Source organism: Angelakisella massiliensis, assembly GCF_900104675.1.
Classification (GTDB): domain Bacteria; phylum Bacillota; class Clostridia; order Oscillospirales; family Ruminococcaceae; genus Angelakisella; species Angelakisella massiliensis.
The window spans coordinates 1,847,600-1,905,270 of sequence record NZ_LT629945.1; the positions used below are offsets into that span (position 1 = coordinate 1,847,600).

Here is a 57,671-nt window from a genome sequence, read left to right on the forward strand (position 1 = left end):
CCGATTTCCCGCTGGAGAGTGTGTCCGTAAAGCTCAGCCTGGCTGACGGCCTTTTCCACCGAGATGACGATATCCCCCAGCATTTTCGCGCCGGTCTCGTGATTTACGTCGTAATTGCCGTTTTCACCCAGGGGGAAGGAAAGAACATCGGTTTCGATATCCTTGCCCCGGTACTGGGCGTTGAGCTCCTTGATCTCCTGATTATTGATAAAGCTGACGCTCACTTCAGCGCTGCCCTCAAAGTTCTCCGCGTCCAGCACAGCGGTGCAGCAGCGGCGGATGAGCAGCCGGATGCCGGAAGGAATTTTAACATCTTTCTGCCGATTGGAAATCTGTACTTTGAGCTTGTCCATTATTTCTTCGTCCTCCTCGCGGTGTCGCTGTAATATTTTTCATAAGCGCGAACGATGTCCTGCACCAGCTTGTGGCGCACCACATCTTTTTCATTGAATTGAGTAATGGCGATATCGTCGATTCCACGCAGCACCTTGGCCGCCTCCACCAGGCCGGAACGCTTGTCCGCAGGCAGGTCGATCTGGGTGACGTCGCCGGTGATGACGATTTTGGAGTTGAACCCCAGACGGGTGAGGAACATTTTCATCTGCTCCTGGGTGGTGTTCTGAGCCTCGTCCAGAATGATGAAGCTGTCATCCAGGGTCCGGCCCCGCATATAAGCCAGGGGGGCCACCTCAATGTTGCCCCGTTCCAGATACTTCTGGAAATTCTCGGTGCCCAGCATATCAAACAGGGCGTCGTAAAGGGGACGGAGGTAGGGGTCCACCTTGTTTTGCAGGTCGCCGGGAAGGAATCCCAGCTTTTCCCCTGCCTCCACCGCCGGGCGGGTGAGGATGATCCGGTTGACCTCATGGGCCCGGAAGGCCTTGACGGCCATGGCCACCGCCAGATAGGTTTTGCCGGTACCGGCGGGGCCGATGCCTAAGGTGATGGTGTTCTTGCGGATGCTGTCAATATAGTTCTGCTGACCCAGGGTTTTGGCTTTCAGAGGCCGCCCCTTGGAGGTGATGCAGATGACGTCCTTGTTGAGGGCCGCGGCCTCTCCCTCCCGTCCATCCTCCACCAGGGACATGACGTAACGGATATTCTGATCATTGAGAGGCTCTCCCTGCTCCACGATGGACAAAAGGCTCTGGATGCATTTTTCCGCCAGCAGAACATTTTCCGCCTCGCCGCTGAGCTTCAGATCGGTGCCCCGGAACAGGATATTCACGCCATACTGCTGTTCCACCAGGCGGATGTTCTCATCACAGTTGCCAAAGAGGGTGAGAGCGTGTTCCATACGCTCAATGTTAATGATTTGTTCGATCAAGAAAGAAAAACCTCGTTTTCTGAATTGGTTTGGGTTTCACTGGAAATGGAATAAAAACCGTCCCTGAAAAAGGGAACTGTGGCGACTCAGGGGAGCTGTGTCCCACTTTTTCTTCAGGGCAGACGAAACCACAATCAGTATAGCACATCTTTTGAAAAAAAACTAGCTATTTTCCCTAAAATCTATTCCACATTTTTGAGAAGAATTTCTTTCTCCTCCCCGATCTCCCGTTCCACCAGATAATCGGCGAAAAGCAGGAACCGGTCCTCCAGCTCCTGGCCGGTCACCTCCCTGCGGATGATCTCCTGAGAGGCCAGTTTTTCCTCCTCCTGGCGGGAAAGCTCCTCCAGCGCCAGTTCCATCGCTTCCAGCGGGGAGTAGGTGGTCTGCCGCTCCTCCAGCAGGATATAGTTTTCCCGCAGAATATAAACCGGCAGAAAGTTTCCCACAAAGGGAACGGGTTCCACTGCCGCCTCCCGTTTCCACAGTCCCTCAGGAGGCTGGGAACCGCTCAGGGAAAAGGCGTGGCCCCACAGGATCAGGCTGTGTCGAGTTCCCACCCCCCGGCAGAGAAAATCCGTTTGGGTCAATGGAATGGTCACCGCCAGTGTATCCTCCACCCGGGCGGTGATTTTGGCCCGGGAGCGGACGGTGCGGTTTTTACCGTTGCCGTCCTCCATAATACCGCTTACCAGCAGCTCTCCCTCGGTGACGGCGTCCCCTACATCCACCACTGCCTGCCCTTCAAAGACATCCATGGCGGTGATGTAGCCGGTGGAGGTGGAAACGATGTTGGAAGGGGTGGTCACATCCAGGATCTCCGGCGGCAGCACCCGTTCCCGCACCCGGATGGAGGCGGTAGAGCCCTTGAGGTTTACCGCCACCCAGGACAGATCATCCAGATGAAGCATCATCTGCCGCTCCACATTGCGCACATCCACCCCTTCCCGGAAGGTTCCCCGGTGTACCCCCAGCTCCTGGAGGACCGAGAGAATCTCTTCGGTGGAAAGACGATGGTTGCCGGTGACCTGGATGTTCCAGATGATGGAGCTGCTGAGAATCAGCGCCGCTCCCGCCACAGCTGCCCCTGCCAGCAGGCCGATTCGCTTTTTGCTTCGTTCCAGCCACCGGGGCAGCCCTTGACGCTGGCGAATGGTGAGCAGCAGGCCGGACTTCCGTGCCAGCTCCGGCAGACGTTTGGCGCCGGCGGCAGTGGTACGGGCCTGGAACGCTCCCTCCAGGCGTTTGCCATCCCATAAAGGAATCCCATTTTTTACACAGAGATTGATCATCCGTTCGGGATAGCCGCCCCGTACCTCAAACAGGATCGACCCCCGCAGCAGACGCAGCAGCGGCAAAAACACAGCCATACCTCCTTGGCGACGGATGTTGTTGAAAGGGGTGGTTCAAACCATCTCCACCGAAGTGATTCGGCCGGAAACGATGGCGCTGCCCTCCCGGAAAGCTCTCAGCTCCAGACCACTGCCGGTGAAGCGAAGAATCAGCTTTCCGCCGCTGAGGCGGATGCAGCTGTCGGAATATTCCAGAATACTGCGGCAGCCGTCTACCACAGCCTGACGATTTTCCAGCAGCTCCACCCGTAAAGCGGGCAGCAGGGCGGCGGTGCTGCCGGTGACCTGTTCTTCCAGAGAGTGGAGCCGTTGGGCAGGGGATTGCTTTTGTGAGGACATGGGTATTTCACCTCCCACCCCATCTTTATGCGCCCGGCGCTTCCGGCATGAATGGGGGGACATGAGCGGCGCAGGTTTCACATAGGATACATCGGAGAGGTGAAGAAGATGAGAGGGCGATGGCTGAGTGACTGGAAACCGATGTTGGGTGTATTGGGTGTTGGACTGGCAGCGGTGGGACTGCTGACAGGAGCGGCGCCGGTGGGCAAAGGGGTCCGGCAGGGGCTGGAGGTGTGCGGAAATGTACTGATTCCATCCCTCTTTCCCTTCCTGGCCCTATCGCTGTTCGTTTCCACCACCAAAGTGGGCTGGATGCTGTCCAGGCCTGCCGGATGGCTGGCCCGCCGGGTGTACCATGCACCGCAGGAGCTGGGCCCCGCCCTGCTGATGAGTATGATCGGCGGCTATCCTGCCGGAGCCCGGGCCCTTTCCGCCTTGTCAGAGGAGGGAACCATCTCCGGCGATACTGCCGCCGGGGCGCTGTGTTTTTGTGTCAACAGCGGCCCCGCCTTCCTGGTGGCGGTGGTGGGCCAGGGTATTTTCGGCAGCCCGTGGGCGGGGGTCTTTTTGTTTGTCTGTCAGCTGATTGCGGGGATGCTCACAGGCTGGCTGCTGCTGGGAAGAAACTGGGCGGAGAAGGGTGGAAGAGGAAGAAAAAGAAACTTTCGTCCCTTTACCCTGGCATTGGTGGAATCGGTGGCAGGGGCGGGGGCCGGAATGCTCAATATCTGCGCCTTTGTGCTGCTGTGTTCCGGATTCAGCAGCCTGCTCGCTGCCCGGGGGGTTACCCCGTTTCTGGGAGAGCTGGTGAGAAATTTCACCGGGGGCTTTATTTCTCAGCAGGGCGGGGAGACCCTGCTGGCCGGAGCCCTGGAGATCTGCGGCGGCTGCGCCATGGCGGGAGGACTGGACCGGCGGCAGGCGGCACTGGTGCTCCCTTTTCTGCTGTCCTTCGGTGGGTTGTCGGTTATCTGTCAGGTATCCGCTTGTTTTTCGGGGGGGCTGGAAAAGCCCGGCCTTTTCCTTCGTTCCCGGCTGATTCATGGGCTGCTGACCCAGCTTTTGGCGGGACCGCCGCTGTATCTGCTGGCAAGGACCGTCCCTGCCGGTCTCATTCTTTCCCCCACGTTGGGAGGGGACAGCCGCACTGTTCCGGGGACAGTCTGTTTGCTGGCTATGTGCGCTATTCTGCTGCTGACGCTGGAATCCGGTACAGGAGGAAATCAAAGCAAACGTCAGGCAGGGAATAAGTGAAGTGGAAGCGAAAAAGCGGGGGCTTTTCAATAAAACCTGTTTTCCATTCGTTCCCTTATAAAGACGGCAGAATGGGCTTGTCCGAGAGGAAAGGAAAATGAAGCCGCCTCCTTTTCCATTCCCGGAAAAAATGCTATAATGACTACTATACATCCAGCCGGAACAGTTCACAAAGCGGGTTTGACAGCTGTGATCGTTTTCCGGCATATAGAAGCCGCCTGGGGAGAAACAGGGCTCCAAATCCCGCCCCGGAAGGAAGGGAGGACTTCCGCCGCCATGTTTCAAAAGAAAATACAGCTGTTCGGAAACAATATCGATCCGGCCTGTTCCTACTGCCGCTTTGGGAAAAAGAACCAGGACGGCAGCAAGATCCTTTGTGAAAAGGTGGGGGTAGTGGCTCCCAGCTTTTTCTGCCGCAAATTCCGTTATGATCCCCTCAAAAGGGTCCCGGCCCGCCAGGCACAGCTGCCGGAATATGACCCTTCTGATTTTCGCTTGGAATAATACGCCCCGCCGGGGAACGGACCAATGGGAGGAATCATGAGAAAACTGCTTGGAATCATTTGCTTGCTTTTGGCCCTGGGACTGGTGGTCTTTGGGGCCTTGTGGGTACTGGGAGGAAAAAAGGAATCCTCTCAGGGTGGAATTTTGGAATCCTATCATTATCTGGGGCTGGCCCGGGGCTTTTTGGTCATCACCGGGGAAGGGGGAGATTTTCCCTCCCGTTCCGGCATGACCGACGAGGAGCTTCAGCAGGAGCTGGATGAGATCGTCGCCTTCGCTGTGGAAAACCATTTTAACAGCATCTTTTTTGAAGCCCGTCCCGGCGGAACAGCCTTTTATAAAGAGGGCAGTTTCCCCCTGGACAGCTCATTGGGAGAGACCCAGCTGGATCCTCTGGAGTATCTTTGTACCCAGGCGCAGCAGAATCGGATCCAGGTGTTTGCGGTGCTGGAGACCTGCTCCGCTGCCGGAACTCCGGTGAAGGAAAGCGGCCCGCCCAAGAACTTTAAAGACCAGTTGATTTCTCAGGGGGACGGTTTGTGGTTCGACCTCAGTGAGGAAAATCAGCGGAAGGCGCTGGTAGAGGATGCCGCCGCCGTAGCCAGAAAATATGAGGTGGCCGGAGTGGTGCTGGATGGACTGGATCTGTCCTTTGCCCAGGATCCCGCTCAGTACGCCGACGGCCTGGAGAAGCTGATTATCCAGGCCGGGCAGGAGATCCGCAAGGTGGATGAAGCCACCCATCTGGCCATCGCCTTTGACGGCGGCAGCGATACATCGGCCATGACGCCGGAACTTGTATCCCGGCTGACAGAGGCGGGGACGGTGACCATGGTCATTCCGGCGATCCAGAACGCAGTGGATGCCCCCAGCAATGATTATCTCACCTGCCTGCACCGCTGGACAGGCGCCATGAAGGGGGAAGCGGAGCTGTATACCCGTAACGGTTTCCCGGAGGACGGCAGCGATGAGCTGGGTTATCAGCTGTTTATCAACACCATGGAAAGCAGTGTTTCCGGCGCGGTTCTTTCCTCCTACAGCGGGCTGCGGGACAGCGGCGGGGAGACGGAACTGCTGGTAGGCTTCTTATCCGCCGGAAAAGGTCAGGTGCCTCAGTTTGATCTGTCTTATCCCCAAACGCTGGCTATCACATATCCCGCAGGCAATGTCACTGTCACCAGTGACGCCATCTATGTCATGGGTACATCTGACCCTGACCAGCCGCTGATGATGGATGGAGAGGAGCTGGAACGGGATACAGTCACCGGTCTTTTCGGTGTCAAGGTGGATCTGGAGACAGGGGACAATGTCATCAGGCTGACCCAGAATGGTCAGGAAGCCTCTGTCACCGTCACCAAAACCTCCGGTTCCGGCAGCGGGACCATCTCCGGCGTCACCACCTCCTCCATCTTCCCCACAGTGGATCTGGGTGTGGACAGCAATTCCACCATCCAGCTGTCCTGTGTAGGTCCGGCGGGAGCGGAAATCAATGCCACCATAGGCGGTCAGGCGGTCATCCTTCAGCCTTCCTCCAGTGCCAGCAAGGGGACCCCTGTCACCTACAGCGGCAGCTTTACGTTGGACCCGGACCGTTATAGCCGGGATGAAGTGACCAATATCGGCAGCGTGACCTATTTGATGGAGTATGATGGCGGCAGCAGTGTCTATCATTCTGAGGGAGAGATCCTGGTGGCCGGCTGGAATGTTCCCCTGACAGTGGAGGTCCAGCCCTATGTAGCCAGTGTTCTTTCCGACCCGGACAACGACGACACCATTGTAGATAGTCTCAAGCAGGGGGCCCGGGCCACTGTTACAGGCCGGTACAAGACCTCCCGCAGCGGCAGCCCGGTGATGGCTTACAAGCTTTCCACGGGAGGCTATATCCTTTCCACCAAGACCTCCGTGATCACTGATGTGTCCCTGTGTACTTCTGAGGTGACGGAAATCACCACTCAACAGCAGCAGGACCAGGAGGTGATCCGTTTCCAGGGAGCGCAGTCCGCCATGACTGTCCATCGGGAAGGGGATGCCCTGACGGTGCGGCTGCTTAACACCACCTTATCGGCGGACCCATCTGTCATTGCCGGCGGAATGGTTTCTCAGGTGGAGCAGAGCGAGACAGGGGATGGCGTCAGCCTTACTCTTCAGTTGGCAGAACCGTCCGATTATTGGGGCTATGACGTTACCTATGAGGAAAATTGTGGGGTGCTGACCCTGTTCTCGGCTCCTTCCAGGTCCCAGACCTACGGCAAACCTCTCGCCGGAATATCCGTGATGCTGGATCCTGGACACGGAGGAGCGGACCCAGGCGCCCTGGGCGTGGCGGGAACCACAGGACCCACGGAAGCGCAGCTGAATCTGGCGGTGGCTCAGGCGGCACGGTACCGGCTGGAACAGCTGGGGGCGACGGTATACATGACCCGCACCGATGATACCCAGGTTTCCCTGGATGAGCGGTGCCTGATGGCCCAGGAGAAGAGGCCGGATCTGTTTATGTCCATCCATCACAACAGCGCGGCGCTCACCAGCGATTTGGGGGATGCCCAGCGAATGGAGGTCTATTACTTTGAGGAGATCGCCCAGCCTTTTGCCCAGTATCTGATGGATGAGCTGGGAGCGGCCTTGGGAAGGAACGTGACCGAACCCAAAAATGATTATTATTACGTTACTCGTTTGAGCTTTTCTCCGGCGGTGCTTTTTGAGATGGGCTTTGTAGTTAATCCCCAGGAGTACGAAAGCGCCTGCAGCAGTGTGGATGTGTATAAATCCGCCTGCGCCATTGCCCGGGCGGTGCTGGAGATGATCCCTCAGCAGTGAGGGAAGTGGTTGCCTGAAAGGGAAGTGAACATCACATGGAATGGAATGAGCAGCAGCGTTCCGGCGGAAAAAAGACGGCAGGCAAGCTGGGCCTTGTACTGGAAGGCGGCGGTCTGCGGGGCGTTTACACCGCCGGGGTGCTGGATGTGCTGATGAAGAGGGAAATTTGGGCGGATTATGTTATTGGCGTTTCCGCCGGAGCATGCAGCGGGGCTTCCTATGTCTCCCGACAGCCGGGACGGGGGTACCGGGTGTATGCGGATTACATCAGAGATCCCCGGTATCTGAGCCTGAAAAATTATTGGAAAACCGGTTCCTTTTTCGGGATGGATTTTATTTTTGGAGAGATTCCGGATCATCTGGACCCCTTTGATTATAAAACCTATGGCTGCAATCCCTGTGAGTTTGTGGTGGGTCTGACCGATGTTGAAACCGGGCTTCCGGCTTATTTCGGCAAAGAGGACCCCAGCGACGCCTGTACGCTGCTGCGGGCCTCCTCTTCCATGCCGGTATTCTCCCCGCCGGTGGAGTACCGGGGCGGTTGTTATCTGGACGGCGGAACCTCCGATCCCATTCCGGTGGAAAAAGCATTGGCTGACGGCTGTGACCGGCTGATCGTGGTGCTCACACGGGACAGAAGCTATTGGAAAAAGTCCGATGGCATACCCGGAGCCTATCGGCTGCTGCTGCGGAAGTATCCCGCTGTGGCCAAGGCTTTGGACCGGCGGGCGGGGGTATACAACCGGCAGCGGGGAAAGCTGTGGCAGATGGAACGGGAGCAGAAAATCCCCCTGGTCATTATCGCTCCGGACAGTCCCATTACCTTGGGGCGCTTTGAAAAAGACCCGGAAAAGCTGCTGGAGCTGTACCACATGGGATGCAGGGACGCAGAGAACAAAGGGGAAGAACTGATGGCGCTGCTCGGGTAAAATAAACGAAAAAAGACCTATAAACCGGACTGCATTATAGAAATCATACAAAATATTTTGCTTTTTTCCACAATAATGGTGACAGCAACCCCTTTCTTTCGACGGTACAGTTTTGTTATAATGGATAAAAGTTATCGGTGGATCGGTTGTAATGGAGGAATCAGGCCACAACAGGACCGATGCGGGCCAAAGGTGTGTTTGGAGTGAAACGGCTTTGCAACAGAACGGGGAGAGGATTTGTCGCCGGGGATAAGTAGAGAAGCTGTCCCAGTGCGGATCAGTCCCAACAGAACCGGGAGGGGATCAGTTTGCTGCGGGATCGCATGACCAGGATACATATCCAAACACGGCAGCGGGCGGAAAACTGGCGGGAAGCCATCCGTCTGGCGGCAATGCCGCTGGTGGAGGACCAGTCTGTCCAGCTGGAGTATGTAGATGCGTGTATCCGTGTGGTGGAGCAGGAGGGGCCCTACATCATTTTCAGCGAGGGAGTCGCTGTGGCTCATGCCAGGCCGGAGGATGGGGTGCTCCATTCCAGTATCGCGCTGCTGCGGCTGGTGGAGCCGGTCACTTTTGACAATGGCCGGAAGGTGCGGCTGCTGTTTGTGATGGCGGCGGAAAGCGCCCGGGCCCATCTGGATACGCTCATTGATGTAGCCACCCTCTGCGGCGATACCGGGGTACAGCAGCTGCTGCTGGATGCGGTGGACGCCAAGGAAATGTATGAAATTTTTCGGGACGGCGACATCTGAGGCGGAATTGGGCTCTGCATGGTCCCAAAGGGAAGCGCCGTTGATGAAAAAATTGAAGGTCTGAGATTGTTTGAGCACGCTTTCGGAGAGAAGATCTTCGGGGGCGTGTCCTTTTGTTGGCTGGATATTGGAAGTTGTTTTTGACAGGACCGAGAGGGCTATGGGAAAGTGATATTTTCACGGCCTTCCTCCTGGCGAAAGAAAAGCGGAAAAGGAGATGGATCATGTCCAAAGTGGTGCTGGCAGCTATTCATTCCAAGTACATTCACTCTGCTCTGGCGCCCTGGTGCCTGGCGGCGGCGGTGGAAGAATACTGCCTTTTTCCTCATCAGGTACTGGTACGGGAGGGGACGATCAACCAACCGGATGAAAAGCTTTTGGAGCTGCTGACGGGGGATGCTCCGCAGGTGTTGGGGCTGAGCTGCTATATCTGGAACTGGACCGCCATCCGACGGTTATTGCCCCGTCTGCGGCAGTGTTTGCCCGATACAGTGCTGGTGGCAGGGGGGCCGGAGGTTTCCTTTTGTTCCCGACAGGTGATGGAGGACTGCCCTGAGATTGATTATGTCATTTCCGGGGAAGGGGAGCGCCCTTTTTCCCTGCTGATGGACCGACTGGCGGCGGGAAAAGATGTGGGGGATATACCTGGCCTTTCCTTCCGCAGAGATGGCCGGCCGGTCATTTTGCCATCCGCGTCTTCCCGGGAAATCCATCCAAGCCCCTATACACCCGCTTATTTTGCGGCTTTGGGAAATCGGATCCCCTACCTGGAGACGTCCCGGGGCTGTCCTTTTTCCTGCGCCTTCTGTCTGTCGGGAAGAGAGGACCCGGTGCGGTTTTATCCTATGGAGCGGGCCCAAAAGGAGCTGCTGGCGCTGGCGGCCACCGGAGCCAGAACCATCAAGCTGGTGGACCGCACCTTCAACTGCAATGCCGCCAGAACAAAGGAACTGCTGGAGTTCATTCTGGCTCACTGGGGCAAGGAGATCCCAAAGGGAGTTTGTTTCCATTTTGAGGTGGGAGCGGATCTTTTTGATGAGGAAACGCTGGCGCTGCTTTCCACGGCGCCCAAAGGACTGTTTCAGATGGAGGCGGGGCTGCAAAGCTTCCATCCCCAAACCCTGGCCGCGGTGAGCCGTGTCACCGATATGAAACGGCTGGAGCGGAATCTTCGCACCCTGATTGCCATGGGCAACTGTCATATTCATATCGACCTCATTGCCGGGCTGCCGGATGAAGATCTGGAAACCTTTGGACGCAGCTTTGACCTGGCTTTTGCTCTGCGGCCCCAGATGCTGCAATTGGGCTTTCTCAAGCTGATTCATGGCTCCCGCCTGCGGCAGATGGCGCCGGAGCTGGGATACCGGTGGGACCCCCAGCCCCCTTATGAGTGCTTGGACAATCCCTGGTTCCATCCTGCCAATCGTCAGGCTCTTCACCGGTGTGAGGACGCTTTGGAACGGCTGTGGAACAGCGGCCGGTTCTGTTTGACGGTGGAATATCTGTTGGAATCTACCGGTTTGCGGCCCTTTGAGCTCTTCTGCCGCTTCGGGGATTTTGCCGCCGCCGGGGGAGACCTTACCGGCATCCGCCTGGATGAATATACCGCGCTGTTGTGGAAATGGGGCAAAGATCAGCCGGGAGTGGAAATGGAGACCCTTCGGGATCATCTGCTGTGCGACCGCCTTCGCCGGGACAACACCGGCCGGATTCCCCCCTGTATCCATCGGCCGGACCCTCGGGTGGGAGAGGTCAAAAGGCTGCTGAGAGAGAGTTTGGACCTGAGCGGCTGTGATGGGGCAGGCTTTGGAGCGGCCATCCTTTCCGATGGACAGACGGCGGTGGCCCTCTACAGAGACAAGGACCCGGTGACGGGAAATTATCCATTTGTTCTTTGTTCCCGGGAGCAGCTGGAAAAGGGGCCGATTTTTTGATTTCCCCTGAAAACCTGTTTTTGAACGGGACTTCCCGGCCCAAAGACAGTGATCCCAAGAAAAAGAGAAGGATTTTCCGCTGCCGCTGGTCTCAAGGGGGAGAAAACCTTCCCTTTTCGGGAAAGGTATGGTATACTATGCGGGTTTGATGCGCTTCTCCTGACAGGAGAGGTGAAACCGGAATGATGGAGGAACAAAAAGAATGATCACAGTTACAGACGTCAGCCTGACTTTCGGCGGTACAAAGCTGTTTGCAGGCGCAAACCTGAAATTTATCCCCGGCAACTGCTACGGCGTGGTAGGAGCCAATGGCGCCGGTAAATCCACCTTTCTGAGGATTCTTTCCGGGGAGCTGGAGCCCACCACCGGCACAGTGGAAATTCCTGCCGGAAACCGGATGTCGGTGCTCAAGCAGGATCAGTTCCAATACGATCAGTACCAGGTGCTGGAAACCGTGATTATGGGCAATCCCCGCCTGTATGAGATCATGAAGCAGAAGGAAGCCCTGTACGCCAAACCGGATTTTTCCGAGGAGGACGGGGTGCTGGCCTCCGAGCTGGAAGGAGAGTTTGCGGAGCTCAACGGCTGGGAAGCGGAGAACGAGGCGGCACGCCTGCTCCAGGGACTGGGGCTGGATGAAAGCTATCACTACATGAAGATGGCGGACCTTAAAGGCGGCGAGAAGGTGAAGGTGCTGCTGGCCCAGGCACTGTTTGGCCAGCCGGCCATCCTGCTGATGGACGAGCCTACCAACAACCTGGATATCCGGTCGGTCAACTGGCTGGAGGACTTTTTGCTGGATTTCCCCGGCACTCTGATTGTGGTGTCCCATGACCGCCACTTCCTTAACACCATCTGCACCCATATCGTGGATATCGATTACAACCAGGTGAAGATGTATGTGGGTAACTATGACTTCTGGTATGAATCCAGTAAGCTGATGCAGCGGATGCTCAAGGACCAGAGCAAGAAGCGGGAGGAGAAGATCAAGGACCTCCAGGCATTCATTGCCCGGTTCTCCGCCAACAAATCCAAGTCTCGCCAGGCCACCAGCCGCCGCAAGCTGCTGGACAAGCTGACGGTGGAGGAGATGCCCGCCTCCTCCCGGCGCTATCCCTATGTGGCCTTCAGCCCTGAGCGGGAGGTGGGCAAGGAGATCCTCACCGTGGAGGGCATTTCCAAGACTGTGGACGGGGTGCAGGTGCTGTGCAACGTTTCCTTCCGCATGAACAAAGGGGACAAAATCGCCTTTGTGGGAGAAAATGAGCTGGCGGCCACCACTCTGTTCCGTATCCTGATGGAGGAGCTGGAGCCGGACGAAGGCAGCTTCAAGTGGGGTACCACCACCTCCCAGGCCTACTTCCCCAAGGACAATTCCGCCTATTTCAATGACTGCGATCTGACCATGCTCCAGTGGTTCGCCCAGTATTCCAACGATGAGAGCGAAAGCTATATGCGGGGCTTCCTGGGACGGATGCTCTTTTCCGGCGACGATGTATACAAGCCGGTAAAGGTCCTCTCCGGTGGTGAGAAGGTGCGGTGTATGCTCTCCCGGATGATGCTTACCAAGGCCAATGTACTGCTGCTGGACCAGCCTACCAACCATCTGGACCTGGAATCCATCACCGCGGTCAATAACGGCCTGACGGATTTCCCGGGAAATCTTCTCTTTACCTCCCACGACCATCAGTTCATCCAGACCATTGCCAACCGGATCATTGAACTCAATCCCGACGGCATGGTGGACCGCTCCAGCACCTTTGACGAGTATCTGGAGTGGAAGCTGGCCCAGGATCAGCAGGGCAAATAAAAGCAAAATACAGGTACTATGGATGAGGCGGCAGATCATTTGGTCTGTCGCCTCAGTTTGTAAGAAATGGATTTGAAAAAGGGAATCCAGCTGATGGTATAGACTACAGGAAAAGTTTTTTGCTTATGGGGCTCTTTTTTGATGGAACCTCCTCCGGCTCCGGGCCGGGAATGCGGACATTTCATGGAATTCCGTGTCCGCTCTTGCCAATATTGACAGCAGAGACATCGGGCAATTTGATGATCAATAAATGCCTTTAAAGCATGATGATGTATTTATCATAAGTATTTGATATGATGTTTCCGGCAGGTTATACTGAAATCAGGACCTGAGCAAGCCTCCCGAGAAATACCTGAATTTCGGAAGAGTTAGCCGCATTTGATTTGCCTGAAAAAGAAAAGGAACAAACGGTGTACTCAAAGCCAGCAAGGCGAATTTTGCGGAAAATGAAGGGGCTGTAACACTGCGGGTTTGGAAAGGAACCTGTTTGTTTACGGCAGGCAGGATGCAAAAGGTCAAAGGAAAAGGGGTAGGTTTGATGAAAAAGATTTTGTGTTTTTTATTGTCCGCAGCACTGATTTTTTCCCTTTCCTCCTGTGCTCAGGGAGGAGCGCTTTCTGCGCCTGCCGATAATCAGCCGGCTTCTTCTGTTTTGGCTGTGAGCGGGGAGGAGGCTTCCGTCCCGGAAGAGGAAATCATTCCGGAGCCAGAGCCGGAAGCTGACAACAGCTGGCAGGTGGATCAGCCGGAAAACCACCATATGGACCCTGAGGTTTTTGAAGCGCTGCATGCCGCTCTGCCGGGCAGTGGAATTCATGCGGTGGTAACAGTGAAGGATGGCGTGATCATTGATGAATATTATGAGGAAGGCTATGATGAAAACAGCCTCTTTCAGATTCACTCCGCTTCAAAATCCTTTACCAGCGCGCTCATTGGGATCGCCATTGATGAGGGATATATCGGCGGTGTCGATGACCTGGTGGCCGACTATCTGCCGCAGCTGCTGGAGCAGGAGGATGAGAGGAAGCATCAGCTGACCCTGCGGCACCTGCTGACCCATACTTCCGGCCTGGAGTGGTATGAATGGGGCAGTGGTTACTCCAACTGGAACGAATTCCGATCAGCCGAAAACTGGGTGGATTATATCCTGAATCGAAATTTAGTCAGCGCTCCGGGAACGGTTTTTAACTACAGTACCGGCAATACACATCTGCTTTCCGCGGTTCTGCAGGCTGCCACCGGTATGACCCAGGAGGAATATTGCCGAAAGCACCTTTTTGATCCCATGGGCATCAGTCCGCAGGCTTACTGGCAGACCGATCCACAGGGGATTGCGGATGGGGGAAACGGCGTTATCATCTCCGCAAGGGACGCGGCAAAATTCGGGCAGCTGTTTTTGGATGGCGGTGTTTGGAAAGACAAGCAGCTGGTTCCTTCAGATTGGGTTGAGCAGTCCACCTCCATCCAGAATCCGGGTCCGGGAGATTCTACCGGCGCCTATGGATATCAGTGGTGGATCCGCACCCATACCACCGGGGAATATGGCAGTTATACCACCCCTTATCCCACCGCCAGCTATGACACCTATTTTGCTTTTGGCTATGGTGGGCAGATGATCTATGTCGTGCCGGAACTGGAGCTGGTCACTGTTTTTGCCAGCGGCTGCCAAAGCTCCTACGCTCCCAGACCTTATTTCACCGATTATATCCTTAATGCTTATATGGCATGAGTTCGGGCCCGGGGTTGGCTCTGTAAGGTGATGATTTCATTCATGTGCAGGCTGTATCAGGTCCTGCGGAAGGTGAAAGATGAACGGAGATCTGTTTGCTGTGTTTTGAAAAAACAGTTGGTACAAACTGACCTTATCTTCCATAGGTTTTGAGCGCCCCATGGGAACTGAAAATGTATTCTGGCAATAAAAGGCCGCCGGCTGATGGACTGAGAATCAACCGGCGGCTTTTGATGTTTATAAGAGCTGCAAGTAGCTTTTGTTTTTTACAAAATCAATAAAGTGAGCGGTATCACTGTAAATGAATCCCCCTTTTTTCCACACCATTCCGATATGGATTTTGATGGGATGTTTCAGAGGAATGACGGCTGTGTTGGGGATGGTGGCGGCAATTTCACGGAAAAGGAAGGCCGACGCGATTTCCTTTTGAAGAAAGGTTGCGATGGTGGACAGCTGATTGGTATGGAGGATGGTACGGGGAACAATGCCGCAAGCCTTCAGCGAGTTTTCGATCATATAGCACTGATAGGAACCGGGTTTAAGCAGAATAAGCGGTTCATGGGCGATCTCTTCAAAAGAAATATCAGGGCGTGCAGCAAGAGGGTGATCTTTTCTTGTGCAGAATACCATTTCCGTATCCAGGATATTGACGGAGTAAAGGTGTTCCAAATTGCTGTTATTGAGAATGACAATAGCAACATCCAGCGCGTCCTTTTCCATCAGTTTGAGAATCTGGAGTGATCCATCCTCAAAGGCTTCCAATTCAATGGATGGATAAAGCTGAGTAAACTGCTGAAAAATTGTTGGAAAAAGAAGAGAGCCGATCATAGGCGGAATACCGATTTTGATATGGTTTTTCCGGTTGCCCAAGTCCTGCATTTTTGAAACGATCTCTTCGGAACGGGATAACAGATCGGCAGCCATATTCAAAAAGGCTTCTCCTTCTTCGGTGATATACAGTTTTCGATTGATACGATGAAAAAGGCAAACGCCGAATTCTTCTTCCAGTTCCCGTATGGCATTGGAAATGGACGGCTGTGAAATGTGCAGCTTTTCAGCAGCCCGGGAAATATTGTTTTGATTGTTGCAGACAGTGATAAAATACAGCACCTGGTATAGTTTCATAAACCTTTTCACCCCAAAAGAAACAACCCCGTAAGGAGAAGAGAGGAAATCAGAATCCTGCGCTATGCTGGATGCTGTATCAATTATATCCTTCCGGCTTCTGCGGCGCAAGCGGTCATATTTTGTTTCACCGGTTGGTGAATTTGATGATCACCTGGCCCGGACCTGAGAATATAGACGGAGAGGATCGTCCAGTCATACATGGAAAAGAAGAACAAAAGGGCAGTTTCAAAAGGAAAAGAGGCGAAATAAACCGGCTCTATTATGTGCCGGCGGAGATGAAGCAGACGCAGTGAAGGGCTGATATGAAGTGCGCTTTCGCCGTTTTACAGATGTCCTCCAGCCTGAGTAAATGCTGATAACAGACCCGTTCGGGACAGAAAAAGACCCTCGGCTTATGAAACCGGGGGCCTTTGATCACAGATTGTCGCTTTATAAACTGTCTTTTAACGTCTCCAGGCAGTCATGGAGCGCTTCTTCAAAGGTGGGATGAGGCCGCATGGCTCCCAGCAGCTGCTCTACTGTCAGGTGGTTTGCTATAGCCTGAGAAAGCTGAGAGATCATGTCGGTACTCCGCTGACACATCAGCTGTGCGCCAACCAGCTGGTGATTGTCGGTACGGGCTACCAGCTTGATGAAGCTGCGGTCACTGTTATCGATCATGGTGCGGGCGTTGCTGAACATGACGGTTTTAGCCGCCTTGATGGGCAATCCCAGATCCTTTCCTTCCTGTTCAGTGATACCGACAACAGCAATTTCAGGACGGCAATAGACGCATCCGGGAACAATGGAGACATCCACTGAGGGTGCATGGCCGCAAAGCATCTCCACACAGGCGGTGCCTTGTGCGGAAGCCACATGAGCCAGCTGAACAGGAGAGGAGACGTCGCCAATGGCGTAAACGTGGGGGATAGAGGTCTGGTAATGGTCATCAACCTTCAGTCTCCGCCCGTCCAGCTCAGGAGTCAGTTGGGAATCAAAAACGTTTTCCAGATTGGGCCGGCGGCCAATGGCACAAAGTACCGCTTGCCCGGAGACCGCTTCTGACGCGCCTTTGGCGGAAAAATGTACGGTCAAGCCATCTTCACCTTTTTTAACCCCTTCCACCATTGCTTTGGTGTAGATCTTGGCGCCTCTTTTTTTCAGGATTTGGGCAAGGTTTTGCCCAATTTCCCGGTCCATGTTGGGCAGCAGGCGGTCCAGTCCTTCGATAATGGTGACATCACAGCCAAGATCAGTATAGAAGGTGGCAAATTCAACTCCGATCACGCCGCCGCCGATGATGATCATGGAGCGGAAGGGCTGGTCACAGTTTTCCAGCAGCTCGTCTGAGGTCATCACTCCAGGAAGCTCCAGACCAGGGATAGGGGGACGGGAGGGAACAGATCCTGTGGCCACCAGAATATTGTCCGCTGTGCAGCGGCGGCATCCATCATCAGTGGTGATCTCAACCGTATCAGATGAGATCACCTTTCCGGTTCCCGCAATAAGATCCACTTTGGCAGCCTTAAACATGGAAACGATGCCGGCGGATAATTTCTGGGAAATCTCCTCTTTTCTTTGTTTGAGCAGGGGCAGATCTATCGCGGCATCCGTCACCGTAACAGCTGCGTACTGGCTGTTGAGCATCTCATGATAAAGCCCTGAAGAATGCAGCAAAGTTTTGGTGGGGATACAGCCGCGGTTAAGGCAGGTACCGCCCACTTCCCGATTTTCCACAACAGCTGTGCGCAGCCCCAGTTTTGCCGCCCGCAGCGCGGCAATGTAGCCGCCGGGGCCCGCGCCTAATACGATCAATTGATAGTCATTCATGTTACATCAAATCTCCTGTTCCGCAAACATACAAGACAGATCCTGACAAATGACGGGGTGTTCTTGAAATTCCATTTGGATGGCAGCCAGCAAGGATGTTTTGACAAAAGGTATCCCTGCCAAACAAGCTTCCAGCCTGGGAGCGCAGGTCCAGTCCATGGAATCGGAATAGACCCTTGCCAGCTTTATGCTGCCGCCTTTCACATCCAGCTGTACCTGGATTTCTCCCCAGGGAAAGCGCTTTTCGCAGGTGAAGGTAAAAGACTGCTGGGGACCGCAGATCCATTCCCAACTGCTGTTGTGGGCCTGCAATGTGCTGATGACAGTGTGATCCAGTGTCTCTTTCGGCAAAACCCGGGGTGTCAGGCCGTAAACGTCGGCAAAAGCCTCAATCATACGCTCCTTCATCTTTTCACAGGTAAGCTCAGGAGAAAACTCCGTCAGATTTGCCACACGGGAACGGACGGAGGAAACCCCCTTGGCTTCAAGCTTTGCTTTGGATGGGATCAGGTACCGGCCCAGCTTTTCCTTGTCCACATTCACCATCAATGTACCATGATGATAAGCTTTTTCACCGTTTTTGTAAAAAGCGTTGCCGGAGAATTTTTTACCATCCACCAGTACATCATTGCGCCCGGAAAGCTCCGCCTGGATCCCCAGGCTCCGACAGGCCTCGGTAACCACCGTCAACTGCCGCTGCACATGGTATTCACTCTCCGCAAGCAGAAAAGTGAAATTCAGATTCCCCACATCGTGGTAAACCGCGCCTCCGCCGGAAAGCCGGCGGGCCAGACGCCCGTCCTCCCTTTGCAGCAGCTCCATACGGCATTCCCGCCAGGGATTTTGGTTGCGGCCAATAACGACGGTATTTTGGTTTTGCCACAGGTAAAGGATGCAGCAGCGGGCGGGAACCAGCTCCATCAGATGCTGCTCCACAGCCAAATTGTAGTAGGGATCCAGACTGTCGCTGCAAAAGGTTTGGATAAAATCGATCATAAAGCGGGATACCTGAAAATGATCAGTTTTCAGCCTGAGCGCAGAAATCAGCGTAAGCGGTGCTGTCCAGCAGCTCTTCGGTACCGCTGACCTGCTCCACCTTAATGATCCAGTGGCGGTAAGGAGCCATGTTCAGATCATCGGGAGCGTCTGCCAGATCTTCGTTCACAGCGCAGATGGTTCCGGAAACGGGGCTGATCATCTCAGAAGAGGTTTTGACGGATTCAGCGTCGCCGAAGCTTTCCCCAGCGGTCACAGTGTCCCCCTCCTGGGGCAGATTGAGATAAACCAGGTCTCCAAGAGCGTTTTGGGCGAAGTCGGAAATACCTACAATGGCGATATCTCCCTCCATTTTGACCCACAGATGGTGTTTGGTGTACTTGAGTTCGGCAGGATAGTTCATAGCAATTACCTCCAATTATTGTTCCGCTCCGCTGATTTTTTGCGTTGCGGAAATATTGCGAAAAAAGTAAAAAAAGAAACAACAGTCCAAAATGGGGAGCATATTGCCCCGAACACGTTCGAAAAGGTTTTCGCATTTTGGCCCGGGGCAGATCCCCATCTTTGACACAGCCATTATTATAGCATCAAAGATGTGGAAAGGTAAAGGCAAAAAAGCAAAAAATATCGCAGAATTACAAAATATTTTAGCGCAAAATGCAGAATACTTTTGTGATCCGGACACGATTTCAGAATGCACAGCGTTCTTCGATCCATCAAATTTCTCTTCGCAAGAATGAAGAAAGAAGGCAGCCAAAGTTGGAAAAACAGTGGATTTTCTTTGAACTGAAAAATTGATTTTTAAATATTGATAGTTAAAACAACCAAAAATAAATAGAAAATATAACATTTTAGTGAAAAATTTGGGAAAAAGTCTTGAAAAACAATTAATTAACGAGCGCGTTCGGGAGGAATAGGAGAAAAAACAAAAATATTTCTATCAAAATCATTTTACCTATTGATTTTTTGTTAAAAATATTGCATACTGTAGTCGTGATCAAAAAAATTGTTTGTATGACATAGAAATAGCCTGAAACCGTTAAAAAAATTAGCGAAATATTTAAAAGATCCTGCTGCAAAGTGACCCGCTGAGGATAAAGATGCCTTTTATTTCCTGAACGTGTTCGGAACTGACTTTGAGCAGACTGGCGGTTTTGGGGACTTGGCAGGAAGCCCTTTGTGAGAAAACGGGGCCGATTGATTTCCGGTAAGATATTTGTCATACGCACTTGGAGGCGAGCGCAGAGCAAGCATTCAAGACAAAGGGAGGAAAAGGTTTGCCGAAAAAAGCTTTTTTTAAATTGTCGTCCAAAGCACAGGCGGAGATCATTGAAACCGCCATTGATGTGTACACGGAGGAAAAGTTTGAGAATATCACCATCCGAACACTTTCGGAGCAGCTGAACATTTCCATAGGCAGCTTTTATGACTATTTTTACGATAAAGATGAGCTGTATTTTTATATCTTTGATTCACTGATCAATCGCCTGCTTTTCAGCGGCTATTATAAAAACCGGATGTTTTCCGTGCCACGGCCTGATCTGAGGGATTATCTGTCCCAGCGGGAGATTCAGTTTTACAATACCTTCAGTCATGCGCCGGAATACATGATGAAGAAATATTATTTCAACACCGAAGTAAGCGGAATTTACTTTGAGTATGTCCATCGGGAATTTGAACGGATGAAACGGGAAGGAAAAATCCGGGATGAATTTGATGTGGATTTTCTGGCGTACATCTATGTAACGATTTCTTTCAATGTGGCCATGTATTTTGAAAGGAACTTTCCTGGCGAGCCCATTGAGCAGAAATATGTGTTCTGCAATCAGGTATACAACATGATTCAGAACGGAATTTTTCAAAAGGAACCTATTCAGAGCGAGGAACAAGCCCCCGCGGCTGAAGAAGAATAAAGGGAGGAATCAAAATTGGATTACCGTAAAGAAGTAAGAGAAATGCGTCTGAAGAATAAGCGGATGTATGAGCTGACCGGAGAGGCGGGCGCCGCTCAGGGCACGTTGTATGAGGAAGCCATGAAGGATGGCGCTCTGGACCGCAAAACCAAGGAGCTCATTGGCATCGGCATTGGCATTTGCGTTCATTGTGACGCCTGCATTTACGGCCATGTGGAAAAGGCTGTGAAGTATGGCGCTACCATTGAGGAGATCGCTGACGCCTGCAAGGTTGCGCTGATCATGGGCGGCGGTCCCGGCACCCACTACAGCGCCAAGGCGATTGACTGCGCGGAGTATTATCTCAAGCTCAAGGAAGAGAATGACGCGATCTGATAAAGACAAATTTATGAAGGTTAAGGCGTGATTTGATGGATAAACCCATGGTAGAAGAAAACAAAAACATTCTGGAAGTCCAGGACCTGGTAGTGGAATACCATACGGATAACGAGGTTGTCCATGCGGTTAACGGAATCAGCTTTTCCCTGGAAAAAGGCAAGACCCTTGGCCTGGTGGGAGAAACCGGCGCGGGTAAAACCACGTTGGCTTTGAGCATTATGAAGCTGCTTCCCAAGGTCACAGGCAAAATTGCCGGCGGTTCCATCCTTTTCAACGGAAAGGATCTGACCAACACCCCTGAAAATGAGATGAGAATGATTCGGGGCAGCTTGATCACCATGATCTTCCAGGACCCCATGACCTCTCTCAATCCAGTGCTTACCGTTGGAGATCAGATCGCGGAAGTAGTGGAACAGCATATGAAGCTGGACAAAAAAGGCGTGGAGGACCGTGTGGATGAGATCCTCAAGCTGGTGGGTATTCCGGCGGAACGCAAGCATGAATATCCCCATCAGTTTTCCGGCGGCATGAAGCAGCGTATCGTAATTGCCATCGCGCTGGCCTGCGACCCGCAGCTGCTGCTGGCCGATGAGCCTACCACCGCTCTTGATGTGACGATCCAGTCCCAGATTCTGGACATGATGGAGGAACTGAAGGAAAAGCTGAACACCACCATCATTTTCATTACTCACGATCTGGGCGTTGTGGCGGAGTTCTGCGATTATGTTGCGGTCATGTATGCCGGAGAGATCGTGGAAATGGGCACGGCCGAGGATATTTATGAAAGTGACAAGCGGCATCCTTACACAGTGGGCCTGTTCCAATCGGTCCCCAATCTGGAGGAAGAAAGCGACCGCCTCAAGCCTGTTGACGGTCTGATGCCGGATCCTGTACAGCTGCCTGCCGGCTGCAAATTCCATCCCCGCTGTCCTCATTGCATGGATATCTGCCGTACCCAGGTCCCAGAGGATAAGGTCTTCGGTACCCACCGGATCAAGTGTCATCTGGACTTTTAAGTGGAGGAAGAAACATGGAAGAACCATTGATTCAGGTAAAAAACTTAAAAAAATACTTTGATACCCCTTCCGGTTACCTTCACGCGGTCGACGGAGTCAGCTTTCAGATTGAAAAGGGAAAGACGCTGGGCGTTGTGGGTGAATCGGGATGCGGTAAATCCACTCTGGGACGTCTGATTCTCAACCTGATCCCGGCAACCGAGGGTGAGGTTCTGTATAAGGACACACAGGTGACAGGATGCAGCCCCAAACAGATGAAGGCGCTGCGCCACGAGATGCAGCTGATTTTCCAGGATCCTTACGCCTCTCTCAATCCCAGAATGACCGTCAGCCAGGCAATCGCCCATCCCATGAAGGTCAACGGATTGGTCAAGGGAAAGGCTGCCATTGACGAGGCGGTAGCTCAGCTGATGGATACAGTTGGTCTCGCCCCCCGGTACGCGTATTCCTATCCCCATGAGCTGGATGGAGGACGGCGGCAGCGGATCGGCATTGCCAGAGCGCTGGCTCTTAATCCTTCGTTTATTGTATGTGACGAACCGGTTTCGGCGCTGGATGTGTCTATTCAGGCGCAGATCCTCAATCTTCTGATGGACCTGCAGGACGAGAGAGGCCTTACATATATGTTTATCACCCACAACCTGTCGGTGGTAAAACATATTTCAGATGACATCGCTGTGATGTATCTGGGTCAGTGTGTAGAAAAGACCTCCTCCCGGGAGCTCTTTAAAAATCCTCTCCATCCCTATACCAAAGCGCTGCTGGATTCCATTCCCGTGCCGGTGCTGCGCAAAGGGGCCAGAAAGAAGAGAGCCATTGCGGGAGAACTGGTTTCTCCCATCAATCCGCCCGCTGGCTGCCGTTTTGCGCCCAGATGTCCCTTCGCCTCGGAGAAATGCACCTGCCAGGATGTTCCATTAAAGGAAGTGGAACCCAATCATTTCGTAAAGTGCGTGTTGTTTTAATCGGATGTCCGTTACAGTATCAACTGAAAGATGATTGTATGGAGGTTATCAGTCATGAGAAAGTTTCTTAGTTTGCTGCTGGCCGTTGCCTTAGTGGTATCCATCTTCAGCGGCTGCTCCGGTGGAGGCTCCAGCGCTTCCGGCACTGAGGAAAGCGGCGGCGGTATGGCCGGCGGTGCTGCCACAGACAGCATTACCATTGCTATTTACCAGGATATCAAGACCCTGGACCCCCACAACAGCGGTATGACCATCGATAAAGTGGTTTATCAGAACGTATTTGACTGCCTGCTCAACCAGTATGAGGGTGAATATGAAAAGGTGCTGGTGGACGATTATTCCATGTCCGAGGATGGTACTGAGTACACCTTCAATCTGAAAAAGGGCGTCAAGTTCCATAATGGCGAGGAGCTGAAAGCTTCCGACGTGGTATTTTCCATGGAGAGAGCAAAGACTTCCACCAACCTGGCAAGCTATACTGCCTGCATTGATACCGTTACCGCCACTGACGACTATACTGTGGTATTCAAGCTCACCGAACCCTATGTTCCTTTCCTGATGTCTGTGGCCAGCTTTGTTCCGATCATGAACGAAAAGGCTACCACTGAGAGCGAGAATGTCAACTACAATCCTGTTGGTACTGGCCCCTACAAGTTTGTGGAGTACGCTACCGGCCAAGATGTGAAGCTGACCCGTTTCGATGAGTGGCACGGCGGTTCCGCTCCCATCAAGGATGTCACCTTTACCGTTCTGACCGATACCAACGCTTCTCTGATGGCCGTTGAGTCCGGCGACGTTGATATGACCTATTCTATCCCCTCCATCGCTGTTTCCTCCGTCGAGGAGAACAAGGACCTGGGAATCCAGCTGATTCCTACCATCGGCAGCTGCTACATTGCTTACAACATTGAAAAGGCTCCTTTTGACGATGTAAACTTCCGTCTTGCTCTGGCTTATGCCACCAACAGACAGGAAATCATCGATGTGGCTATGGACGGTATGGCGGAATCCACCGATGTCCTGTGGACTGAGGAATGGGCTGGTGACTCCGATGTATATCGCTGCAAGCCCTATGATGTGGAAAAAGCGAAGGAATATCTGGCCAAGTCCAACTATAACGGAGAGACCATCACCTATGTGGCAGGCAGCGATGAGTACAAGAAGATCGGCGTAGTGCTCCAGGAGCAGTACAAAGCTGTCGGCATCAACATGGAAGTGGAGCAGCTGGAGACCAACACCTGGGTTTCCGATATGATGAACGGCAATTATGACATCACCTTCACCGGTATGTCCTTCGATCTGGATGTGGACCTGTGGAAGAACGCTCTGCATTCCTCCGCCATCGGCGGCTACAACTTCTCCCGTCTGAACAACGCTGAAGTGGACGCTGCTTTCGACAAGGGTACCGCGATTCTGGACGAGGCAGAGAGAGCCAAGAACTATGAAGTGATCGAGAAGGTTCTGTATGAAGACGCCATCCTGATCCCCGTCTACTTCAAGGTGAGCCCCTGCGTGTACAATGCCAACCTGAAGGTCAATCGGACTTATCCTCTGGGCTTCGCCAAGGTCGCCGATCTGGAGTGGACCGCCTGATCTGGAACGAGCCTGATTTGAATACGGTGATTTGCTGAGAACAGTGCGTAGATCCATGGAGCGGGCCGACAGTCTTCTGACGGCTGCCGGCCCGCTGAAAGGAAGATAAAATGCTCAAGTACATCATAAAAAGGATTCTATTGTTGATTCCTGTATTAATCGGCGTTTCATTTATTGTTTTTACCATCATGTCCTTTACTCCCGGTGATCCGGCCACAGCGATTCTGGGCAATGGCGCAACCAAGGAAGACATCCAAAAGCTGAATGAAGAGCTGGGATATTACGATCCTTTTCTGGAGCGTTATTGCGATTATGTGATCAATGCTGTGCAGGGAGACTTCGGTGATTCCTACCGGAGCGGCGAGCCGGTTTTTGACGAGATTTTCTCTCGTTTCCCCACCACGATCAAGCTGGCGATTTCGGCCATTGTGCTGGCGGTGGTCATCGGTATTCCCATTGGAATGCTGTCAGCGATCAAACAGTATTCCATTTTTGATGTGGTCAGCACGGTCATATCCATGTTTATGACATCGGTACCCCAGTTCTGGCTGGCCCTGATGGGAATTCTGATCTTTTCGGTGCAGCTGCATATTTTGCCTTCCACCGGATTGGAGACCTGGCAAAGCTATATCATGCCGGTATTTACCCTGTGCCTGCCCTGTGCCGCCAACATTATCCGTCTGACCCGCTCCTCCATGCTGGAGACGATCCGTCAGGATTATGTACGCACCGCCCGGGCAAAAGGTCTGCCGGAACGGGTGGTCATCTGGAAGCACGCATTCCGCAACGCCTTGCTGCCCGTTATTACTGTTATTGGTATCAATTTCGGTTATCAGCTGGGCGGCGCGGTACTGATCGAATCTATTTTCGGTATTCCCGGCGTGGGTATGCTTACCGTTAATTCAATCCGACAGAAGGATATTCCGCAGACAACAGCTTCCATACTGTTTCTGGCCTTCATTTATGTTGTCATCATGTTGGTGGTCGATGTGCTGTACGCGTATGTCGATCCCCGTCTGAAATCCAAAATTATAAAAAGTCGGGTGAAAGTAGTTGGAAGCAATAAAAAAGCCTAAGAAAAAAAGTCAATTTTTGGAGTTTTGCAGACGCTTCTCCAAAAACAAGGCGGCGCTGATCGGCTTGGTGCTGTTTCTGATCATTTTCTTCTTCGCTGTGTTCGCAAATCTGTTTGTGGACTATGAAGTAGACGCCATTGGTCACAGCGCCGACCGCCTTGCACCTCCCTCCATAGAGCATATCTTTGGTACAGATGGATATGGCCGCGACACTTTTGCCCGGGTTCTGTATGGTACCAGAAACTCCCTGGAGATGGCGCTGACCGCCACAGTCTGCGCATTGGGTATCTCCATCATCATCGGTGCGGTGGCGGCTTTTTACGGAGGAATCCTGGACAGCATCATCATGCGTGTTCTGGATATGTTTATGGGAATACCGGTCATTCTGCTGGCAATCGCGGTTTCCGCCTCTCTGGGGCCTGGTAAGGAAAATCTGATTCTTGCCATTATCATTGCTCAGATTCCTCAGTTTACCAGAGTGACACGCTCCGCGATCCTCAATGTGGTGGGACAGGAGTATGTGGAAGCAGCCAGAGCTTATGGTTCTTCCGATATTTCCGTTATCGTGTCGCAGATTCTTCCCAATACCATGGGCTTGGTTATCATCCAGGCTACCATGGCGGTTGCTCAGATCATTTTGTCCATTGCCGCGCTGAGCTATCTGGGACTGGGCATCCAGCCTCCTGCTCCGGAACTGGGCTCCATGCTTTCTGAGGGCCGGGAATATATGCGTTATTCCCAGTACATCATGCTTTTCCCAGGACTGATGATCGCACTGACAGCTCTTTCGCTGAACCTTATCGGCGATGGCCTGCGGGACGCTTTGGACCCCAGACTGAAAAACTAAGCTGCGGCACCAGACAGGAGGAGAAGCAGTGGAAAATCAGAAAGACCCCATTATTACAGTACATATGGCGTCTGGCGGGAGCTTTGCCTTCCAGCTTCATCCCCAGTGGGCCCCCAATGCCTGCAACAGTGTCATTTCATTGGCGGCGGCAGGGGCATACGATGGGATGACGATTGACCGGATCGTTCCGGGATTTGTCATTCAGCCCCGTTATCTGGATGAAGGACGGCCGGACCTGGATTACTTCATTGATGGAGAGTTCGAGGCAAATGGCTTCAAGGGCAATCCGCCGGTTGTGACAGGTGTTGTTGCCATGGCTGGAGACGGAGCGACTTTTTCCTCCGGCAGCTGTTTTTTCATCACCCTGGGAGATCATCCTCGCTTGACGGGACATTTTACCGCCATTGGTGAGGTGGTATCAGGCTGGGATGAGATCAAACGGCTGGAATCGGTTCCTATCGAACCGGTGGATACAGATCTGGGTGCTGTGATCAATCGCCCGATAACGCCGGAAATTATGGAAACCGTTACGGTGGAGACCTTTGGGGTGGAATATCCTCAGCCTGTGATTCTGCGCCGGGCATACTGATTTTGCCTGATGTGTGGCCGTTGGCACAGGTGGAAATGAGAATAATTGCTTTTACATGGAAAGCGGAAGATCCTGATGGATCTTCCGCTTTCGGCTTTCTTAAAAGTTCAGAAGGCAAATAAAAATGGATTGCCAGGGGGACAGAATAGATTTTGGAAGGCAGCTTGAAGGAGAGAGGGCGGCAGGATATTCCCCTTTGAGGGAGTTGTTCTGTCAGCTTGATGAGATAACGGCAGCGATGATCACTGAAGACCGATGCCGAAAACACCGGTGCTTCCATCCTGGAACCAAGGCAGGTGAGAAGGACGGAAAGTGAAAAAAACAAAAAGAAGGACCGTTATCATGATAAAGAGGACAGCGGCTTTACCGCAATCCCCGCTGCTGTGATCATAAAAATGCAATCCTGCCAGCTGCCCTGTAAGGACAGAGAGAAACAGAATCAAAATGTCTGCCCAAAGCAGCTCTACTCCGAAAGCCTCCGTGTAAAAATAATAGAGCATCGGCATGACGGACAGAGCGGTGAGCAAAGCGATGCCTGTACCGGTCAGCCATCGGCCACGGATGGCCCCGAATAAATTGCATTTACAGCAGTAGGCTCCCCACCAGAGGATCACCGGCCAGAGAACCATTTTGCTGTGTTCCCATACACTCTCATTCACAGGAGCGATCAGTGCGATCAAAATATTTTTTCCGGAGAGTTCATATGCGAAATGCAAAAGTGGGCCTGTCAGAAATAAAATGGGAATCCCTGTGAGAATCCATTTTTTTGCCTGCGATGTACTGCATCGATCCATGGTGTCCCTCCTCTCATTTTTCTCTAGTTTATGGAGAAAAGATTCTGTGTATGCCATTGAGAAGGAAAACAAGAAAGCCCCATATCCGTGGGCGCAGACAATCCGCAGTGCCATTCAAACAGCGGAAAAAGAAGAGTTTCTGCGTAAAAACAGCAGGCCCTGCTTTCGGTAAAGAAAGCGGGACCTGCCAATGTCTGATTTGTTTTCACCAGCGGATGCCGGAAGAAAACCTGGAAAATTTACTTTCCTTCCATCCGCTTCATCATTCGGATATCCCGCCCTGCGAAAACCAGGCTGGTATAGCCGCAGAGAATACGGGACGCAATCCGCTGTTCATACTGAGAAGTTAATTTTGCGGGCTCCAAATTGGTGGTGATAATGGTAGCCGCCCCATTCATCATCCGGTCGTTGATGATGTTGTACAGCACAGATTGGGTAAAAGCGGTGTTGAACTCAGACCCCAGATCGTCAATAACCAGCAGATCAGCCTTCTCCACAGCCGACAGAAAATCCCAATCCTCCCGGGAAGGACTGCGGTTGAAGCGGGTCCGCTCATAATGATCTACTGCGCTTTGGGCGGAAGTATACGCCGCAAGCAGCCCCCGCTCCGCCACACGTCCCGCGATGGCAAGGGCCAGATGCGTTTTGCCCAAGCCTGTTTTTCCGCAAAACAGCAGGCTTCCGGGGTCCTCTCCACGGCCTACCATCTCAGCGTATTCCATACATTTCATCAGGATATGTTCCATGGTACGCCGGGGATTGCCGCCTTTGTCATCACTTTGGGGATAATAATCCAGCTGAAAATTATCAAACTGATAGATCTGGCCGCCTCCGGGAAGATTTTTTCCCGCCTGACGGCGATACAGCTTTTGCCAGCATTGGCAGCGATGCCCCCGGGCAAAACCGGTATCCTGGCAAATGGGGCAGGAGAAAGGCGGTTCCAGATAATTTTCCGGCAGCCCCAGCTGGGCCAGGATGTGAAGCTTTTCTTGCTGCAATCCGGTGATTTCCTGTTGCAAACGTTCAATTTGCTCCTGGGCATCGGAGGCCATGGCGGAGGAAGCGATTTCCATTCCCCGGCGGGCAATTTCACGGTCGATTTGATATAACTGAGGCTGCTGGGAATAGACTTCATTTCTGCGCTGCTGTGCCTGCTCCAGTGCGCGCTGCCGGCTGGCGGCCAGCTGTTCCCGGGCAGCTTCTGCCGGATCTCTCAGAGCCATGAGGATTCCTCCTTATCAAACTTTATATCAGCCTGAAGCGTTATTGGTTTGAGTTGCGTTCCATGATTTTTTCAATGGCATCCAGATCGTAAGATGGAACGTCATCCCCAGGGGAAACGGGGGAGGTACGGCTGCCCATCTCGGCCAGGGCCTGTTCCCGTGTGCGGATCCCCTGCTGGTGCCATTGGGTGAGGATTTTGTTGAGATAAGGAAAAGAAATTTTGCCTGTGTTGTCCACCGTGCGGTCATAGGCCAGTTTGATCAGCTCTGCGTCAAAGCCGTAATCCTGGAACCAACACTGGATAAAATCCTTTTCCTTTTTGGACAGCTCCCGGTCCTGGATCCCGAAGAGGGATTTGATCAGTCCTTCGTTTGAGGCACGATGGGAAAGCTCCAGAATATGTGCCTCCGCTTTATCATGGGTATCAATGCCCTGGTCCACCCAGCCGGTGATGAGGCGCTCAATGTAGCGCATACTGGTTTTTCCAATACATTTGCAATATTCCACCGCCATCAGAATGTAATCTGGCGTCAGATGAAAGTAGCTGTACAGATAGGCCACCGTCTCTGTTTCAGCGGGGGACAGGGGACGAGCCAGCCGCTGCTGCAATTCCTCCAGCAGCCAGGGAATGGAAGAATCGTTTTTGCACATTTCGCTGATCTGAGAGGGGGTCATTTTGCTGCGTACCCGAACAGTGGTGATCTTCTGCTCCCCATTGGAGACCGTTTCCGAAACGGTTGCAGAGGATGGAGAGGACGGTGCTGGCTGCCGGACAGCGGGTGAAGGAGTATCCTGAGAGGAAGCGGAGGTGGAAAACAGTCCCGCCTGCTGCCAGTAATCCAAACAGTCGGATACCTGAGAGGGAGACAGTCCCAAGCGTTTTGCGATATACTGCACATCCACCGGATGAGGAGCGTCCCGAAGGGCTAAAAGCAGCACCTTCAGCTGCTGCTCACTGCAAAATTTCAGATGCCTGTCCGCTACAGCTGTAGGTACCGGAAAAATGCTGCCCCAGATGCCGAAATCAATTTGATATTCCACAAAAAATTCCCTCCGATGGACCCAAGATTCTTACCAGCACAGTATAGCACAAACAAGGGCTTTTGACCATAAGGGGGAGAAAGCGGTACAGAAAATCTCCTGTCAGAGGAGTATGCCGTTGCCGGCGTTCCACAGGAAGAAAGGGTATCAGACCACGCGGCGCCAAGGGATTTGGCAAACCAGGTTTCTGCACCGTAAAAATTTCGGGAATCCTTTATTTTAATGGACAGGCTAGTTGCCTGGAATGCGGATGTGGTGTATAATAAAGAAAAATCATTGCAAATTTAGGGGAGAACCAGAACATTATGACTTTTACTTACAAGCCCAGAGGGGTATGTTCCCAGCTGATTCAGCTGGAGTTGGATCATGGTCAGATTCAGTCGGTACGCTTTACCGGTGGATGCAATGGCAACACCCAGGGAGTGGCCGCGCTGGTTAAGGGAATGGATGCAAAAGAGGCCATCAGCCGTTTAAAGGGCATCCGTTGTGGATTCAAGTCTACATCCTGTCCAGATCAACTGGCACATGCTCTGGAGGAGGCATTGGCTCAGGAATAAAATTTCCGGCGGCAGGCAGGCCGAAGAGGAGAGGGAGCGAATCATGTTTTCTGCTGACGAGGACATCAAGATTTATCTGGGAGACGAGGAGGAGGTTTCTCCTGTCAGTGAAGGAGAACGTTCCGCCGCCGAATTTCTGCAACATAAAAGGAACGGAAACCTGGACAAGACAAAACAGTTGGGAGAGTTGCTGGCCAGCACGCTGCTGGGAGACGCTCCCCGTTTTTGCGGTGAACCTTACGGAAAGCAAAAACTGGTGCTGATTTCTTTTTTGGCCCTGGACGCACTGGAAGATATTCCCAACCAGATGCTGCAAAAGTCAGCTCAGGCGGTGTTTCGCTCCACGGTGGAGCGGCGCAGCCCGGAGATCCATAAAATTATTGTGGATTCCACCGCCTACACCATGTATATCCTTAATGAGCGGGAACATCCGGAGGATGGCTGGGGCAGAACCTTAGCGGAACTGTGCGAAGCGGATAACGACCAGCAGCTGATCGACAGCGGCAACCGTCTGACAGCGGAGTATAGAAAGCTGTTCCGGGACATGGTGCATAGTTACCATTTCGTGTGACAGCTGACGTGAGCATCAAACAAATTGTACAGATGGACAGAGCAGGATTCTGTCCATCTGTTTTTTTTGTCAATGGAAATCATCGGCTTTACCGGTAGGGGTATTCTGTAAAAAAATTTAGCTTCAAATACCCAGCGAAACAGGCTGTAAACGGTTGATTACCATCCATGAAAAAACTTCCTCAGAACAGCGACTGCTTGTTCATGGAGGCAGGACTAGTGATGCAAGGAGAGCGAAATGCAGCGCACCTTAAAACGCATACCGGTAACAAGTCCTTTTAGGCATGACATAAACTACCAGTTTGACAGGTGGCTTTCATTACAAGTTCTCTATTCCTATCACTCACAACAAATGATATAATAAAACAATTACAAACGAAAGGAGCGTGTTTCTGTGACGAACACAAATAAAAAGGAGATTGTAATGATGGAAGGAGGTATGACGAAATAATGGTCGCAGACCTCCTTCCTTCGGGAATATAAAATGGAGGTTATCAAGTTGAATCAATTGAATCATTATGGCGTTTCAGCGCGTTTTTTAACAGAAGCAGCTTTATATCCAGAGCATCAGCTGGCAAGAGTGATTGCGCAGTATCGTGGAAAATATAAGATTATCACCCAGCAGACCGAAATGCTGGCGGAGATTTCAGGAAAACTTCGGTACGGCACAGAGGAGCTTGCCCAATATCCCACTGTCGGTGACTATGTGATGGTGGATGTGCAGGCTGAACTTGCCGTCATTCATCAGGTGCTCACCAGAAAGAGCCTGTTTATCCGAAAGGCAGTGGGCTTGTCGGGACAGGTGCAGCCGGTGGCATCCAATGTGGACATCGTATTTTTGTGTATGTCCCTCAATCAGAATTTCAGCCTCAATCGCATGGAACGATATCTTTCCATTGCCTGGGACAGCGGCGCCGTACCGGTCATTGTTCTGACAAAATCGGATCTGTGCCAAGATTTATCTGGGGCAATTGAGCAGGTTGAAAAAATTTCCTGCTTTTCCGATGTGATCACCCTTTCCATGTTTGATACGGATATTTGTGAGAAGTTTCTGCCTTATTTCCAAAAAAATCAGACTTGTGCCTTTATCGGCTCATCGGGTGTGGGAAAATCCACCTTGATCAATAAACTGCTGGGTGCTCCGGTCATCGCAACACAGGAGATCGGCAGAGGCGACAAAGGCCGCCACACCACAACAGGCCGTGAAATGTTCCCCTGTCCGCTGGGTGGTGTAGTAATAGACACCCCCGGCATGAGAGAGATGGGCGCGGAAAGTGCTGATCTTTCCAAAACATTTGCGGACATCGAGGAATTGGCACAACACTGCCGCTTTCGTGACTGCACACACACCAATGAGCCCGGATGTGCTGTTCTGGAGGCTGTGAAATCCGGTGAATTGGATAGCCGCCGCCTGGCGAGCTATCACAAACTGGAACATGAAACCAGTTATGATGGATTGAGCAGCAAGGAGATTGAAGTCAAAAAGTGTGAGCGTATGTTCAAAGAGATCGGCGGCATGAAAAATGCCAGACGGTTTGCAAAAGAACAGCGGAAGCGGAAATAAGGAGATACGCAACCATGGATATTATATTTTTGAATGAAAATATGATGGGTCCTAACGCGTGGCTGCTGGCAGAAGAATTGACTGCAAATCTACCTTTGAAAAAAGGAATGCGGGTTTTGGATCTGGGATGCGGCCGGGGCTTGACTTCTGTATTTTTGGCAGAAAAATTTGGCGTTGAGGTTTTTGCGCTGGATTTATGGACAGATGCCACAGAGAATTATAAACGATTCAAGCAGGCCGGAGTTTCTGATTTGATCGTTCCCTTGCAGTTTGACGCCTTGCAGCTTCCTTTTGCGGAAGGCTTTTTTGATGCGGTCATCAGCGTGGATTCCTACCATTATTTCGGCAATAATGACACCTATTTTGAAAAGGTCCTCAAACCAATTCTGAAAAAAGATGCCGCCGTTGTTGCCATTGCTTTTCCGGGTATGAAATATGAAGTGCATGATCATATTCCGGAAGAGATGAAGCCGCTTTGGGAAGCGGAAGCATTGGAAATGTGGCACTCCATGGATTGGTGGAAACCCAAATTTGAACCATATCTGAAGGATTTCCGGATCGCTGAGATGGACTGCTTTGACAGAGCGTGGAATGACTGGCTTTCTTGTGATAACCCGTATGCAGTCGAAGACAGGTTGATGATGGAAACGGACCATGGTCGGTTTATGAATCTGATTAAGCTGACAGGCAGCATTCGCTAAAACTATAGATTGATGATAAGGGCAGCCTTGCATATTACGCAGGGCCGCCCTTTTTATGTTCCAATTTGCAGGAAATCATATTGCCGCTCCAGTCGATCACTGATTTTGCGCAGGCGGCAGCAAATGATCAGCAGCTTCATTACGATTTGCATAATAAAATACCATGGAAATGAAAAACGTGAGAGGATTTATCGGAATATGACGGGGATATGGGGTGATCTCCCATCGGAGCATTGAATGCAAGAATACAGCCCCAAAGTGTGGAGAAAACAAGGGAACGCTGAAAAGCGTGAGAAATAATCAAAACGGCAGGTTAAAAATTCATTTGAAACAGTTCCTTTTGGCAAGGCTCAGGACACAATCGCCTGATTTTTCCCCAGCATATTCCCCACAGACGGGGAACAATCATACATTGTTTTGTTTTCATAGTTCGATGGCACGGTATTTCATCTCACTCTTATTCTGGTACATTTTGGCATCAGCCTCACGAAACATCTGCTCAATAGAAGCATCCTGCCCCATGGCGTGCCCCACGGCCAGCGACAGCGGGAAGGAACGCGTCAGATTCCTGCGGCTGATGCACAGTTCCAGTTCCGACAGGGCTCTGCTGACCTGGGACTCGGTGATGTTTTGCAGCAGTACCGCGAATTCATCGCCGCCCATACGATAGCAGCAGCCCAGGGAGTTAAAAACCGACAGAATACACTCAGCGGCTGTGCAAATCAGCTCATCGCCGGCCGAATGTCCCATGGTATCGTTTGCCTGCTTCAGATTGTTGATGTCCACAACGATACAGGCGCAGAGGCCTTTCAGAATGGGGGAGAGGCGAACCCGCTCTTCAAATGCTGTGCGGCTGTCCAGCTGCGTCATCAGATCTGTGTTGGCCATCTTCTGATAGTAGCTCATCTGGGAGGACTTGATCATTTCCTGGTATACATAGTCAATGGATACTGCCAGCAGCGACACTACAAGCAGCAGTATGCCGATGCTGAAATAAATGAGATACGATCTCTTTCCCCACAAATAATAGTCCAGAAATCCCATTGCGCAGCAGAAACCGAGGGCGCCAAACCCGCTGAGCATCAGCCGTGCCTGACGGTAAAATGCGGAATGGAGCCAGGTTACCAGAAGGCGCAGCAGAGACAACAGCGTTACGATCATCAGTACATGGGTCAGGGGCAGCATCTGATGGAGCTGGGCCACACCCAGGATCTGCAGCAGACCGCAGATACAGAGATTCAGCAGGTGGAGCCGGTAGATCAGGCACAGCAGGCGGCTGTCCTGATCCATCATGCTGCGATAGAACTGAATCATAAAAATCGGCATGGTCATAAAAGCGTACATCGCCAATACATACATGATTGCGCCGCTGATGTGGACCATTTGAAGCGCTGCCGAATCCATGGATATCCACAAACTTACCAGCAGCACCAGCCCACTGAGATACCGCAGTGTCTGCAGCCGCTTGACTCCAATGGCCGTTCTGGCTCCCATAGACAGCAGTCCAATGAGAATGCCAAGGAGCAGAAATAATCCTGAAAATATCAGGGCAGCAGCATTGGCGTTGAGGTAGTAAAGGGTCAGATCGCCGTAATCGCCTGCCAGAACCGTCAGTTCTCCCGAAGGAGCGGACACGGTGAGAGTGTGTCCTGCCAGTTCCGTTTCGGGCAGTGGAATCCAGTGTATCATCCCGCCATGATCGAATGGACCGGGGGTGTATTTATGGAGCAGCATTCCGTCCAGATACACGAAATAAGGGGTCCGCTTGGCGGTGACAGCGCAGACGGGCTGGCTCCAGCGATAATCCGGCAGTATCTTCTGATAAATGATATCGGCTCCGTCCTCAGTAGGGCCAGCCGGTTCAATCTGTATCAGCTGCTGATGCAGTTTGGGTTGGCAGGACAAGGGAGACCGCAAGGCGAGAAAGGCAACGACAAAAAAGCCTGCCAGGGCCAAAATACCCAGAAAACAGGATGTCGGAAAGGAATTATGGCGTATTTTGGACATAAACAACCTCCTGGCTTTGAGAACATAACTATTGTATGATGAACTCAAACTTCGTGCAGGTGAAATGATAACGTTTCAAGGCAAAACAAAAGCACAATCAATAAATCTGTGAAGCTCCGTGATTTTTACAGCACCAATCTCAGCCGGAACCAGCCGTCTATCAGATCAAACTAACAAACGGCCCCATTTTTCCGGCAAAAAGCGGAGATGGACTGCACTCCCAGGCCGTGTCCTTCCTTTGGAGATATGGGCAGACCGTTGTTATCAAAGGAGATATTGTCGGTACAAGGGTTGGAAATTTCCAGCATGACGCTGGGAGTACCTGTCATTTTACAGCGGATCAGCCGCTGATCCCGGGGTAGGTTCAGATTGGCGTGGATGGCATTTTCCAAAGCGTTGGCCAGAACAATAGCCAATTCACCCTCGTTTACGGAAAGGGTATCGGGAAGGGAAATCTTTGCTTCCACCAGGATACCCTGATTCTTAGCCTGGTCGAAGTAGGAGGAAAATACCGCGTCCAGCACCGGCGGACGGCACCAGCGGATTTCTTTTTGCTCATCCAGCCGCTTTTGAGCTGCATCCAGAAAGTCCAGCGCGGCGTCCTTGTCTCCTCGTGACACCAGCTCCGCAGCAGCCTGGAGCCTGTGGCGCAGGTCGTGGCGTTCCGTGCGGATCGCATTTTCCGCAGCCTTCACCGCCTCCATGCGGCTCTGGAGGGCAGACAGCTGCAAAGCCGACAGCTGCGCACTGTACCGTGCCTCCGCCTCCTTGTGAACGTTGGAAAAGAGAAACATCAAAATGGAATAAACCCCCAGCATCAGCAGGCCAATGGCCGGTTTGATGATGGTGCTTCTTGAATCGAAGCCTGTATATCCAGGAATCAGGTAGACGGCGATGATGTAATAGGTTGCCATTACCAGGCATATCAGCCACCAGCCCCGGCGCAGCTCCAACAGTATCTGGAAAAACAGCGGCCGCAAAAAGCGCACCAGAAACCAAATGACCCAGGTGCTGAGAACCGCGTAGGACAGCACCAGTACCCAGAAGCGGCTGCCAGACAGGTAGTAGATCAGGCCTGATATGTGGTGAATCAGCGTACAGAACAGGACGACGGAGAGCTGCTGAAAGATCAGCCGCCACCCCCGGAACTGGCTGAGCGTAAAAAGGAGCAGTATCAGCGGGATATGGATGGTTACAGCATAGGTCCAAAAGGCGGTATCCAAATCGACCGTCCGGTACAGAGCGGCCACCGCCGCCATCAGCAGAATCGTGACGCTGAAAACGACAAAAATGGTGCGCCGCTGGGAATACCGGCTGTCTATAAACAGAAATGCCATAACCATATATAACACTGTCAAATACTCCATGATAAACAGCTCTACCATGTGTCACCCTCCTTCAGCCAATATTTTTCTCAGGCTTTTTGAAATTGTTGCCGCCGTACAGGGCAGGCATTTACTCCCGTCATATGCTGCAAATTCAGCATGAAGCTGGCTTCCCACAGACAAAAGAATTGATCAGCCAGTACAGCGTCCCGCCCATTCCACAGATCCAATACACTTCCGGCAGGACACGCTGGGCACTGTCCACAGTGGCTGCCGCAGCAGCACCGTTCCGCCTTCGATTCACTTTCTCTGCCGTGCCGTCCGGCAGCCGGAGAATCTTCCCCATTCAAATTAGGGCAGCATCTGAGATGAAGATCCAGCGGTACCGTTTCTTTCTTCTATTATCACATATGGCAAGGGGCAGCAGTATGCAAATTTTGCACAGATTATTTTGAATTTTGAACAATCGGTTCCTGGTTTTGCCGCAATTTGTATAATGAACATAGCATAGGCTCAGGAAGACCGTCAAGAGGGAGACAACCTTGTTTCTTGTGTATTTGTACACGGTCCTGCTGTGCTTATCATCCGCTTTATGCGGAAACAGACCGAATGCTGCAATCGGGCCGAGAAGGCCGGCAGAGAACGGTGCTGTGTCCGGTGGAGCCATCGCCCCTTGCGGAAAGGGGAGTGGTTTGACCGGCAGCAACAGCTGAGGGGACGGCGAGGTATATGTAAGCACTGGCGGCAAAATTATCATACCCGACCGACGGGGCCATCACAGGAAGTGCCATGGTGAAAAATACAAAGGCGGGCGGCGGTGAGTATCTGCCGCCGATTCGCTGCAATGGAACTTCAAAGCAGTCCGGCGCATCGAATATCGGCAGCAATACCGCAGGCATTGATCCGGTTCCGTCCAATATATTGTTCTATGAGGAGCTTTATGGCGTGGGCATTATGGGCCAAACAAATAGAGACCGCCATTTACTGGACAGGCCGTATGAGCCATAGGTTCTGTTGGTCCCCATTTGGAGGAGAGGATCATCGTGCTTCATGAGGCGTTCAATAAACCGAAGGTGTGTTTTGCATATGAAAAAGCTGTATGTGCGGCGTACCTTTTTACTTTTCCATGGCGCCTTGTCCTGGAAAACTGTGTTAAGAGAAGAAGATCACGGGAGGGTTCAGAATGAGAAGACGAATCTGCAGTCTGCTGCTGGCCGGATTGATGGCCTTGTCATCATTGGGAACAGCAGCTTTTGCTGAAGGTGGTGTTTTGCAGAACGGGGGAATTGCCATAGGCGCCAGCGGTTTGTGTGAACATCACACGGAACATACCGCTGACTGCGGCTACACCGAGGGCATCCCGGAGCGGCCCTGCAATCATGAACACACCGACGATTGCTATGCTGCTGTGGAGCAATGCGTCCATACTGCCCACGACGAGAGCTGCGGCGGCCTGGATGACCCGTCTGCCTGCAATCATCAGTGCAGCGAGGAAAGCGGCTGTATCGTCAAAACGATGAACTGCCTGCACCAGCATGACGAAAGCTGCGGCTACGTCCCGGCTGTGGAAGGCACACCCTGTAATTTTGTCTGCGAAATTTGCGGCGGGGCGGAAGAGTGGGCAGAATGCACCTGTGAAACCCCTTGCACGGAAGACGCGGTAAATCCGGACTGCCCGGTGTGCTCTGCCGAGGGAGCGGACCTGACCGCCTGCAAGGGAGCCGCCCCGGAAGCGGCCTGCACCTGTGAAACCCTCTGCACGGAGGATGCGGTAAATCCTGACTGCGCGGTGTGTTCAGCCGAGGAAGCCGACCTCACAACCGCCTGCAAGGGCGAACCCACGGAGGGGGAAATCCTCTTTTCCGATGTCATGACCGAAGAGATGCAGAGAGCCTTTGAGGCGGGGCTGGAGGATGACCCGGAGCCGCTGACCCTGGAGGACGTGTTCGCGGCCGATCCTGAGCTGGAGGCCCGAGCCGCGGCGAACCGCGCCTTTGCCCGGAGCGCGGCGCAGCCAAATCCCGGTACTTATATCGTGAATAAGGACAACGAAAACAACGCCGGCACCGGGAAGGGGGACGGCGACATGGGTCGGTATTTGAAGCGGGGGGACGCCCCCCATCCCATTGAGGCAAACATCTTCATTCCCGAGGGAAAGCTGCCCACCCAGAGCTGCTATATCGCCGTGCGCACCTATGATGTGGACTGGGTGGGAGCGCTGGGACCCGATGCTTACCACTACGAGTATGACAAGCTCTTTGTCAACGATGTCCGGGTGGGTACGCTGACAGGGCTGCAAAGTGACTGGAACACCTCCTATTACGAAGTGCCCCTGTCCGCCCTGCGGGAGGGAAACAACACCATCCGGGTGGAAATCTGGGACTGCGAGGGCGCGGAGAATTTTGCCGATCCAGGTCCGGGGGACCTGCAGCCTACCCCTGTCATTTACACCCCTGAGGGGTCAGATTTCCAGTATGGGGCGGACTGGGCTGTTTCCATCGACTGGATGCAGCTGGTCTGCGACGGCGGCTCCCGGCAGAGCGTAGAGGAGTACTCCCTCTCCATCACCAATGTGGGGGTCACCGGGGACGACGTCCAGGTCTCCGCCGAGACGGTCATCACATTGTCTTGGGAGTTGCCTTGTCAAACCGAATATACCATTACCGACGCCAATGGGTTCATCCTTGGAGCCTACCATGGCATAGGACAGAAGGGGTCGAGGACGGAGGAGTTCGTCATCACCATGCCCAAGGGGCAGCCGGACGGCGTCTACACCGTTACCGACCTTTTGAGAAGGTCGGCTGACGACAATATCCTGGCCACCGACCAGGCCTTCTTTTACCTGGAGAATGGGCGCCCCGTGCTCAAGCCCCGCCTGGGCCATACCCTCTCCCCCGATTCCTGGACCAAGGAGGATGTGGCGATCACCGTTGAGGTCAAAGACGGCCAGGGCTATCAGGATATCCGGATCAGCGAACCAACAAAAACCGTTCCCCAAAACGGGGAATATGCTTTTGACTACAGCTATAAAACCCCCGATGGGGAGCAAAAGAGCGATACCTACACGGTGAAGGTGGAAAATATCGATAAGACCCCGCCTGTGCTTTCCTGCGCTCCCGTCACCGTCATGGAGGAAACGGACAACAACCAGCTGGCCGCCGCCATCCGGGCCGGGATTACCGCCTCCGACGGGGAAAGCGGCCTTGCGGGGGAACCCGCCTTCACCCTGGACGAGAACTTCTGCTATACCGGGGGAGAAAAAACGGTGGAGGTCACCGTGTCCGACCAGGTGGGCAACAGCACAAAGGCAACCTGCACCGTCACGGTACAGGCCCTTCCCATCTCCATCGAAAAACCAACGGCCGTTCAGGAGGGGACTGCCAACCGCTTCGGCCTGACGGCGGAGCTGACCCACCCCGGCCCGGATCCCATTACCGAAACCGGCTTTGTCTGGGGCGTGATGCAGAACCCCACCCTGACCATTAACAACGGCAGATCCGCCACTGAGCAGCCGGTGGCAAACAAGGATGGTACCATTTCCGTCACCGCCAACGATATTGTGGACGGGGTGAACTATTACTGCCGGGCCTATGTGGTGGCAGGCGGCAAGACCTATTACAGCGAACAGACCGCTTTTGGTATCGGCGCCAAACAATACGGCACGGTCACCATTAAAAATTACGGGAACAACACCTTCACCGTCACCCGCACCGGCGGCACCGACGGGGCGCAGACGGTCTATTACCGCACGGTCAACGGCTCGGCGGTGGGCGGCACCCACTTTACCCACAAGGCCGACCAGGTAACCATACCCGATGGGCAGGCGGAGGCGACCATCACCATTGCGGAAAATAATGCCAACACCGCCTACAGCGGCAAGCCTGCCACTGCCTACAGCAACGCTGACCGCACCTACCAGGTGGAGATCTACCGGGTGGACGGCGGGGCTGTGCTGGGGACGGAGCGGATTGCTACCCGCACCATGGCCACCAACCAAACGGTGGACCGCCACTTGTATGATGAATATGCCGTCGGGATCGCCGACAAGACCCGGGGCGATTATGATAAGGACGGCTTAGGCTGGTCAGAAAACGGCCAAATCGGTTCTTCCGCTGTGGAAACGGTTGCTGTAAGTCCGGAGAGTGCAGACTACTGGACACACACCGCCCAGAGCGTTCACTATTATCTGACCTTTGAGGCCAAGGAGGAGGAGGAAAGTTACCAGGCCCTTCAGATGCTTCCAGGCACTACCCTGGATACCAGCATCCACCCCGATGAGGGAACCATTGTGGGTTCGGACTCCATCGACAGAAGCCGTGTTTATTACACGGCCATGTTTGAGCATGGCAAGGAGAAAAAGCCTCTCCTTCCATATACAACCTGGCTCAGCTATCAGTTCCCCGGACCTGTCAACTTCCCGTCTCAATCTAGGCTGACCCATTCGATATACCGCTCCGGCCAGTCCGGATCCTATATCGCTTTTCCGCCGGATACCACATCGATCACAACCGGATTCAGCGGCAGTGGTTCCGGCAGCGACAAGTGGAATACCCGCAACGCTCAGCACCACATTCAGATCTATGACGACGTGGAGCCCCAGCTTGTGGCGGTAGCCCCCCTGGACGGCAGCACCTACCGGGTAGGGGACACCTTTACCATCGCCCTGGTTTTTGACGAAATCGTGGACAGCCAAAACAGCGGCCTGAACAACAACGATACCGTCCAGACCAGCTGGGGTGTGGCCCAATACGCCGGGGGCATGGACACCAACGTGCTCTATTTTGAAGGCGTTGTAAAGGATGGCGCTGCCGGTGAACTGATGCTTACCTCCATTGGCTGTACCGACAAAATTAAGGATATGTGCGACACTGTGGGAAGTCCCTCCACCGGCTCCGGTGGCACAGCAGGCGGCAATGTGGACAATGTCCGGCCAACGGTGAGCATCAGTGAAGAGAAGCTGGCAAACGGCACCGCCAGCGCGAAGATCAGCGCCCAAAATTATACCAGCCTCCAGTATACCTGGAGCGAGAGCGATAATACCCCCATCACCGGGTGGCTGCCCGCAGAAAATAGTAAGACCGTTTCCACCCGGCAAACTTCCGGGAAATGGTACCTCCATGTGTGGGGTTACCGGAGCAGGAACGGCACCTCTGCTTACGCAACGAAGGAGTTTGATTTCGGAACCCCCGATAATCCTGTCAGCCCGATGCCTACCCTGTCTGTGACGGCAGATAACGACGACTGGGCGCAGGAGCGCACTATCGTCCTTGACTATACCCCGGCGGACGCCGAGGTTACCATGACCGGCCCCAGCGTCGGAGAGCCGCAGACCGTTACCGGGAACCAGACGGTGTATACCAACGGCATTTACACCTTTGTGCTGAAAAGCGGCGATGAAACCGTGGAAAAGAAGGTGCTGGTCAGCCGCATCGACCGGGAGGCTCCTGTGCTGAACATCACCGGAGCCGGGGAAACCGGGACAATCTACAACCAGCTTGTCATGTCCGCCACGGCTTCGGATGTCCCCAGCGGGATAGCATCGGTGGAGTATGTGTTCACCGATTCCGAAGCTGAGCCCACAGAACAGGCTTGGCAGCCTGCGGCAGAGCCGGTGGATGGGAAATACAGCTTTACCTATGACGCCGCCGAAGAGCAGCAGACAAAAAAATATCTCCATGTCCGGGCCACCGATAGGGCCGGAAATTCTGCCACCAAAACCTCAGACGGTTATACGGTGGTCAAAAAGCCGGAGACAGCACAGATGCCCGCCATCCGGTTCACCACCCAGCCTACAGGTTGGGTAAAAGGCCCGGCGGAGCTGACCTGGGGAGTGACCAATCCGGGCGCGGGAGAGTGGGAAGTCGAAGCGGACGGGAAACTCTACCCCCTTCGGAAGTCTGGCGAGCCCTATCCCACAAATCCGGACACCACAGGTCCCCTCGCCGCTACCAGGAATGGCCTGTATCAGATCCAGGTGACCGACAAAAACAACAACACAGGCTCAGCTGAACTGATAGTCAACTGGATAGATTCCGAAGCCCCTGTCGCCGAAATTTCGGTGCCCGGCGGCTGGGCTCAGGAAAAAACGGTGACCCTTTCCGGCGTTACCGACGACCGCAGCCCCCAGGTGGATGAAACCGGCAGCGTCACCGGATATTCCGGCAGCGGCATCCGGACACAAGAATACAAGCTCTCGACTGCGGACAGTTGGACTGCGTTTACCGGGGACAGCTTCGCTGTAACCCAAAACGGAACCTATGAGGTCAGGCTCACCGACAAGGTGGGCAACAGCGCCACCTATACGGTGGAGGTGACCGGGATCGACACCATCCCGCCGCAAGTACAGCTCTCGAAGATTCCAGACGGCTGGCAGTCAAAAGTGGAAGTCACCCTTACTCCTTCCGATGTGGGCAGCGGTGTGAAAACGGTGGAAACCGCCTTTGTGGAGAACAACACGGACACTCCCACCGATCTGACAGCCCAGCCGATCCAGAATGGCAAAGTTACCGTTGAGGCCCCCAGCGGTCAGTGGTACCTCTATTATAAGGTCACCGACCAGGTGGGCAACAGCATCGATGGTTACTCCAGCTTGATTCAGGTGGATGGTACAAAACCACAGCTGACCGTCACCGGCGGTGAGCAGGGAGCTGAGACCGTGACATTTACCGTCCAGGCGACGTTCGGCGTGTCCGGCGGTACGGTTACAGTGACGGAGCCCGACGGAACCGAAGAGACGATTTCGGGCGGCGGCTGCACGGCCACAAAGCCGGGAAGCTACACCTTTACCGCGACTTCCAACAATGCCAATGTTTCACCTGTCTCAGTGACAAAGCAGGTGTTCCAGGTCTCCTTCACAGAGCAAGACGAACCGCTGACCCAGCTGGTGGTCCAGGGCGGCAAGGCTGTCCGGCCTGCCGATCCTATCCGCACCGGCTACACCTTTACCCAGTGGCAGAAGGACGGCAAAGCATATGACTTTGAAGAAACGGTGGAGGAAGACAGCATTCTCACCGCTGCCTGGACCCTGAACGCACCCACTGGCCTTACCATTGAAACCACCTATGGCGGCAGTACCGGAAACAACTTTATTTATGAGAAGGGGAGCGACCTGATCTTCACCGCTCATCCCAGTCACGATCTCAGCACGGGGATTGATTATAGCTACCAGTGGTACGACGAGGACGATCAGCTTATTGATGGCGAAACTGAACCCAGTTATACCGTAACGGACGCAGACGCCGGAGACTACCGCTTCTCCTGCGCCGTCACCGCCAACGCCGGCGGGAGTGTCTCTGCCGAAACAAAGGCGGAGGCGGAGGCTTCCATCGGCACAAGGAAGGTTGAGAAGCCCGCCGCGGACGATACCAAATTTATCTACAGCGGCCAGGAACAGACCTATGCCATCGCCCCCAGCGAGTACTACACGGTGACAGGCAATGTTCAGACCGATGCCGGTACATACACCGTAACCGTCGCCCTGGACGATAAGGCCAATTGCCAGTGGGCGGACGGCAGTACCGACGATCTCAGCTATACCTTCACCATTGCCAAGCTGGGGGTTGAGAAACCCGCTGAGGACAATACTGAATTTGTCTACAGCGGCAAAGAACAGACCTATACCATCGCCCCCAGCGACTACTACGCGGTGACGGGCAACGTTCAGACCGATGCCGGTACACACACGGTAACTGTTGTCCTCAAGGATAAGTCCAACTACCAGTGGGCGGATGGCAGTACCGACGATCTGAGCTATACCTTTACCATTGCCAAGATGGGAATTGAGAAGCCCGCCGCAGACGATACGGAATTTATCTACAGCGGCCAAGAGCAGACCTATACCATCACCCCCAGCGACTACTACACGGTGACGGATAATGTGCAGACCGAAGCCGGTACATACACCGTGATTGTTGCCCTGGACGATAAAGCCAACTGCCAGTGGGCGGACGGCAGTACCGACGATCTCAGCTACACCTTCCTCATTGCCCCCAGGCCTATTACCGCTACATGGCGGAATCTGGACATGGTCTACAATGGTGTACCCCAGGCGCCGCAGGCTGCCAGCCTGATAGGTGTACTGGAGGCGGACCAGGGCAGCGAAAAGGTGGCCGCTGTGGCAGAGGAGAAAGAGGCAGCGGACAAATACGCTGTTACTGCCAAACTCACCGGCACACGGGCCCATAACTATATCCTGAGCAATGATCAGGTGGAATTTTCCATCCATCCCGCACCGGTGACTTTCCAGGTGGAAAACAACAGTATTTTGTACGATGGTCAGAGCCATACTGCCCAGGTTGCCGCCCAGGCATTGGGCAGGGATTTCGATTCCTTCACCGTCTCCTACCGGAGCGAAGAGGGAGAAATTGTGAGTGCCCCTGTCCAGACCGGACGATATGCCATCCTGGCCCAGATCACTGATGACAACTACCGTCACAGCGATAGTGCAAGCGGTGGGGCCAGACAGGTGGGCGTGTTGGAGATTTATAAGAAAAAAGCCCCTGTTCTTTACACCATTACCTTCCTGCCCGGTGCAGAAGAGGGAATCAACGGAACACTGCCCTCCCTGCCGGACAGCTTTGCCGGGGACATCTTCTTCCTGCCCGAAGCGAATAGTCTGAGCCGGGACGGCTATGAGTTCACCGGCTGGGAATATGATGGCAGTGTCTACCAGCCCGGCACCGAATTTATCATGCCACGGAGCAATGTTACCTTCACCGCCCAGTGGGTCGAAAACTATGATATCGATGGTTCAGTGGTGTGGGAGGGAGATCCCCCCGAACCAGCACAGGATATTCTGGTAGAACTGAAGCGGGGCAACGTGTGTCTGGCGTATACCACCACTGATGTGGATGGTCATTTCTCCTTTGATCATATCCTTCCCGGCGTGTACAATCTGGTGGTCAGCAGCGGCGATATCATTCGTACCGCCAAGGTGGAGTTGGTTGACCAGGACCAGGAGATCCCTCAGATTCAGCTGCCAAGGGGCAAAACCAATTCGGTCCTGGATGTGAAGGACGGCGCGCCGCCGTTGGTGGTAGGCAACCTGGACAACCTGTTCACCGCCCAGTCCGAAGAAGGCGGCTACACCGAAGTTTACACGTCTGAGGATCGGAAACTGGTGGAAAGGGGCGGTAAGGTGGAGATCCGCATGGAAGCAGCCAGCGCGGAGCCTGAACCGGACAGCCCGCTGGGGCAGGCGCTGGATGCCCTCACTCAGGGCTTTGTCCCAGGCCTCACCCTGAATCTGACTATGGAGAAATCCAGGGAAGATGCAAATGGTGTTTCACAGGGAGAGACGCCTATTACTGAGAGCAATCTTCTGATGGAGGTTGTGATCCCTCTGAACGGTGATCTGCAGAACTGCCGCGACTACCTGGTCCTGCGGGAGCATGATGGTCAGGTGGATAAGATCACTGCTGCTGAAAACCAGTGGGGAGAGTATTTCACTCTTAACACGGACGGCACTGCCCTGACCATTTCTGCAAGACGGTTCTCCCTGTATTCCATCGTGTACACCAACGCCCTGCTGGACTCCGGCGGCAGTGGTGATGATCCTTCGGACCGCCCGGATTCCCGGCCGCCAGAGGTGACCGAGCCATTGGAGCCGGTCGTTCCCCCTGTTCTGGAAGAGGTAACCCCGCCGCCGGAAACTTCGGATATGCCGCCGGAATCCGCCGTCCCCCCTGCTCAGGAAGAGGTGGCCCAGCCGGATGAATCCCAGCAGCCGTCGGAGGAACCGGAAACCCCCGCCATAAACCAGCCGGAAGAACCCAGTGGTCCTGCTGATGCTGCCAATGGGAAACCCTTTGTTCTCCTCAGCGCCGTGTGCGCGGCTATCGCTGTGCTGCTGGCCATATTTGGAAAAAGCCGGGGAAGAGCCCGCCTGGCGGCAGTTCTCTGTGCTGCCGGCGCGGTGGTCATTGTTCTGCTTACTACCGGCTGGAGCGGCATCATCTTCGCCAACCTCTGGACACTGCCGGCAGCCATATTGACACTCCTCGCCGGCTGGTTTACCCGCCGCAGCAAAGAGGTAAAGAGTGAAGAGTGAATCGGTAAAAATCGATAAGCTACTGATGGCGTTTGTTCTAAGCTAACTGAAAAAACCTGCTCTGACTTGATTGCCGGAGCAGGTTTTTTGTTGGATTGAGCAAAAATAGCGGTTTTACCGGTGGGAATAAAAATCTTTAGATAAAATAAACTCTTCGTTTGCGAAGATGAAAGCAGGTTTGGCAACAGTATCGAAAAAAGTATGAAAGCGTAAAAACAGGCCCTTTTAGCAGCGGTCTGTGATCGTAATATTCAGTCCCCCTAAAAGGGTATGCCCGTATGATGCATTTTCCGGAAACGAAGAAGGCAGGAATAAGTTTATAAAAGATATAGTCAGTCCCCCGGCTAAGCTGGGGGACTGACTTGTAAGAAGCTTGTATGTCTATCCCATGGATTCTCCGCATAATCCACTGCCTTATGTACAGCCCATTATTCTGGAAAGCACCTTTCTGGCCAAGTAAGGGAAGCATATTGTATTCTCACCATAGATCAACGATTCCAGACTTTTTGCGTCCGATTGCTTGTTGGGGCGGGAGAGCCTGATCAAATTCGTGAAACCATGAAATACAGTACTGTGCGGATATTCAAGCATAAGTCAGCTTATGGCTAAGTAGATGTAATCAAGAAAAGAAAGGAAAAGCACAATCCAGACGGAACCGGCGATTGTGTCAAGAAATGTTTGTGGAATAGCAAGAACTTTGATATAATGGGAACAGGAACCCCGGAACCGGGAGAAAGGCAGGAGGATAAATGCACATAAGCTATAAACCCCTCTGGCACACGCTGGTTGAGCGTAATATGAGAAAAGAGGACTTGCGGCTTGCCGCCGGTCTTACCACAAATATGATTGCCAACATGGGAAAAGGAAAAAATATCAGTATGGAAACGCTGGTTCGTATCTGCGAAACGCTGAATTGTGGTATTTTAGATGTGATTGAATTGGAACAGGACGAAGTTGACGAAAGTAAAGTGTAAAACAAATTAAAAACTAGGCTATAAAAGTAGAATGGCAAATTGCTGTTCTACTTTTTCTTTTAGTATGCTTTAGCGAAAAGAGAACCCCCGGCTAAGCCGGGGAGAGTAAAAGAAATTATATAGTGAAAAAACCTTCTGGTAGAATAGAGTTGCGGTCGGCCAACTGCAACAATAAAGAACCAGGAGGTCTTTTCTATGAAAGAAAAAGATATAGAAAGTTTGCAGCACACAAGATGGAGATGCCAATATCATGTGGTATTTGCGCCAAAGTACCGGCGAATGGCAATATATGGTCAGATCAGGAAAGATATCGGACAAATACTGCGAAAGCTGTGTGAGCAAAAGGGAGTGGAAATTATAGAAGCACAAGCGTGCCCAGATCATATCCATATGCTTCTGAGTATTCCACCGAAGTATAGTGTATCACAAATTATGGGATATCTCAAAGGAAAAAGCAGTTTAGACTGATTGTATTTGTGTCAAGCTGTTGATGACAGGTGTTGACGAGGGCGTGGGAAACTTCATAGGACTAATGACAGAAAGAAAAAACACCGCAGAGCAGAAAAAACTGCTTTCCGGTACTTTGGGGATATTTCCGTTTGTGGGTCAGAAAAACCATGATAAACAGGTGTTTTTATAGTTTTTTTCGGCGGAAAGGGGAGACATCAAGTTTCAGGTATGCAAGAATTGAGCTGCATAAACAAAGAAAATCATCTTCGTTCGGTGGTTTTGAGATTGTATTTTTGTAAGGGATAATTTATAATGGCATTATAAATACTATTTTTGATTTTTATATTTTATAAGGAGGGCTGTCTGTGGCACGGAAATCCTATTCGGAGCAGGAGCGAGAGCAGATCCGGGACAAGTTATTGATGGCAGTGCTCCAATGTGTTGCAGAGCGTGGACTGATTCACAGCAGTATTGATGTTCTATGCGGAAAAGCGGGGATCTCCAAGACCTTCTTTTACCGTTTTTTCTCCTCTAAGGAGGAGTTGGTCCTCCAGGCTCTCCGCTACCAGCAGCCCAAGCTGTTGTCCTATGCACAGAGTCTGATGGACAATACTGACCTCTCCTGGAGAGAAAGCGTAAAAACCTTTCTGACAAATTGCTGCTATGGAGCAAAAACCGGCGTGGCGGTGCTGTCCATTGAAGATGAAAAAGAAATACGCAGCTGCCTCTCAGAAGAGAATTTTCAGGCTTTCCGGCAAGATCAGATCATCTTCTACCGGAATCTGTTAACCATTTTCGGGCTCCCGATGGATGGCATTGATCCCCGGCTTTTCGGCAACATGGCTTTGGCTATGATGATGGTATATAAGGCTATTCCAGACACGATGCCTTTCCTGTTCCCAGAGGTGGCAGAAGAGATGGTAGAGTTTCAGGTCAATGCATTGCTGGACGAGATGGAGCGGGTAAAAGAAAAGGCAATAAAGGCAGAGAAAGATGCTCAGAAATAAGATTTTATATTCATGTTCCTTGGGCTTGCAAGATGCTCCAGTACATTCAAACATTGAAAAAAGCCGGACTTTTACACCTGGCTTTTGCTTTCATGCGGCCTTTTCATGCCCTGCATTCGTCTGCCCTTGGGGCAGTGCGACGCAGGGCATTTTTATTGTTGGGAAAGAGGTGACCTGATATGAGTTTACCAAAGCGCAACAGCGAAGATGGGCGCTGTTACTGGATGACCCCCGATGCACGAGAGACACTGCAGCCGTTCTTTAACCGGTGCATCCAGGATGCCATTGACGGCAGGATCACCCGCCTCGATTCTCTCTGGCCGCCGGTAGTGGTCAGCAGTGAAGGCGCGCCCTTTGAGGTGCACGCTCTGGTGAGGGAATGGACCGAAGCGCAGCAGGCCGAGACCCTGGATGCGGAAAAGGCCATTGCCTTCAGCGAAAATCTGCGCCGCCTGAGTCGGTGGGGTGAAATTGATTACTATTTACTTGGTTTGTTGAAACGGGAGCTGCAGGAGAAGTATTTTGCCGTGACAGGCAATGAAGATGATCACTTCTGGGATCGGGAGTATTCCCTGAAACCAGGTATCCGTGCAGAGGAGGTCCCGGAGCCGCTGCTGCGTTTTGCCTGCTATGTGGCGGTGAGCTATAAGATATATGGCATGAGCTTTCAGTATCTGGATACCAATTATCTCTTGGGATTGGTGGAGAAAGTCCGGCCTGATATGGTAAAAAAGCTCCGGGAAAATGGGACCGGGAGACTGCCGCTCAACCTTCAAAAGAGGAAAACAGAACACTTTACTGCATCGGCCAACGATGCCTTTGCCGTGATCCGAATCACTGCCAGGGACAACACGGAGGAATGCTACCGTGAAGTGTTGGACTATCTGTGCGAGGTTCTTTCGCAGGAGGACTTTCCCTGCAGCTATGCCCTGGAGTTCAAAGGACCGGAAAAGAGGTATCTTCCCATCACAGGTCTGCCCAAAAAGGGAGTAAACCAGCTCTTTGCCTGTGCCGTGCAGTACCCCGGCCTCCACCCCCTGATGGAACGGTACGCCCGGCTTGCCATGCGGCAATATGAGCAGTACACCAATCTCAGCGATGAGCAGTGCGCGCTCCCCGGAAGTTTTGCCGTGTTCGCCCTGGGAATGCTGGGACAAGAGTGGCGGCAGCTGGTATGGGATTATCTCGATCTCTGTGATGATGAGCACTCCCACTTGCAGGAAAAATTCCTTCGGGAGTATGTGAAACAGTTCGGATTTACCGCCGATACCGTCCCTGTGTTTGTCCGTGGGGTGCTGTCCATGCAGAACATGAAGTATTCCAAGGATTATTCCGCGTGGATGGCAAATGTAGAAAGCCTGGACGCTCTGCTGGAGGCAAAAATCCACCTGTCCGAGATCGTTCCAAGCGGTTTTTCCTCTGACGAGGATGACGATGATGACGAGGAACCCGCCGAAGAAAAAGAAGCCAGCCCGGAGGAAGTGCTGCAATACGCATGGGAAACGGTCTGCTATGTGATCTGGGGCAAAGCCAGCGCCAAGGGCGGTCAAAAAGTGGTGGAAGCAGCTCCGGAGGAACTAAGAGAGCGGTATCAGGAAATTTTTCGATAGGAGGAAACAAAATGAAAACCTTTGATCCCAATTATAAATTACTGGACGAGATGTATCAGGATGATTATTATCCTGCTTTTCTGGTAGATAAGGTCAGGGACGAGTTCCAGAAGGTCATCGATCTGCTGGAGAGCGGTGAAACCGACACTGAAGTGATACAGAACACGCTGGATGAAGCGGTCTGCGGCATCAATGATCTTCAGGACGAATTTTTCGAAAACGACAGTGAGATTGAAACGGTGGCCCGGGACTGCATCGGCGTCACTTTAGACTACATTTTGAAGTGGTTTGGCATTCCCATTGATATGGAGGAGGCCATCCGGGAAAGGGACTGGTGATTTTTCAGTGCTTTGACCACATGGCTGTCGCTATGATGTAGGAAATGGGAAAAGGAGAAACTACCTATGGCAGAGTTCAAACAAATCATAGATGATGCGCTGGACATTCTGAAATTTGACGGAGCCGTACAGGACACTCTGGCGGAGCTTCGGAGAAAGTGGGGCGCACAGATCCCGGCGCTGCTGGATGAACGCTTTGATGTCGTTGGCATCCAATATATGAAACTGTCCCATGAAAAAGGGGCGGCGGCGTTGGGACAGGAGCTGTCTGCCTTCGGCTGGGCGCTGTATAACCTGGACGATGAGGACGAGTATCTGTTTGTCCTGATTCCAGAGGAAGAGCGCAGGGAATGGGAACGTTACTGCAAAAAACAGGGACAATCTTGTCACCTGATGAAACAGCAAGGGAGAAAATGGGGAGACCATGCCAAGGAGCAGGATCCTGGTGCCCTGATGCCCTGCGAGGAATACATACTTCAGGATGGGTACGATTATTTCTTCAATTCCGTAGCGGGTGATTTTGCGGCGGGGGAGTGGAAAAGCCAGGATGCAGAAGAATGGAAAAACGGCTGTGTGGCCGATCTGCGCCATCGTCCGCCGCAAGTAATCCGCTCCCATAGCTTGCCGCACCTTGGGCACCTTACCTATTCCCCGGAACAGGGACTCTATGCCGCATCCAGAGCCGCTGGAAGCGGAACCATTGGTCGGGCATTACTGAGCCAGAATCCGGCTACCCTCAACTGGGCCGAGCCGTCTCCCATTGGATACGATGGTCCACCCCGGACTCTGTGCTGGGCTGACCATTCCCTCTGGGTGGGTGATCCCACCAACGCTACACGGATCGAACTGACTGACCGAGGCACCTGCCAGGATGTGAAAAACTGGACTCTGCCGGAAGATGGATGGAGCACCAAATACCATTGTGGCATTACGACAGACGGGCTGGGCCGGGTCTATTTTTCCAACGAGTGGTATAAGGGGCAGATCTACCGATGGGAAAACGGCAGGGTAACAAAACATACCTTCTCTCTGTATGGATACGACCATCTTTCCGAGGCCGTTCCCGTTCCCGGTACAGGCCGCATTGCCATGACCCACGCTGTCAGCGGCAAGGGAAGAGTGGAAGAATGCCTGCTGGAACTGGACATGGACACCGGGCGGTGCCGAATTGCCCTCCTGCCTGGAATGGGCGAGGGGCTGAAACTGCGCTGGTTTACCGGGGACTGGCTGCTGGTGCAGGGAAACGGCGAAATCCTTTCCGATGACTTTGCCCAGCTCATCAACATAAACACCCGTGAAGTGCTGCGTATCCGTCCGGGAATGTTCGGCGGGGAGAAAATGCAGCACATCGGAATACTCACCGATGACACGGTGGTTATTGTCACCCGGCGGGATAGGGTTGGGCCGGTGTTCCGTTATCCCATAGATTTCTGGGGTTTCCTGCGGACGGCAAACAAGCCCAAAAAGCTGGAATGGCGGGAGTACAAAGAAGTGTACCCGAATCTGCCAATCTATCTTCCGCCCAAGACCACGGAGCGAAAAATCATTCTCAAAAAAGACAGCCTGACCATCCTGGGGTCGGTATTTACGCCGCCGTTTACCCTTTCGCAGCTGGCGGAAAAGTTAGGGCCCGCCCGCATTGTCCTGCAAAATGGAACACAGAAAAGCCCCATGACTGGTCGGGAGAGCCCCTATACCCAGGCCCTTGCCCTGTGGGACGAGCTTGGACTCCAGGGCTGGTTGGATGAAGATGAGCAGACCATCAAAACCCTTGGTGTCCGGGTAGCGGCACAGGGAGAGTATGCGGTCCGGCAGGCATTTGACGGAGCGGTTTGGATCGGGTCCAAGGACTACCGGGAGGCCAGCTGGAAGGATTTCGCCGGCTTTGCCCATACCCTCAAATTAGGCGGCTTTACCGTTTATACCCGCTTGCCGGGTCCTGTTCCGGAGGAGCAGTCAGCGCAGAAAGCAAAGCTGGAGGCCCTCTCCGCTATGGTGCAGATCAGCTGGAAAGAGCCAGAGAAAAAGACGGCGAAAGCGCAGAAATACAAGTTATCCAAGCCGACTGAGCCAGTGCTCACCTTTACCAGTTTCAACTTCAAACTGGCGGTGCTGGAAGTCCTGATGTATGAGAAAGGCTTACTGGCTCCTAAACTGGACGCCTATGAGTTTGCCCGAGAGTATAGCCGACGCAAGATCGACATTGATGCGGAAGGGTATGAACCCATCCCGGAGATCCGGAAGTGGCTGGAGAAATACCCTGTCCCGGCGCGGCTGGCCCCGGAGGTCACAGAAATTGAGATGGATGGCGGCAGCGAGATTTATACCCAGCTCTGTCCGTTCTGGGATGGCGAGGATGGAGCCTTTAATCTCAACATCATTACGGAGGTGGAACTGCGCCAGTTTCCCAATCTGAGGCATATTACCCTTATGTCCTCCAATCCGGAACAGATTCTGCCGGTTCTGGAACGGTGCGGTATCAAAGCAGATTTGCTGTGAGGTGAAAGTATGAAAGCGAAACTAAAAGTGATAAAGAACTGGGAGTTCGAGGAATTTGAACTGACGGGAACTTCCTTCAAATACAGCCCGACTGGATACAAAGGTATGGTAGCCCGCAGCGAGGATGAAATTGTGTTTTGGACCTATCATCTCTTGCAAAAGTGCAGCGGCGTTTTGTGGGTCAAAGGCGAAGTTTCCAGGTGGATTCCCAGCCCGGAGCCGGAAGAGCAGCAAGATGTTTGGGAAGTTCCTGTCTTGCTCTCATGCGACAGAGGAATCCTGTTGATTTGCCCGGCCAGTAAATCCCTTTGGTGGATGCCGCAGATGGATGGAGAGTGGATTCCGATCCCCATGGATAACTGGTGTGCCCAGGGTATTCCCAAGCCGGTGGCAGTCACCGGAAGCCAGGGCGTTTTCCCTATTGTGTGCCGGGTGGACAACTACGCTGACGCGACCAACAGTTTTACCACCCTGACGGTAGACTTTGAAGCCATGACTGCACACTGGGCAGAAAGCGGCTCTTGCGTATACAGCAAAGCAGGAACCCGACAGACCCATTTGGCGGCGGTAGAGCGGGCTGGCGGCAATTTTGCCAAGGCAGACTTTCACTACAACTACCCTATGATTGGCTCCATACTGGAACAGAGTGGACAGTTTTATGCCTTTTTGGAAAGCAGCACCATCAATCCGGCAGGTCTTTCTCTCATGGGCTACTATTGGTATCTGGAACTGGAGGAAAACGGGCTATTCAAAAAGAAACTGTGGGGCAAAGATAATTTAAGCCGCCTGCCTGGGAAACACGGGATGCGCGGAAAATTTTCCGGAGACAGGACTTGCCTGATCCTGTCTCCCATTTTTAAGAATGATGACTGGAAGGGTAAACAAAAGGTGCTGCGCCTTTCGGATCTGGCGTTGATCGACCTCGCCATGCCCCGTGGATACACTTCCTTCCATATGCTGGATGTATGGGGAAACCGGGCTTTTCTCAGCGATGAGAAAGATAAGTTGGTTCTTTGTGAAATGACCTTGGAGTAGTTATGAGGTAAATCAATGGAGTTATCTGTAAAAAGAATGACTTGGGAGCTGGATAATGAGGAAGAGTTGTCCTTCCTGGCCTTTGAATGGGAGGATGGCTATTTTACGCTCTCACGCAAGACCGGTGCAGAAATGCTCCGTTTGGAAATGAATGATCCAGCCAATAGTCAGTTGATTGACCCGGACTGTTTTGAATATGCCCTTGATCACACCGGTTTTCGCCTGAATATCGTGCGGAACAACCGAAAGGTTCTGCGGTATCTGGAAGAACACCACATCAACACGGAGTTGTATGGAGAAATCGTCCTTCACTACGCTCCTCTCAGCAAGCCACAGCTTGAATCATTATCTGCTGTGACTCTCAGGCTGTTTTTCGGTGAACTGCTTTTTTAATTTGAGACAGGATCGCCCTGAATCAGAAAGAGGGAATGGCTATGAACGAGAATTTATTTCGCCCACAATTTGATACATTGAAACTGTCCGATAAGCTCTGGCTGATGCAGACGCTGGCGTCCCGTTATCATTTGATATTCAAGGAGCTGTACGCCTTTTCCCGCTGGGGACAAAGCTGCATCACCGGTCTGTTTGAAAAAGGTAGCCGGGAGTTTATCTTTGTCCCGGGCGATACTGTGACTCTTGGCTGGGAGGGCTTTGTTCAAGGGATGGACAAAGCCAATCAGGAGGAACTGGCGGAACTTTTTGCGGAAATCGGATATGAAGGCACTGCGGAGGAATTTCTCCGGCAAGGTATGGCCCCGATACGCCAGGTAACCATTGGCCCCATGTTTGTGGGCAGGAAACTGGAGGAGATCGGCTGGGAAAGCGTACCCATGAACGATCCACGCATCACCGCCCACCCCGACTGGCTGGAGAACTTGCAGAAGTGGGCGGGCCAGAACAGCCAGAGTTTTGAGATACATGAAAGTGTCCGCTTTGAGCGCAATGGTGATAGCTGGAGAGCGTGGCTGTGCCATCCCATGACCTACCCGGAGTTTCAGCGGTCGCTGTTGTGGGATCTGGCAGCCAGTCTCCCCACGCCGGATGAGTGGGCCTATCTGTGCGGGGGCGGATGCCGCACCCTGTTCCCATGGGGAGATGGACTGGACTACTCCATGCATCTGCACCACTTTGAAAGCGGTGAAGATCAAGGTAAGCCATACGACACGGAGAAGCCGAACTTCTTTGGCCTGTCTATCGCCTACGACCCCTATAAGCGGGAGCTGGTAGACGGGAAAACATTGACGACCTGCGGCGGCGACGGCGGCTGTAATATCTGCGGTGGCATGGGTCCTTTGCTTGGATATTTACCCTGTTCCCCTCACTGTAAACCGGAAGTTCGGGAGGGTAATGAGATTGACAATGACTATGACTTTTTCCGTCCTGTTATCCGGGTACAGACATCCGGGTGGAGAATGGCATCGCCCGGAGATGAGAGGTGATATTACCAGACGATTGACGCGGTGCAGGAGCGGCTGGCAGCAAACAGGATTGTGAGGGAGGCATAATGGATGATATATAGGTTTACGGAAGTATTAAACGATCTTGTTAATTATTTTCTCCTTGGTGACATTTTGTTGCTGGGGAACTGGAAGCAGGCAAACCATCTTTCAGATGATTTAGCGATGGAGTTTACCACAAACGAAAGCGGCGACAGGGTATTTGCCGAAGGAATTGTAATCCCAATGACCGGTATTGAAAACTATCCCTATACCATATTGTTCAATCTCTCTGGTGATAGACCGGAGCTGTGCAAAGAAAGAAACCGATTGCAGCTTAGAAAAAGTGGCTATTCCCTCAAAGTAGATCATAATATGCTGATGCTTTTTACATGGCCCATATTGGAACAGTTTACGCCTGAAAAGGTGAAAGATCTGATTTATTACTATAGAGTGCATAAGAAACCGATGATTGAGCTTGCAAATGGCTGGTATCATATCGAGATTTTTGGTGGAGAGACCTTGCAGGACGGGGCCTATGAACCTACATTTGAGTTTGTGATACAACCAGCCACAAATGAAGAAGCCACCATAAATGCAGATATGAATTTCAGCTTTGAAATTACAAGCTCTGCTTATTAGTGAAACCTATCCCTACCGAAGATAGAAAAGGAGATCATGATATGGATTTATTGAAACAATGCCAGCAATGGTTTGAACAGGATGAAGCGCAGAAGGTAATCGACACCCTGGAAGCGATTCCTGCCGAGGAGCGCACCCCGGAACTGGACAGTGAATTGGCCAAGGCATATATTGCCGTTGCAGATATAGGAGAACGGGAGCCTTTTGAAAAGGCGCTGGAACTTCTGGCTACCCACGAGGAGTATTTTGCGGGCGATCACTGCTGGAATTATCGAATCGCTTTGGCCTATTACTGTCTGGATGAGGAAGGCCCCGCCCTGCGTTACTTTGAAAAGGCACTGAAGGCCCGCCCCGGCGACAAAGATACCCAGGAGTACATAGACGATTGCCGCCGCCGTTTGTCCCTGCCTCGATTCCCCAAGAACTTTCGGGAGAGGACGGAGGAGGCCTGGGCAGCCTTTGCTCAGATCGAGGGGTCGCTGCGTCAGATCATGGATACTGACGAAACGCACCAGCGGGGCGAGGAACTGATTGAAAAATGTGGTAACGCACTCAAAACAGCCCTTCAGGATACTTCCTTTGAGCTGGGCACGGGTGGTGAAAAGTATGAACTGATCCTCAGTCCGGAGGGGCTTCGCTCCCGCCTGTTCCCTTTGGTGTACTTCCAGAAGCAGGCCCCAGAATCGATGCTGGAGCATTGGAATATCTGGGTAGGCCGCCAGCCCTGTGAGGGGTTCGAGCTGCGAGCTGGAGAGATTGAAGTTCGGGCCGAGGATGTGCAGATATGGGCAG

General features: G+C 52.7%; 44 protein-coding genes and 2 pseudogenes (2 of these 46 running past the window's edge). 33 read left to right on the top strand and 13 right to left on the bottom strand.

The genetic code is table 11. The annotated features are described in order from the left end of the window. The 4 genes from ybeY to BQ5383_RS14175 all read right to left on the bottom strand — a co-directional run. Window positions 1-353, bottom strand: the 5' portion of a protein-coding gene (ybeY, locus tag BQ5383_RS14160) for an rRNA maturation RNase YbeY (RefSeq protein WP_071432986.1). The gene continues 154 nt to the left of window position 1, outside the view; 353 of the gene's 507 nt are visible here — the first part of the coding sequence; the start codon lies at window positions 351-353; the stop codon falls past the left edge of the window. After that, on the bottom strand, window positions 353-1,327 hold the full coding sequence (locus BQ5383_RS14165) for a PhoH family protein (RefSeq protein WP_071432988.1): 975 nt from the start codon (window positions 1,325-1,327) through the stop codon (window positions 353-355). Before BQ5383_RS14165 ends, ybeY begins: the two co-directional genes overlap by 1 nt. 182 nt (window positions 1,328-1,509) lie before the next feature. Beyond that, the gene (locus BQ5383_RS14170) at window positions 1,510-2,697 is read right to left on the bottom strand and encodes a sporulation protein YqfD (protein WP_071432990.1); all 1,188 of its coding nucleotides are present in this window, start codon (window positions 2,695-2,697) and stop codon (window positions 1,510-1,512) included. Between the two features lie 36 nt (window positions 2,698-2,733). After that, window positions 2,734-3,018 carry a YabP/YqfC family sporulation protein gene (locus tag BQ5383_RS14175; RefSeq protein ID WP_071432992.1) on the bottom strand — a complete coding sequence of 95 codons (285 nt, stop codon included), beginning with the start codon at window positions 3,016-3,018 and terminating at the stop codon, window positions 2,734-2,736. A gap of 108 nt (window positions 3,019-3,126) precedes the next feature. Between BQ5383_RS14175 and BQ5383_RS14180 the strand changes: the two genes are divergently transcribed. From BQ5383_RS14180 to BQ5383_RS14215, 8 genes are all read left to right on the top strand, one after another. Continuing rightward, complete coding sequence (locus BQ5383_RS14180; protein WP_139193439.1) at window positions 3,127-4,272, top strand: hypothetical protein; 1,146 nt, start codon at window positions 3,127-3,129, stop codon at window positions 4,270-4,272. Between the two features lie 276 nt (window positions 4,273-4,548). Then, window positions 4,549-4,776 carry a hypothetical protein gene (locus BQ5383_RS14185; protein WP_071432996.1) on the top strand — a complete coding sequence of 76 codons (228 nt, stop codon included), beginning with the start codon at window positions 4,549-4,551 and terminating at the stop codon, window positions 4,774-4,776. Window positions 4,777-4,812: 36 nt separating this feature from the next. After that, window positions 4,813-7,593 carry an N-acetylmuramoyl-L-alanine amidase gene (locus tag BQ5383_RS14190; protein WP_172724639.1) on the top strand — a complete coding sequence of 927 codons (2,781 nt, stop codon included), beginning with the start codon at window positions 4,813-4,815 and terminating at the stop codon, window positions 7,591-7,593. Between the two features lie 35 nt (window positions 7,594-7,628). Then, entirely contained in the window at window positions 7,629-8,522 is an 894-nt protein-coding gene (locus tag BQ5383_RS14195; protein WP_071433000.1) for a patatin-like phospholipase family protein, read from the top strand. Window positions 8,523-8,830: 308 nt separating this feature from the next. Next, window positions 8,831-9,274 (top strand): PTS sugar transporter subunit IIA, encoded by a 444-nt coding sequence (locus BQ5383_RS14200; RefSeq protein ID WP_071433002.1) that lies wholly within the window; start codon window positions 8,831-8,833, stop codon window positions 9,272-9,274. Window positions 9,275-9,498: 224 nt separating this feature from the next. Then, window positions 9,499-11,208 (top strand): B12-binding domain-containing radical SAM protein, encoded by a 1,710-nt coding sequence (locus BQ5383_RS14205; RefSeq protein WP_071433004.1) that lies wholly within the window; start codon window positions 9,499-9,501, stop codon window positions 11,206-11,208. Window positions 11,209-11,410: 202 nt separating this feature from the next. Next, window positions 11,411-13,018 (top strand): ABC-F family ATP-binding cassette domain-containing protein, encoded by a 1,608-nt coding sequence (locus BQ5383_RS14210; protein WP_071433006.1) that lies wholly within the window; start codon window positions 11,411-11,413, stop codon window positions 13,016-13,018. A 538-nt stretch (window positions 13,019-13,556) separates the two neighbouring features. After that, a complete protein-coding gene (locus BQ5383_RS14215) occupies window positions 13,557-14,747 on the top strand; it encodes a serine hydrolase domain-containing protein (RefSeq protein ID WP_172724640.1) in 1,191 nt (396 codons plus the stop codon). Between the two features lie 237 nt (window positions 14,748-14,984). On the opposite strand, the gene BQ5383_RS14220 is transcribed toward BQ5383_RS14215, so the two are convergent. The 4 genes from BQ5383_RS14220 to gcvH all read right to left on the bottom strand — a co-directional run bounded on the left by BQ5383_RS14220 (window position 14,985) and on the right by gcvH (window position 19,083). Then, entirely contained in the window at window positions 14,985-15,872 is an 888-nt protein-coding gene (locus BQ5383_RS14220) for a LysR family transcriptional regulator (RefSeq protein ID WP_071433010.1), read from the bottom strand. Window positions 15,873-16,304: 432 nt separating this feature from the next. Continuing rightward, window positions 16,305-17,684 carry a dihydrolipoyl dehydrogenase gene (lpdA, locus tag BQ5383_RS14230; protein ID WP_071433014.1) on the bottom strand — a complete coding sequence of 460 codons (1,380 nt, stop codon included), beginning with the start codon at window positions 17,682-17,684 and terminating at the stop codon, window positions 16,305-16,307. 6 nt (window positions 17,685-17,690) lie between these two features. Then, on the bottom strand, window positions 17,691-18,680 hold the full coding sequence (locus tag BQ5383_RS14235) for a lipoate--protein ligase (RefSeq protein ID WP_071433016.1): 990 nt from the start codon (window positions 18,678-18,680) through the stop codon (window positions 17,691-17,693). Between the two features lie 22 nt (window positions 18,681-18,702). Further along, the gene (gene gcvH / locus BQ5383_RS14240) at window positions 18,703-19,083 is read right to left on the bottom strand and encodes a glycine cleavage system protein GcvH (RefSeq protein WP_071433018.1); all 381 of its coding nucleotides are present in this window, start codon (window positions 19,081-19,083) and stop codon (window positions 18,703-18,705) included. 874 nt (window positions 19,084-19,957) lie between these two features. Here gcvH and BQ5383_RS14250 point away from each other — a divergent pair. The 8 genes from BQ5383_RS14250 (at window position 19,958) to BQ5383_RS14285 (ending at window position 27,057) form a co-directional block, all read left to right on the top strand. Continuing rightward, complete coding sequence (locus tag BQ5383_RS14250) at window positions 19,958-20,593, top strand: TetR/AcrR family transcriptional regulator (protein ID WP_071433022.1); 636 nt, start codon at window positions 19,958-19,960, stop codon at window positions 20,591-20,593. Window positions 20,594-20,608: 15 nt separating this feature from the next. After that, window positions 20,609-20,968 carry a carboxymuconolactone decarboxylase family protein gene (locus BQ5383_RS14255; RefSeq protein ID WP_139193440.1) on the top strand — a complete coding sequence of 120 codons (360 nt, stop codon included), beginning with the start codon at window positions 20,609-20,611 and terminating at the stop codon, window positions 20,966-20,968. Between the two features lie 35 nt (window positions 20,969-21,003). Further along, window positions 21,004-21,987: an ABC transporter ATP-binding protein gene (locus BQ5383_RS14260; protein WP_235821990.1), complete on the top strand. Its 984-nt coding sequence runs from the start codon at window positions 21,004-21,006 to the stop codon at window positions 21,985-21,987. Window positions 21,988-22,001: 14 nt separating this feature from the next. Continuing rightward, complete coding sequence (locus tag BQ5383_RS14265; RefSeq protein ID WP_071433026.1) at window positions 22,002-22,952, top strand: ABC transporter ATP-binding protein; 951 nt, start codon at window positions 22,002-22,004, stop codon at window positions 22,950-22,952. Window positions 22,953-23,006: 54 nt separating this feature from the next. Then, window positions 23,007-24,545, top strand: a complete 1,539-nt coding sequence (locus tag BQ5383_RS14270) for an ABC transporter substrate-binding protein (RefSeq protein ID WP_235821991.1) — start codon at window positions 23,007-23,009, stop codon at window positions 24,543-24,545. A 110-nt stretch (window positions 24,546-24,655) separates the two neighbouring features. Continuing rightward, window positions 24,656-25,621, top strand: coding sequence for an ABC transporter permease (locus BQ5383_RS14275; RefSeq protein WP_071433030.1), 966 nt, complete (start codon window positions 24,656-24,658; stop codon window positions 25,619-25,621). Window positions 25,622-25,637: 16 nt separating this feature from the next. Then, a complete protein-coding gene (locus BQ5383_RS14280; RefSeq protein WP_235821992.1) occupies window positions 25,638-26,468 on the top strand; it encodes an ABC transporter permease in 831 nt (276 codons plus the stop codon). Window positions 26,469-26,496: 28 nt separating this feature from the next. Then, window positions 26,497-27,057, top strand: coding sequence for a peptidylprolyl isomerase (locus BQ5383_RS14285; RefSeq protein WP_083389991.1), 561 nt, complete (start codon window positions 26,497-26,499; stop codon window positions 27,055-27,057). 242 nt (window positions 27,058-27,299) lie between these two features. On the opposite strand, the gene BQ5383_RS14290 is transcribed toward BQ5383_RS14285, so the two are convergent. The 3 genes from BQ5383_RS14290 to BQ5383_RS14300 all read right to left on the bottom strand — a co-directional run bounded on the left by BQ5383_RS14290 (window position 27,300) and on the right by BQ5383_RS14300 (window position 30,116). Continuing rightward, window positions 27,300-27,965: a DUF6512 family protein gene (locus tag BQ5383_RS14290; protein ID WP_338061421.1), complete on the bottom strand. Its 666-nt coding sequence runs from the start codon at window positions 27,963-27,965 to the stop codon at window positions 27,300-27,302. Between the two features lie 125 nt (window positions 27,966-28,090). After that, complete coding sequence (locus tag BQ5383_RS14295; protein WP_071433036.1) at window positions 28,091-29,074, bottom strand: ATP-binding protein; 984 nt, start codon at window positions 29,072-29,074, stop codon at window positions 28,091-28,093. A 40-nt stretch (window positions 29,075-29,114) separates the two neighbouring features. Further along, window positions 29,115-30,116, bottom strand: a complete 1,002-nt coding sequence (locus BQ5383_RS14300; protein WP_071433038.1) for a DnaD domain protein — start codon at window positions 30,114-30,116, stop codon at window positions 29,115-29,117. A 305-nt stretch (window positions 30,117-30,421) separates the two neighbouring features. Here BQ5383_RS14300 and BQ5383_RS14305 point away from each other — a divergent pair, with 305 nt between their 5' ends. The 4 genes from BQ5383_RS14305 (at window position 30,422) to BQ5383_RS14320 (ending at window position 33,508) form a co-directional block, all read left to right on the top strand. Further along, a complete protein-coding gene (locus BQ5383_RS14305; protein WP_071433040.1) occupies window positions 30,422-30,673 on the top strand; it encodes a TIGR03905 family TSCPD domain-containing protein in 252 nt (83 codons plus the stop codon). Window positions 30,674-30,716: 43 nt separating this feature from the next. Beyond that, entirely contained in the window at window positions 30,717-31,244 is a 528-nt protein-coding gene (locus BQ5383_RS14310; protein ID WP_071433042.1) for a hypothetical protein, read from the top strand. Window positions 31,245-31,742: 498 nt separating this feature from the next. After that, window positions 31,743-32,807: a ribosome small subunit-dependent GTPase A gene (rsgA, locus tag BQ5383_RS14315; protein ID WP_476726764.1), complete on the top strand. Its 1,065-nt coding sequence runs from the start codon at window positions 31,743-31,745 to the stop codon at window positions 32,805-32,807. Window positions 32,808-32,821: 14 nt separating this feature from the next. Further along, window positions 32,822-33,508, top strand: a complete 687-nt coding sequence (locus tag BQ5383_RS14320) for an SAM-dependent methyltransferase (RefSeq protein WP_071433046.1) — start codon at window positions 32,822-32,824, stop codon at window positions 33,506-33,508. A 423-nt stretch (window positions 33,509-33,931) separates the two neighbouring features. On the opposite strand, the gene BQ5383_RS14325 is transcribed toward BQ5383_RS14320, so the two are convergent. Together BQ5383_RS14325 and BQ5383_RS14330 are read right to left on the bottom strand one after the other, a co-directional pair. Further along, window positions 33,932-35,515 (bottom strand): GGDEF domain-containing protein, encoded by a 1,584-nt coding sequence (locus tag BQ5383_RS14325; RefSeq protein WP_071433048.1) that lies wholly within the window; start codon window positions 35,513-35,515, stop codon window positions 33,932-33,934. A 170-nt stretch (window positions 35,516-35,685) separates the two neighbouring features. After that, window positions 35,686-36,900 carry a sensor histidine kinase gene (locus BQ5383_RS14330; RefSeq protein ID WP_071433050.1) on the bottom strand — a complete coding sequence of 405 codons (1,215 nt, stop codon included), beginning with the start codon at window positions 36,898-36,900 and terminating at the stop codon, window positions 35,686-35,688. A gap of 729 nt (window positions 36,901-37,629) precedes the next feature. On the opposite strand from BQ5383_RS14330, the gene BQ5383_RS14340 reads away from it, so the two are divergent. The 13 genes and pseudogenes from BQ5383_RS14340 to BQ5383_RS14400 form a co-directional block, all read left to right on the top strand. After that, window positions 37,630-37,848, top strand: coding sequence for a hypothetical protein (locus BQ5383_RS14340; protein WP_071433054.1), 219 nt, complete (start codon window positions 37,630-37,632; stop codon window positions 37,846-37,848). Window positions 37,849-38,023: 175 nt separating this feature from the next. Then, the gene (locus tag BQ5383_RS14345; RefSeq protein WP_083389992.1) at window positions 38,024-46,888 is read left to right on the top strand and encodes an InlB B-repeat-containing protein; all 8,865 of its coding nucleotides are present in this window, start codon (window positions 38,024-38,026) and stop codon (window positions 46,886-46,888) included. A gap of 749 nt (window positions 46,889-47,637) precedes the next feature. Then, a pseudogene (locus BQ5383_RS14350) lies at window positions 47,638-47,841 on the top strand (helix-turn-helix domain-containing protein); the annotation flags it as partial. Window positions 47,842-48,057: 216 nt separating this feature from the next. Then, window positions 48,058-48,324: pseudogene (tnpA, locus tag BQ5383_RS14355) on the top strand (IS200/IS605 family transposase); the annotation flags it as partial. Window positions 48,325-48,677: 353 nt separating this feature from the next. After that, a complete protein-coding gene (locus BQ5383_RS14360) occupies window positions 48,678-49,319 on the top strand; it encodes a TetR/AcrR family transcriptional regulator (protein WP_071433060.1) in 642 nt (213 codons plus the stop codon). Window positions 49,320-49,498: 179 nt separating this feature from the next. Continuing rightward, window positions 49,499-50,929 (top strand): DUF6138 family protein, encoded by a 1,431-nt coding sequence (locus BQ5383_RS14365; protein WP_071433062.1) that lies wholly within the window; start codon window positions 49,499-49,501, stop codon window positions 50,927-50,929. Between the two features lie 11 nt (window positions 50,930-50,940). Then, the gene (locus BQ5383_RS14370; protein ID WP_071433065.1) at window positions 50,941-51,267 is read left to right on the top strand and encodes a DUF5713 family protein; all 327 of its coding nucleotides are present in this window, start codon (window positions 50,941-50,943) and stop codon (window positions 51,265-51,267) included. 66 nt (window positions 51,268-51,333) lie between these two features. Then, complete coding sequence (locus tag BQ5383_RS14375) at window positions 51,334-53,766, top strand: DUF6892 domain-containing protein (protein ID WP_071433067.1); 2,433 nt, start codon at window positions 51,334-51,336, stop codon at window positions 53,764-53,766. 9 nt (window positions 53,767-53,775) lie between these two features. Continuing rightward, window positions 53,776-54,801 carry a hypothetical protein gene (locus BQ5383_RS14380; protein WP_071433069.1) on the top strand — a complete coding sequence of 342 codons (1,026 nt, stop codon included), beginning with the start codon at window positions 53,776-53,778 and terminating at the stop codon, window positions 54,799-54,801. A gap of 15 nt (window positions 54,802-54,816) precedes the next feature. Further along, on the top strand, window positions 54,817-55,194 hold the full coding sequence (locus BQ5383_RS14385; protein ID WP_071433071.1) for a hypothetical protein: 378 nt from the start codon (window positions 54,817-54,819) through the stop codon (window positions 55,192-55,194). Between the two features lie 41 nt (window positions 55,195-55,235). Further along, window positions 55,236-56,240 carry a hypothetical protein gene (locus BQ5383_RS14390; RefSeq protein WP_071433073.1) on the top strand — a complete coding sequence of 335 codons (1,005 nt, stop codon included), beginning with the start codon at window positions 55,236-55,238 and terminating at the stop codon, window positions 56,238-56,240. A gap of 69 nt (window positions 56,241-56,309) precedes the next feature. Next, complete coding sequence (locus BQ5383_RS14395; protein WP_071433074.1) at window positions 56,310-56,879, top strand: hypothetical protein; 570 nt, start codon at window positions 56,310-56,312, stop codon at window positions 56,877-56,879. 41 nt (window positions 56,880-56,920) lie between these two features. Beyond that, window positions 56,921-57,671 carry the beginning of a suppressor of fused domain protein gene (locus tag BQ5383_RS14400; protein ID WP_071433077.1) on the top strand. Its footprint extends 3,680 nt past the window's final position, so the window shows 751 of its 4,431 coding nt (coding positions 1-751); its start codon is at window positions 56,921-56,923; its stop codon lies off the right edge, out of view.

Coding starts and splice junctions, on each gene's coding strand:
- BQ5383_RS14170 (WP_071432990.1), bottom strand. CDS start 2,697: ATGGCTGTGTTTTTGCCGCTGCTGCGTCTGCTGCGGGGGTCGATCCTG.
- BQ5383_RS14175 (WP_071432992.1), bottom strand. CDS start 3,018: ATGTCCTCACAAAAGCAATCCCCTGCCCAACGGCTCCACTCTCTGGAA.
- BQ5383_RS14180 (WP_139193439.1), top strand. CDS start 3,127: ATGAGAGGGCGATGGCTGAGTGACTGGAAACCGATGTTGGGTGTATTG.
- BQ5383_RS14185 (WP_071432996.1), top strand. CDS start 4,549: ATGTTTCAAAAGAAAATACAGCTGTTCGGAAACAATATCGATCCGGCC.
- BQ5383_RS14190 (WP_172724639.1), top strand. CDS start 4,813: ATGAGAAAACTGCTTGGAATCATTTGCTTGCTTTTGGCCCTGGGACTG.
- BQ5383_RS14195 (WP_071433000.1), top strand. CDS start 7,629: ATGGAATGGAATGAGCAGCAGCGTTCCGGCGGAAAAAAGACGGCAGGC.
- BQ5383_RS14205 (WP_071433004.1), top strand. CDS start 9,499: ATGTCCAAAGTGGTGCTGGCAGCTATTCATTCCAAGTACATTCACTCT.
- BQ5383_RS14210 (WP_071433006.1), top strand. CDS start 11,411: ATGATCACAGTTACAGACGTCAGCCTGACTTTCGGCGGTACAAAGCTG.
- BQ5383_RS14215 (WP_172724640.1), top strand. CDS start 13,557: ATGAAAAAGATTTTGTGTTTTTTATTGTCCGCAGCACTGATTTTTTCC.
- BQ5383_RS14220 (WP_071433010.1), bottom strand. CDS start 15,872: ATGAAACTATACCAGGTGCTGTATTTTATCACTGTCTGCAACAATCAA.
- lpdA (WP_071433014.1), bottom strand. CDS start 17,684: ATGAATGACTATCAATTGATCGTATTAGGCGCGGGCCCCGGCGGCTAC.
- BQ5383_RS14235 (WP_071433016.1), bottom strand. CDS start 18,680: ATGATCGATTTTATCCAAACCTTTTGCAGCGACAGTCTGGATCCCTAC.
- gcvH (WP_071433018.1), bottom strand. CDS start 19,083: ATGAACTATCCTGCCGAACTCAAGTACACCAAACACCATCTGTGGGTC.
- BQ5383_RS14260 (WP_235821990.1), top strand. CDS start 21,004: ATGGATAAACCCATGGTAGAAGAAAACAAAAACATTCTGGAAGTCCAG.
- BQ5383_RS14265 (WP_071433026.1), top strand. CDS start 22,002: ATGGAAGAACCATTGATTCAGGTAAAAAACTTAAAAAAATACTTTGAT.
- BQ5383_RS14270 (WP_235821991.1), top strand. CDS start 23,007: ATGAGAAAGTTTCTTAGTTTGCTGCTGGCCGTTGCCTTAGTGGTATCC.
- BQ5383_RS14275 (WP_071433030.1), top strand. CDS start 24,656: ATGCTCAAGTACATCATAAAAAGGATTCTATTGTTGATTCCTGTATTA.
- BQ5383_RS14290 (WP_338061421.1), bottom strand. CDS start 27,965: ATGGCACTGCGGATTGTCTGCGCCCACGGATATGGGGCTTTCTTGTTT.
- BQ5383_RS14295 (WP_071433036.1), bottom strand. CDS start 29,074: ATGGCTCTGAGAGATCCGGCAGAAGCTGCCCGGGAACAGCTGGCCGCC.
- BQ5383_RS14305 (WP_071433040.1), top strand. CDS start 30,422: ATGACTTTTACTTACAAGCCCAGAGGGGTATGTTCCCAGCTGATTCAG.
- BQ5383_RS14310 (WP_071433042.1), top strand. CDS start 30,717: ATGTTTTCTGCTGACGAGGACATCAAGATTTATCTGGGAGACGAGGAG.
- BQ5383_RS14320 (WP_071433046.1), top strand. CDS start 32,822: ATGGATATTATATTTTTGAATGAAAATATGATGGGTCCTAACGCGTGG.
- BQ5383_RS14325 (WP_071433048.1), bottom strand. CDS start 35,515: ATGTCCAAAATACGCCATAATTCCTTTCCGACATCCTGTTTTCTGGGT.
- BQ5383_RS14330 (WP_071433050.1), bottom strand. CDS start 36,900: ATGGTAGAGCTGTTTATCATGGAGTATTTGACAGTGTTATATATGGTT.
- BQ5383_RS14340 (WP_071433054.1), top strand. CDS start 37,630: ATGGTGAAAAATACAAAGGCGGGCGGCGGTGAGTATCTGCCGCCGATT.
- BQ5383_RS14345 (WP_083389992.1), top strand. CDS start 38,024: ATGAGAAGACGAATCTGCAGTCTGCTGCTGGCCGGATTGATGGCCTTG.
- BQ5383_RS14365 (WP_071433062.1), top strand. CDS start 49,499: ATGAGTTTACCAAAGCGCAACAGCGAAGATGGGCGCTGTTACTGGATG.
- BQ5383_RS14370 (WP_071433065.1), top strand. CDS start 50,941: ATGAAAACCTTTGATCCCAATTATAAATTACTGGACGAGATGTATCAG.
- BQ5383_RS14375 (WP_071433067.1), top strand. CDS start 51,334: ATGGCAGAGTTCAAACAAATCATAGATGATGCGCTGGACATTCTGAAA.
- BQ5383_RS14380 (WP_071433069.1), top strand. CDS start 53,776: ATGAAAGCGAAACTAAAAGTGATAAAGAACTGGGAGTTCGAGGAATTT.
- BQ5383_RS14385 (WP_071433071.1), top strand. CDS start 54,817: ATGGAGTTATCTGTAAAAAGAATGACTTGGGAGCTGGATAATGAGGAA.
- BQ5383_RS14390 (WP_071433073.1), top strand. CDS start 55,236: ATGAACGAGAATTTATTTCGCCCACAATTTGATACATTGAAACTGTCC.
- BQ5383_RS14395 (WP_071433074.1), top strand. CDS start 56,310: ATGATATATAGGTTTACGGAAGTATTAAACGATCTTGTTAATTATTTT.